The 57,671-nt window shown below is 37.2% G+C and carries 59 protein-coding genes, 6 tRNA genes and 1 riboswitch (2 of these 66 only partly in view); of the genes, 56 read left to right on the top strand and 9 right to left on the bottom strand.

What is annotated here, in order from left to right:
- From AC6FXG_RS02980 to AC6FXG_RS02870, 23 genes are all read left to right on the top strand, one after another.
- Positions 1-24: transfer RNA gene (locus AC6FXG_RS02980), tRNA-Asp, on the top strand; it begins 53 nt to the left of the window's first position.
- 5 nt (positions 25-29) lie between these two features.
- Positions 30-115, top strand: a tRNA-Tyr gene (locus tag AC6FXG_RS02975).
- Between the two features lie 6 nt (positions 116-121).
- A tRNA-Gly gene (locus tag AC6FXG_RS02970) sits at positions 122-196 on the top strand.
- A gap of 28 nt (positions 197-224) precedes the next feature.
- Positions 225-298: transfer RNA gene (locus AC6FXG_RS02965), tRNA-Gly, on the top strand.
- A 3-nt stretch (positions 299-301) separates the two neighbouring features.
- Positions 302-378 (top strand) — tRNA-Arg (locus AC6FXG_RS02960).
- Positions 379-381: 3 nt separating this feature from the next.
- Positions 382-458, top strand: a tRNA-Arg gene (locus tag AC6FXG_RS02955).
- Positions 459-552: 94 nt separating this feature from the next.
- Positions 553-822: a 30S ribosomal protein S20 gene (gene rpsT, locus AC6FXG_RS02950; RefSeq protein WP_075573410.1), complete on the top strand. Its 270-nt coding sequence runs from the start codon at positions 553-555 to the stop codon at positions 820-822.
- A 286-nt stretch (positions 823-1,108) separates the two neighbouring features.
- The gene (locus tag AC6FXG_RS02945; RefSeq protein WP_500571498.1) at positions 1,109-1,591 is read left to right on the top strand and encodes an NUDIX hydrolase; all 483 of its coding nucleotides are present in this window, start codon (positions 1,109-1,111) and stop codon (positions 1,589-1,591) included.
- Between the two features lie 291 nt (positions 1,592-1,882).
- Complete coding sequence (gene rplM, locus AC6FXG_RS02940) at positions 1,883-2,326, top strand: 50S ribosomal protein L13 (protein ID WP_500571497.1); 444 nt, start codon at positions 1,883-1,885, stop codon at positions 2,324-2,326.
- Entirely contained in the window at positions 2,326-2,706 is a 381-nt protein-coding gene (gene rpsI, locus AC6FXG_RS02935; protein WP_075573413.1) for a 30S ribosomal protein S9, read from the top strand. The genes rplM and rpsI overlap by 1 nt, the downstream gene beginning before the upstream one ends.
- A 610-nt stretch (positions 2,707-3,316) precedes the next feature.
- Positions 3,317-4,429 carry a glycine cleavage system aminomethyltransferase GcvT gene (gene gcvT, locus AC6FXG_RS02930; RefSeq protein WP_500571496.1) on the top strand — a complete coding sequence of 371 codons (1,113 nt, stop codon included), beginning with the start codon at positions 3,317-3,319 and terminating at the stop codon, positions 4,427-4,429.
- A 26-nt stretch (positions 4,430-4,455) separates the two neighbouring features.
- On the top strand, positions 4,456-4,839 hold the full coding sequence (gene gcvH / locus AC6FXG_RS02925) for a glycine cleavage system protein GcvH (RefSeq protein WP_075573415.1): 384 nt from the start codon (positions 4,456-4,458) through the stop codon (positions 4,837-4,839).
- A 3-nt stretch (positions 4,840-4,842) separates the two neighbouring features.
- Positions 4,843-6,180, top strand: a complete 1,338-nt coding sequence (gene gcvPA, locus AC6FXG_RS02920; protein ID WP_500571495.1) for an aminomethyl-transferring glycine dehydrogenase subunit GcvPA — start codon at positions 4,843-4,845, stop codon at positions 6,178-6,180.
- A complete protein-coding gene (gene gcvPB, locus AC6FXG_RS02915) occupies positions 6,180-7,640 on the top strand; it encodes an aminomethyl-transferring glycine dehydrogenase subunit GcvPB (RefSeq protein ID WP_500571494.1) in 1,461 nt (486 codons plus the stop codon). The genes gcvPA and gcvPB overlap by 1 nt, the downstream gene beginning before the upstream one ends.
- Positions 7,641-7,685: 45 nt before the next feature.
- Positions 7,686-8,585 (top strand): YitT family protein, encoded by a 900-nt coding sequence (locus AC6FXG_RS02910; RefSeq protein ID WP_500571493.1) that lies wholly within the window; start codon positions 7,686-7,688, stop codon positions 8,583-8,585.
- 97 nt (positions 8,586-8,682) lie between these two features.
- Positions 8,683-9,618 carry a stalk domain-containing protein gene (locus tag AC6FXG_RS02905; RefSeq protein ID WP_500571492.1) on the top strand — a complete coding sequence of 312 codons (936 nt, stop codon included), beginning with the start codon at positions 8,683-8,685 and terminating at the stop codon, positions 9,616-9,618.
- 178 nt (positions 9,619-9,796) lie between these two features.
- Positions 9,797-10,276, top strand: a complete 480-nt coding sequence (purE, locus tag AC6FXG_RS02900; RefSeq protein ID WP_075573420.1) for a 5-(carboxyamino)imidazole ribonucleotide mutase — start codon at positions 9,797-9,799, stop codon at positions 10,274-10,276.
- Positions 10,277-11,617: an amidophosphoribosyltransferase gene (gene purF / locus AC6FXG_RS02895; RefSeq protein ID WP_075573421.1), complete on the top strand. Its 1,341-nt coding sequence runs from the start codon at positions 10,277-10,279 to the stop codon at positions 11,615-11,617.
- A 10-nt stretch (positions 11,618-11,627) separates the two neighbouring features.
- Positions 11,628-12,659, top strand: coding sequence for a phosphoribosylformylglycinamidine cyclo-ligase (purM, locus tag AC6FXG_RS02890; RefSeq protein ID WP_500571491.1), 1,032 nt, complete (start codon positions 11,628-11,630; stop codon positions 12,657-12,659).
- Positions 12,638-13,198 carry a phosphoribosylglycinamide formyltransferase gene (purN, locus tag AC6FXG_RS02885; RefSeq protein WP_500571490.1) on the top strand — a complete coding sequence of 187 codons (561 nt, stop codon included), beginning with the start codon at positions 12,638-12,640 and terminating at the stop codon, positions 13,196-13,198. The genes purM and purN overlap by 22 nt, the downstream gene beginning before the upstream one ends.
- Positions 13,195-14,724 carry a bifunctional phosphoribosylaminoimidazolecarboxamide formyltransferase/IMP cyclohydrolase gene (gene purH, locus AC6FXG_RS02880; protein ID WP_500571489.1) on the top strand — a complete coding sequence of 510 codons (1,530 nt, stop codon included), beginning with the start codon at positions 13,195-13,197 and terminating at the stop codon, positions 14,722-14,724. The genes purN and purH overlap by 4 nt, the downstream gene beginning before the upstream one ends.
- 19 nt (positions 14,725-14,743) lie before the next feature.
- Positions 14,744-16,042, top strand: coding sequence for an NCS2 family permease (locus AC6FXG_RS02875; protein ID WP_500571488.1), 1,299 nt, complete (start codon positions 14,744-14,746; stop codon positions 16,040-16,042).
- A gap of 155 nt (positions 16,043-16,197) precedes the next feature.
- Complete coding sequence (locus AC6FXG_RS02870; RefSeq protein WP_500571487.1) at positions 16,198-16,644, top strand: hypothetical protein; 447 nt, start codon at positions 16,198-16,200, stop codon at positions 16,642-16,644.
- Here AC6FXG_RS02870 and AC6FXG_RS02865 read toward each other — a convergent pair.
- The 3 genes from AC6FXG_RS02865 to AC6FXG_RS02855 form a co-directional block, all read right to left on the bottom strand.
- Complete coding sequence (locus AC6FXG_RS02865) at positions 16,641-17,957, bottom strand: bifunctional folylpolyglutamate synthase/dihydrofolate synthase (protein ID WP_500571486.1); 1,317 nt, start codon at positions 17,955-17,957, stop codon at positions 16,641-16,643. The genes AC6FXG_RS02870 and AC6FXG_RS02865 overlap by 4 nt on opposite strands.
- A complete protein-coding gene (locus AC6FXG_RS02860) occupies positions 17,957-18,829 on the bottom strand; it encodes a YitT family protein (RefSeq protein ID WP_500571485.1) in 873 nt (290 codons plus the stop codon). Before AC6FXG_RS02860 ends, AC6FXG_RS02865 begins: the two co-directional genes overlap by 1 nt.
- A 140-nt stretch (positions 18,830-18,969) precedes the next feature.
- Positions 18,970-19,842 carry a YitT family protein gene (locus AC6FXG_RS02855; protein WP_500571484.1) on the bottom strand — a complete coding sequence of 291 codons (873 nt, stop codon included), beginning with the start codon at positions 19,840-19,842 and terminating at the stop codon, positions 18,970-18,972.
- Positions 19,843-20,155: 313 nt separating this feature from the next.
- On the opposite strand from AC6FXG_RS02855, the gene AC6FXG_RS02850 reads away from it, so the two are divergent.
- Genes AC6FXG_RS02850 through AC6FXG_RS02835 form a run of 4 tightly spaced genes read left to right on the top strand, consistent with a single transcriptional unit; the run spans position 20,156 to position 23,772 of the window.
- Positions 20,156-21,070 (top strand): metal ABC transporter solute-binding protein, Zn/Mn family, encoded by a 915-nt coding sequence (locus AC6FXG_RS02850; RefSeq protein ID WP_500571483.1) that lies wholly within the window; start codon positions 20,156-20,158, stop codon positions 21,068-21,070.
- A gap of 7 nt (positions 21,071-21,077) precedes the next feature.
- Entirely contained in the window at positions 21,078-21,800 is a 723-nt protein-coding gene (locus tag AC6FXG_RS02845) for a metal ABC transporter ATP-binding protein (protein ID WP_500571482.1), read from the top strand.
- Between the two features lie 33 nt (positions 21,801-21,833).
- Positions 21,834-22,682: a metal ABC transporter permease gene (locus AC6FXG_RS02840; protein WP_500571509.1), complete on the top strand. Its 849-nt coding sequence runs from the start codon at positions 21,834-21,836 to the stop codon at positions 22,680-22,682.
- Positions 22,675-23,772, top strand: a complete 1,098-nt coding sequence (locus AC6FXG_RS02835) for a metal ABC transporter permease (protein WP_500571481.1) — start codon at positions 22,675-22,677, stop codon at positions 23,770-23,772. The genes AC6FXG_RS02840 and AC6FXG_RS02835 overlap by 8 nt, the downstream gene beginning before the upstream one ends.
- Before the next feature lie 234 nt (positions 23,773-24,006).
- Here AC6FXG_RS02835 and metK read toward each other — a convergent pair whose 3' ends face one another.
- A complete protein-coding gene (metK, locus tag AC6FXG_RS02830) occupies positions 24,007-25,176 on the bottom strand; it encodes a methionine adenosyltransferase (RefSeq protein ID WP_500571480.1) in 1,170 nt (389 codons plus the stop codon).
- Between the two features lie 68 nt (positions 25,177-25,244).
- Positions 25,245-25,339: riboswitch (SAM riboswitch) on the bottom strand.
- Between the two features lie 153 nt (positions 25,340-25,492).
- Here metK and guaB point away from each other — a divergent pair.
- The 14 genes from guaB (at position 25,493) to AC6FXG_RS02760 (ending at position 39,104) form a co-directional block, all read left to right on the top strand.
- Complete coding sequence (gene guaB, locus AC6FXG_RS02825) at positions 25,493-26,947, top strand: IMP dehydrogenase (RefSeq protein WP_500571479.1); 1,455 nt, start codon at positions 25,493-25,495, stop codon at positions 26,945-26,947.
- 121 nt (positions 26,948-27,068) lie between these two features.
- Positions 27,069-27,203: a 50S ribosomal protein L34 gene (gene rpmH, locus AC6FXG_RS02820; protein WP_075573435.1), complete on the top strand. Its 135-nt coding sequence runs from the start codon at positions 27,069-27,071 to the stop codon at positions 27,201-27,203.
- Positions 27,203-27,529 (top strand): ribonuclease P protein component, encoded by a 327-nt coding sequence (rnpA, locus tag AC6FXG_RS02815; protein WP_500571478.1) that lies wholly within the window; start codon positions 27,203-27,205, stop codon positions 27,527-27,529. Before rpmH ends, rnpA begins: the two co-directional genes overlap by 1 nt.
- Positions 27,526-27,741 (top strand): membrane protein insertion efficiency factor YidD, encoded by a 216-nt coding sequence (gene yidD, locus AC6FXG_RS02810; protein WP_500571477.1) that lies wholly within the window; start codon positions 27,526-27,528, stop codon positions 27,739-27,741. The genes rnpA and yidD overlap by 4 nt, the downstream gene beginning before the upstream one ends.
- Before the next feature lie 25 nt (positions 27,742-27,766).
- Positions 27,767-28,468, top strand: coding sequence for a YidC/Oxa1 family membrane protein insertase (locus AC6FXG_RS02805; protein ID WP_500571476.1), 702 nt, complete (start codon positions 27,767-27,769; stop codon positions 28,466-28,468).
- A 1-nt stretch (position 28,469) separates the two neighbouring features.
- Positions 28,470-29,426: an RNA-binding cell elongation regulator Jag/EloR gene (jag, locus tag AC6FXG_RS02800; RefSeq protein ID WP_500571475.1), complete on the top strand. Its 957-nt coding sequence runs from the start codon at positions 28,470-28,472 to the stop codon at positions 29,424-29,426.
- Positions 29,427-29,442: 16 nt separating this feature from the next.
- Positions 29,443-30,771 (top strand): tRNA uridine-5-carboxymethylaminomethyl(34) synthesis GTPase MnmE, encoded by a 1,329-nt coding sequence (gene mnmE, locus AC6FXG_RS02795; RefSeq protein ID WP_500571474.1) that lies wholly within the window; start codon positions 29,443-29,445, stop codon positions 30,769-30,771.
- 4 nt (positions 30,772-30,775) lie between these two features.
- Complete coding sequence (mnmG, locus tag AC6FXG_RS02790) at positions 30,776-32,656, top strand: tRNA uridine-5-carboxymethylaminomethyl(34) synthesis enzyme MnmG (RefSeq protein ID WP_500571473.1); 1,881 nt, start codon at positions 30,776-30,778, stop codon at positions 32,654-32,656.
- Positions 32,637-33,299, top strand: a complete 663-nt coding sequence (gene rsmG / locus AC6FXG_RS02785) for a 16S rRNA (guanine(527)-N(7))-methyltransferase RsmG (protein WP_500571472.1) — start codon at positions 32,637-32,639, stop codon at positions 33,297-33,299. Before mnmG ends, rsmG begins: the two co-directional genes overlap by 20 nt.
- Positions 33,300-33,725: 426 nt before the next feature.
- The gene (locus AC6FXG_RS02780) at positions 33,726-35,267 is read left to right on the top strand and encodes an ABC transporter substrate-binding protein (protein ID WP_500571471.1); all 1,542 of its coding nucleotides are present in this window, start codon (positions 33,726-33,728) and stop codon (positions 35,265-35,267) included.
- 62 nt (positions 35,268-35,329) lie between these two features.
- Positions 35,330-36,259, top strand: coding sequence for an ABC transporter permease (locus tag AC6FXG_RS02775; protein ID WP_075573443.1), 930 nt, complete (start codon positions 35,330-35,332; stop codon positions 36,257-36,259).
- 9 nt (positions 36,260-36,268) lie between these two features.
- On the top strand, positions 36,269-37,147 hold the full coding sequence (locus AC6FXG_RS02770; protein ID WP_075573444.1) for an ABC transporter permease: 879 nt from the start codon (positions 36,269-36,271) through the stop codon (positions 37,145-37,147).
- Positions 37,148-37,156: 9 nt separating this feature from the next.
- Complete coding sequence (locus tag AC6FXG_RS02765) at positions 37,157-38,152, top strand: ABC transporter ATP-binding protein (RefSeq protein ID WP_500571470.1); 996 nt, start codon at positions 37,157-37,159, stop codon at positions 38,150-38,152.
- 1 nt (position 38,153) lies between these two features.
- Positions 38,154-39,104, top strand: coding sequence for an ABC transporter ATP-binding protein (locus AC6FXG_RS02760; RefSeq protein ID WP_075573446.1), 951 nt, complete (start codon positions 38,154-38,156; stop codon positions 39,102-39,104).
- Positions 39,105-39,180: 76 nt separating this feature from the next.
- On the opposite strand, the gene AC6FXG_RS02755 is transcribed toward AC6FXG_RS02760, so the two are convergent.
- The 4 genes from AC6FXG_RS02755 to AC6FXG_RS02740 are packed head-to-tail and all read right to left on the bottom strand — an operon-like array spanning position 39,181 to position 42,493.
- The gene (locus AC6FXG_RS02755) at positions 39,181-39,912 is read right to left on the bottom strand and encodes a phosphate ABC transporter ATP-binding protein (RefSeq protein WP_500571469.1); all 732 of its coding nucleotides are present in this window, start codon (positions 39,910-39,912) and stop codon (positions 39,181-39,183) included.
- Positions 39,899-40,729, bottom strand: coding sequence for a PstA family ABC transporter permease (locus AC6FXG_RS02750; RefSeq protein WP_500571468.1), 831 nt, complete (start codon positions 40,727-40,729; stop codon positions 39,899-39,901). The genes AC6FXG_RS02755 and AC6FXG_RS02750 overlap by 14 nt, the downstream gene beginning before the upstream one ends.
- Entirely contained in the window at positions 40,726-41,586 is an 861-nt protein-coding gene (pstC, locus tag AC6FXG_RS02745) for a phosphate ABC transporter permease subunit PstC (RefSeq protein WP_500571467.1), read from the bottom strand. The genes AC6FXG_RS02750 and pstC overlap by 4 nt, the downstream gene beginning before the upstream one ends.
- A 19-nt stretch (positions 41,587-41,605) precedes the next feature.
- Positions 41,606-42,493: a phosphate ABC transporter substrate-binding protein gene (locus AC6FXG_RS02740; RefSeq protein ID WP_500571466.1), complete on the bottom strand. Its 888-nt coding sequence runs from the start codon at positions 42,491-42,493 to the stop codon at positions 41,606-41,608.
- A gap of 208 nt (positions 42,494-42,701) precedes the next feature.
- Here AC6FXG_RS02740 and AC6FXG_RS02735 point away from each other — a divergent pair, with 208 nt between their 5' ends.
- The 3 genes from AC6FXG_RS02735 (at position 42,702) to AC6FXG_RS02725 (ending at position 44,758) form a co-directional block, all read left to right on the top strand.
- Entirely contained in the window at positions 42,702-43,064 is a 363-nt protein-coding gene (locus AC6FXG_RS02735; protein WP_500571465.1) for a DUF2089 domain-containing protein, read from the top strand.
- A 13-nt stretch (positions 43,065-43,077) separates the two neighbouring features.
- Positions 43,078-44,181, top strand: a complete 1,104-nt coding sequence (locus AC6FXG_RS02730; RefSeq protein WP_500571464.1) for a DUF4097 family beta strand repeat-containing protein — start codon at positions 43,078-43,080, stop codon at positions 44,179-44,181.
- A gap of 133 nt (positions 44,182-44,314) precedes the next feature.
- Positions 44,315-44,758 carry a hypothetical protein gene (locus AC6FXG_RS02725; RefSeq protein ID WP_500571463.1) on the top strand — a complete coding sequence of 148 codons (444 nt, stop codon included), beginning with the start codon at positions 44,315-44,317 and terminating at the stop codon, positions 44,756-44,758.
- A gap of 196 nt (positions 44,759-44,954) precedes the next feature.
- On the opposite strand, the gene AC6FXG_RS02720 is transcribed toward AC6FXG_RS02725, so the two are convergent.
- Positions 44,955-45,416, bottom strand: coding sequence for a methylated-DNA--[protein]-cysteine S-methyltransferase (locus AC6FXG_RS02720; protein WP_500571462.1), 462 nt, complete (start codon positions 45,414-45,416; stop codon positions 44,955-44,957).
- Positions 45,417-45,635: 219 nt separating this feature from the next.
- Here AC6FXG_RS02720 and AC6FXG_RS02715 point away from each other — a divergent pair, with 219 nt between their 5' ends.
- The 12 genes from AC6FXG_RS02715 to AC6FXG_RS02660 form a co-directional block, all read left to right on the top strand.
- Positions 45,636-47,027, top strand: a complete 1,392-nt coding sequence (locus tag AC6FXG_RS02715; protein WP_500571461.1) for a tyrosine phenol-lyase — start codon at positions 45,636-45,638, stop codon at positions 47,025-47,027.
- A gap of 196 nt (positions 47,028-47,223) precedes the next feature.
- Positions 47,224-48,150, top strand: a complete 927-nt coding sequence (gene pyrB / locus AC6FXG_RS02710) for an aspartate carbamoyltransferase (RefSeq protein WP_075573456.1) — start codon at positions 47,224-47,226, stop codon at positions 48,148-48,150.
- Positions 48,144-48,581 carry an aspartate carbamoyltransferase regulatory subunit gene (locus AC6FXG_RS02705; RefSeq protein WP_500571460.1) on the top strand — a complete coding sequence of 146 codons (438 nt, stop codon included), beginning with the start codon at positions 48,144-48,146 and terminating at the stop codon, positions 48,579-48,581. Before pyrB ends, AC6FXG_RS02705 begins: the two co-directional genes overlap by 7 nt.
- Entirely contained in the window at positions 48,568-49,413 is an 846-nt protein-coding gene (gene pyrF / locus AC6FXG_RS02700) for an orotidine-5'-phosphate decarboxylase (RefSeq protein WP_500571459.1), read from the top strand. Before AC6FXG_RS02705 ends, pyrF begins: the two co-directional genes overlap by 14 nt.
- Complete coding sequence (locus tag AC6FXG_RS02695; protein ID WP_500571458.1) at positions 49,403-50,116, top strand: dihydroorotate dehydrogenase electron transfer subunit; 714 nt, start codon at positions 49,403-49,405, stop codon at positions 50,114-50,116. The genes pyrF and AC6FXG_RS02695 overlap by 11 nt, the downstream gene beginning before the upstream one ends.
- Entirely contained in the window at positions 50,110-51,006 is an 897-nt protein-coding gene (locus AC6FXG_RS02690; protein WP_500571457.1) for a dihydroorotate dehydrogenase, read from the top strand. Before AC6FXG_RS02695 ends, AC6FXG_RS02690 begins: the two co-directional genes overlap by 7 nt.
- Positions 51,006-51,575: an orotate phosphoribosyltransferase gene (pyrE, locus tag AC6FXG_RS02685; protein WP_500571456.1), complete on the top strand. Its 570-nt coding sequence runs from the start codon at positions 51,006-51,008 to the stop codon at positions 51,573-51,575. The genes AC6FXG_RS02690 and pyrE overlap by 1 nt, the downstream gene beginning before the upstream one ends.
- The gene (locus AC6FXG_RS02680) at positions 51,572-52,690 is read left to right on the top strand and encodes an NAD(P)H-hydrate dehydratase (protein WP_500571455.1); all 1,119 of its coding nucleotides are present in this window, start codon (positions 51,572-51,574) and stop codon (positions 52,688-52,690) included. The genes pyrE and AC6FXG_RS02680 overlap by 4 nt, the downstream gene beginning before the upstream one ends.
- A complete protein-coding gene (locus AC6FXG_RS02675) occupies positions 52,683-53,330 on the top strand; it encodes a hypothetical protein (RefSeq protein ID WP_500571454.1) in 648 nt (215 codons plus the stop codon). Before AC6FXG_RS02680 ends, AC6FXG_RS02675 begins: the two co-directional genes overlap by 8 nt.
- A gap of 2 nt (positions 53,331-53,332) precedes the next feature.
- Positions 53,333-55,156 carry an asparagine synthase (glutamine-hydrolyzing) gene (gene asnB / locus AC6FXG_RS02670; protein WP_500571453.1) on the top strand — a complete coding sequence of 608 codons (1,824 nt, stop codon included), beginning with the start codon at positions 53,333-53,335 and terminating at the stop codon, positions 55,154-55,156.
- Entirely contained in the window at positions 55,153-56,916 is a 1,764-nt protein-coding gene (locus AC6FXG_RS02665) for a M3 family metallopeptidase (RefSeq protein WP_500571452.1), read from the top strand. Before asnB ends, AC6FXG_RS02665 begins: the two co-directional genes overlap by 4 nt.
- A 119-nt stretch (positions 56,917-57,035) precedes the next feature.
- A protein-coding gene (locus tag AC6FXG_RS02660; protein ID WP_500571451.1) for a formate--tetrahydrofolate ligase crosses the window boundary here: on the top strand, positions 57,036-57,671 show its 5' end (the start). The gene runs 1,035 nt beyond the window's last position; 636 of the gene's 1,671 nt are visible here — the first part of the coding sequence; its start codon is at positions 57,036-57,038; its stop codon lies beyond the right edge, outside the window.

Raw genomic sequence — 57,671 nt, 5'->3', positions numbered from 1 at the left:
GTTCGAGTCCGTTCCGGGTCGCCATTTATGGAGGAGTACCCAAGTTGGCCAAAGGGGACGGACTGTAAATCCGTTAGCTTAGCTTTCAGTGGTTCAAATCCACTCTCCTCCACCAGTTTATGCGGAAGTGGCTCAGTGGTAGAGCATCGCCTTGCCAAGGCGAGGGTCGCGAGTTCGAATCTCGTCTTCCGCTCCAATTTTTTATAATTATAAATTCAAACTTTGCGGGTGTAGCTCAGTGGTAGAGCCCCAGCCTTCCAAGCTGGTTGCGAGGGTTCGATCCCCTTCACCCGCTCCATTTGCGGCTATAGCTCAGTAGGATAGAGCAACGGACTTCTAATCCGTGTGCCGGGGGTTCGAATCCTCCTAGCCGCGCCATATGCGGCACTAGCTCAGCTGGATAGAGTGTTTGACTACGAATCAAAAGGTCAGGGGTTCGATTCCTCTGTGCCGCGCCAGTAAAACCACCCAGTGAGGTGGTTTTATTCTGAGCTTTTGCTTGACTTTTTACATTATATTTTGTATAATATATCTATTATTTGGAGGTGAAAAATGGCTAATATTAAAGCAGCTGAAAAGAAAATTCGCGTTATTGAAAAGAAAACTTTGGTAAACAAGAGAAGAAAGAGTGAAATTAAAACTTACATTAAGAAGTTTGATCAACTTATTGATGCAGAAAATTATGCTGAAGCAGAACAAGTTTTAAAACTTATCGATAAGAAGCTCAAGAAAGCTGAACAAAGAAACCTCCTTCACAAGAACAATGTTTCAAGGAAGATGTCACAGCTACACAGAAAGCTTAATGTTGCAGCTTCAAAATAAGAACTTATAGGACTTTATATAAGTCCTTTTTTATTATATTTTATATATGCTTGGTTAGCTAATTGATGAACGATTTAGTATTCATTATAACAATTAAAAGCTTAAAAAACCTTCTAACTTATTTTTAGAGTCTTAGAAGAACGGATTTGGATTACTGATAATGCGTGCGATATTGTTAATTGTTATGTAAAAATAAAGATCTATAAATTCTAACTTTATTTAGCAAAGATTAGTATTGATTTTAGTGGTATGATTTTAAGAATTTCATAATTAAAGGGAGTGGCTTATGTATTTAAAGCAATCTTATACAGTTTGTTATATTAAAAGATCTGATGGAAAAACATTATTTCTTGAAAGAAACAAGAAGAAAAACGATTTTAACCATGCAAAGTTTATCGGTATTGGAGGAAAAATTGAAGAGGATGAGAGTCCACATGAGTGCGTTATACGAGAAGTCTATGAAGAGACGGGTCTCAAGCTGGAGTCAGTTAATTTTTGTGGTCTTGTTAAATATTATTTAAATGAAGATTATTTTGAAAATATGTATGTTTATTATTCAGACGATTATTCTGGTGAGTTAAAAGAGTGTGACGAGGGAAGTCTACATTGGCTAAGTTTTGGAGAGTTTATAGGGAAGCCTCATTGGGAGAGCGATGTTTTGTTTATACAAAAGGCTATTTATGGAGAAAAGTTTCCCGATATGGAGTTTTTTTATGACAGCAAGGGTATTAAATCCTTTAATCGACTCGATGAGGATAATATATTATGATTCTAAGATAATCAATTTAGGATCAATGTATTTCGTTTATAAAATATAAAATTTTTGATTTGTAATAAGATTTATGAAGATGGTTTAAACTTGATAAGTGAATTTGTTTTATGAAAATTTTAATTTTTCATTTTATATAATAAAAATATTATTGTAAAAGCAGATTTGTTTGTTTTAAATGCTTGACAAATGAATGTTAAACATGTATAATACATGAGTATTGTTTTTTAAGGAGGACCCGGAAACCTCGTTATTAAACGTCACTATATTGCTCGAAAAGGAGAAGAAATTATGAAATCATATATGGCTAAACCACATGAAGTAGAGCGCAAGTGGCTATTAATTGACGCCGATGGCATGGTTCTAGGTCGTCTAGCTACTGAGGTTGCAAAACTTCTTCGTGGAAAACACAAGGTAACTTACACTCCACATGTTGATACAGGAGACTATGTAATTGTTACAAACGTAGATAAGATGATTCTTACAGGAAAGAAACTAGATCAAAAGAAGTATTACTATCACACAGAATACCCAGGAGGACTTCGTTCAGTTGATTACAAAACAATGATGAACGAAACACCTGAAAAGGCTTTAATGTTAGCTGTTAAGGGTATGCTACCAAAGAATGCCCTAGGTAGAAAGATGATCAAAAAACTCCGTGTTTACTCAGGAGAAGACCATGGTCATGAGGCACAAATGCCAGAAAAGTACGAATTTGAAGGAGGTCGCAGATAATGTATCAAGCAAATGGTAGAAGAAAAACTTCAACAGCTCGTGCTATTCTAAGAGAAGGCAACGGAAATTTTGTTGTAAACGGTCTTGATGTTAACGAATATTTCGAATATGAAACACTCAGAAGACTTGCAAAAAGCCCACTTGATTTAACAAACACTCTTGATAAATACGACATTACAATTATTGTTAATGGCGGTGGAAAGAGCGGACAAGCTGGTGCTGTAAGACACGCAGTTAGCCGTGCTTTGTTAGTTGCTGAACCAGACCTTCGTCCAGTTTTAAAACAAGCTGGTTTCTTGACAAGAGATTCAAGAATGAAGGAAAGAAAGAAATACGGTTTCAAAAAGGCAAGAAAATCAACACAATTCTCAAAGAGATAGTATTTATTGCTTATATAGAAATTATAAACCCTGCAGCTTTAATGCTTGCAGGGTTTTTTGTTGGCTTAATATTCATTAAAATAAAGGGAAATAAACGATGGTAACTAACAGGTAGCTAACACGTAGCTAACACGAACTTGTTGAATGATTTGTCGAGACCTGTATTTATGTAAATTGTATATTTCAAAATTACTTAGCTTGTAAATTAAACTTACAAGCATTTTTTGCTTTTTAATTTGCTTATATACAGAAAGGAAAATTATCTTTAACTGTAAGTAACTAAGTGGATTATAATGTAATTGTGTTAGGCAAACTTTATCTTTTAATTCGTTTGCTCGAAACAATTATTAAATGTAGCTCATATTTAAAATTTATTTTACAAGATAATTTGATTTAGTCAAATTGATTTTTATGTAAGTTTTCTTTGAAAGCTTTGTTTTTTACAAATCTTTACTTACTTTAATTATGTTATAAGAGTTTTTAATAGGATATTTCTATTTTTTAATAATTGAATTTTGCCTGGATGTGTTGAATATTATACTTTATTAGGGTATAATAAACATAAGGACTGTTATGAGGATGTCCCAATAATATAAAGGAGGTATGTATTATGACAATGAAGACTCCGCTTTATGAAAAGCATGTTGAGCTTGGCGGCAATGTTGTTGATTACGCTGGCTGGATGTTGCCTGTTGAATACACAGGCCTAAAGGACGAACATAACGCTGTTCGTGAAAGAGCCGGAATGTTTGACGTTTCTCACATGGGTGAGATTTGGGTTGAAGGTAAAGAAGCTGAAAAATTTGTTAACTACCTAATGACCAATAACATTATTAATCAAGAAGACAATCAAATTCAATACACATTTATGTGCTATGAAGATGGTGGTGTTGTAGATGATCTTTTAGTCTATAAATACAACAATGAAAAGTATTATCTAGTAGTTAACGCTGCTAATGTAGACAAAGATTTTGATTGGATTAAAGAACAATCCAAGGATTTTGATGTAAAGGTTAGAAATGTCAGCAATGAAACTGGCGAAGTAGCTGTTCAAGGCCCTAAGGCTCAAGAAGTTGTCCAAAAACTTACAGATCTTGACTTAGATACCATAAAGTTCTTCTATTTCAAGGATGATGTTGAAATTGCTGGAGTTAAATGTATGATTTCCAGAACTGGCTACACCGGAGAAGATGGTTTTGAAATCTACACAACTAACGAAGGTATAGTTAAAGTTTGGGATGCAGTTTTGGAAGCTGGCAAGGATGTTGACTTAAAACCATGCGGACTTGGCTGCAGAGATACTTTAAGATTTGAAGCTTCACTCCCATTATATGGACATGAAATTTCAAAGGAATTAAATCCTGTAGAATCAGGCTTTAAATACTTTGTTGATAGAAAATCTGACAACGATTACATTGGCAGAGATGCTCTATTAAAGATTGCTGAAGATCCAAAGAAAGTTTTGGTTGGATTTGAACTAGTAGGCAGAGGTATTCCTAGAGAAGGATACAAGATTGAAAAAGATGGAAAAGAAATTGGCCATGTTACAACAGGCTATCTATCACCAACTCTTGGAACCAGAATTGGAAACGCTTTAATTGATGTCGAATACAAGGGTATTGGCAACACATTTGATGTTATGGTTAGGAACAAACCTGTAGAAGCTAAGATTATTTCAAAGAAATTCTTAGAAGCTAGAGGTGACCATCATAAAAATAAATAAATTTATTAAATTATAGGAGGATTAAAATGGAAGTAAAAAAAGATTTAATGTACACAAAAGACCACGAATGGGTCAAAATTGAAGGCGAAGAAGCATATGTAGGTCTATGTGACTATGCTCAAAATCAACTAGGCGAAATCGTTTACGTAGAATTACCTGATGTTGACGATGAATTTGATGTAGAAGATGCTGTTGCAGCTATCGAATCAACAAAGGCAGCAAGTGACTTATTTGCACCTATGGCTGGTGTAGTTACAGAAGTTAACGAAGAACTCGAAGATGCTCCTGAACTATTAAATGAAAAACCATACGACGCATGGGTTGTAAAAATGAAATTAGAAGATGCATCAGCTACTGATGGTCTAATGAACGCTGAAGAATACGAAAAATATCTAGCAGAGGAGGCATAAGTAATGCACCCATACCTTTCCCATACGGAAAGTGATATTAAAAAGATGCTCGATACAATAGGCGTAAAGTCTATTGACGATCTTTTTAATGATATTCCTGAAGATATGAGGGTAAAGGGAGATCTAAATTTCGATAAGTCAAAATCAGAAATCGAAGTTAGAAATATAGTTGGTGGAATGGCCGCTAAAAACCTTACACCAGCTTTTATCCCTTCATTCTTAGGTGCAGGAATTTACGATCACTATATTCCAAGTATTATACCAGCTATTACTTCTAGATCGGAGTTCTACACTTCATACACTCCATATCAACCAGAAGTAAGCCAAGGTACCCTACAATATATTTATGAATTCCAAACAATGATTTGCGATTTAACTGGCATGGATGTTGCAAACGCTTCTGTTTATGACCACTCAAACGCAGTTGTTGAAGCAGCTATTATGTGCGCTGCAGTTTCAAAGAAAAAGAAAGTTATCGTTTCTGAAACTTTGAATCCAAGTGCTAGGATGGTTTTAGACACCTATGCACACGCACAAGGTTTGGAAGTTATAACAATTCCACACAAAAATGGGGTTACAGATGCTGAAGAATTAGAAAAAAATATGAGCGATGATGTAGCTTGTGTTATGGTTCAAAATCCAAATTTCTTTGGTATTATCGAAGATGCTAAGAAGCTTGGCGAAATTGCCCATAAAGGCAAGAAGACATCCTTTGTAGTAAGTGTTGATCCTATTTCACTTGGTATCATGAAGAAACCTTCAGAATACGGTGCAGATGTTGTTATAGGTGAAGGTCAAGCCATGGGCATTAACATGAGCTTTGGTGGTCCATCTCTTGGTTTCTTTGCAGTAAAAGAAAAATTCATGAGAAAGATGCCAGGCCGTATTGTTGGTCAAACAGTTGATCACAATGGTAAACGCTGCTACGTACTAACACTTACAGCTCGTGAGCAACACATTAGACGTGACAAGGCAACTTCAAATATTTGCTCTAACCAAGGTGTAAATACTTTGGCAGCCAGCATTTATATGTGCGTAATGGGCAAACAAGGCCTAAGACGCGTTGCTGAACTTTGCACACAAAAGGCTCACTACCTACAAAAAGAATTAGAAAAGAAGGGCTTGAAGCTAAAATATGATCAACCTTTCTTCAAAGAATTTGTAGTTACAGGCATTAACGAAGAAGAACAATACAATGCTCTCCATGAAAAGAATATTATTGGTGGCTTAGCCCTAGATAGATTCTTTAAAGACATGGATAAGGAAATTATGTTTGCAGTTACTGAAAAGCGTACAAAAGAAGAAATGGACGCTTTGGCTAAATACTTGGAGGTAAAATAATGTTTAGAAAATATGATAGTTTAATTTTCGAAGTTTCAACTCCAGGCAGAACTGCATACCAATTACCAGCTTGTGATGTTGAAGAAAAAGATTTGAAGGACTTTATTCCAGCTGATTATCTATCTGATAAATGCCCAAAGCTTCCAGAAGTTAACGAAGTTGATATCGTTCGTCATTACACAAATCTTTCTAACAAAAACTACGGAGTAGATACAGGTTTCTATCCACTAGGAAGCTGTACTATGAAGTACAATCCAAAGATAAATGAAGAAATGGCTGCACTACCAGGATTTGCTGGTTTGCACCCTTACCAAGATTCAAGACAAGTCCAAGGCGCTCTTGAACTTATGTATAATTTCCAAAAGATTTTGGCTGAAATCAGTGGTATGGATGAAGTTACTCTCCAACCAGCTGCTGGTGCTCAAGGTGAGCTCACCGGTATTATGTTGATCAGAAAGTACCACGAATCAAGAGGCGACTTCAAGAGAAACAAGGTTATCGTACCTGACTCAGCTCACGGTACAAACCCAGCTACTTCTTCAGTAGCAGGTTATACTCCAGTTGAAGTTCCATCTGATGAAAATGGTCTGGTTGACCTAGATGCTCTAAGAGCTGCTGTAGGTGAAGACACAGCTGCACTTATGCTTACAAATCCAAATACTTTAGGACTATTTGATAAGCATATCAAGGAAATCACTTCAATTATCCACGAAGCTGGCGGACTTTGCTACTATGACGGTGCAAACGCCAACGCTATTATGGGTAAGGCACGTCCTGGTAAAATGGGCTTTGACGTTATCCACTTTAACGTTCACAAGACCCTATCCACACCTCACGGTGGCGGCGGACCAGGTGCAGGCCCAGTTGGATGCAAGGATTTCTTAAAAGAATTCCTACCTGTTCCAGTTGTCGAAAAAGATGGAGATAAATACTTCTTAAACTACGACAAGGAAAACTCAATTGGTAAGATGAAAGATTTCTACGGTCACTTTGGAATCTTAGTCAGAGGTTACACATACTGCTTGACAATGGGTTCTGATGGACTTAAGAGAGCAAGTGAATTAGCAGTATTAAACGCTAACTACCTGGCAAGTCTATTAAAAGGCGAATACAATCTACCAATTGATACAACTTATAAACACGAATTTGTTCTAGCAGGACTCAAGGATCATGAAATGTCAGGCGTTACAACACTTGATGTTGCTAAGGGATTAATCGATAGAGGCTTCCACCCACCAACAGTTTACTTCCCATTGATTGTTGATGAGGCTCTTATGATTGAACCTACAGAAACTGAATCTCTAGAAACACTGGATGCATTTGCAGGAGCAATGTTAGACATTGCAAAGGTTGCAAAGGAAAATCCACAAGAGCTCAAAGAAGCTCCACACAATACAGATATTTGCAGACCTGATGAAACACAGGCTGCTAGAAACCCAATCGTTAAACACGCTTGGTAAAATTATAGGCGGCTTTTTAAGTCGCCTTACATAATGGAGGAAAGTATGAAGGAATTGGATTTAAATAAGGAAAAGGTTAAACGCCTTAGAAATATAAAGCCGCAGACCACTGTTAAGCAGGCTATATTAATTGTAATAGGAGTAATTATGATTGCTATTGCAATTCATTTCTTTTTACTTCCTAACGACTTATCACTTGGAGGCGCAACAGGTATTGCCCTTATCTTGAGTAAGTTAACTGGTATATCGGCTCCACCACTTTTAATTGTGGCTAACATATTTTTATTTATAATGGGATTCATATTTATTGGCAATAAATTTGGAGTGCTCACAGTTATTGCTTCCCTTGGCTTATCAGCTCTGGTATGGCTTTTGGACGTTTTAATTCCGCTTCAAGGGCCTATAGTCGATAATATGTTCTTGTCATTAATAGTTGCCTGTATTTTATACGGGGCGGGGGTTGGTATTGTTTTAAACCAAAACGCCTCCACAGGTGGCAGTGACATCATTGCCAAAATTTTAAATAAATTTTTAGGCTTAGACTTAGGAAAGGGATGCTTACTAACAGACTTTATCATAACTATGATTGTTGGCTTTAACTACGGATTAGAAATTGCTTTATTCTGCCTGGTTGGTGTTATTTTAACAGGTCTTATTGTTGACTATACAATCGATGGCCTAAATGTTGGTAAGCTTTGTTATATAACTACTTCTCAACCGGAAAAGATCTGTGAATTTTTAATCTCAATTGGAAGAAGTGCCACTGTCTACAAGGCAAAAGGTGCCTACTCAAACACAGATAGGGAAATTATACAGACTGTAATCAATAACCGTGACCTGATAAGGCTCAGAACTTTTATTCACCAAATAGACGATAAGGTCTTTATGGTTGTTACAAATGCCCACCAGGTTTTTGGTTGGCACTGGAAAAATATTTGGGATTAGACTTTTAATTTTACTGTTTTTATGTTACAATTACCTTAGAAAGGGGTTCGGATTCACAATGAAAAAATTATTTAAATACTCTTTAATAATTGTTCTTATGTGTTTTTTAGTTTTGCCAGTTCAGGCAAAAGAAAAAGACCTTGTTAGAATGAAGGGTATTATAAATCATGACTTTAAAGAAAAGCCCTACATTGTGGATTCCGTTAGCAATGATACGCTCTTTATGCTTCCTTTAAGAGAGACTATGGAAGCTTTGGGTTACAATGTAACCTGGTATAGAGACGGTAGGATAACCGTTAAAAAAGGCTTGATTAGAGCATCTCTCATAGTAAACAAGGATGAATACAGGGACAGGTATGACGAACTGAAAAAGATTTACACAACTCCAGTTTACAATGACGGGGTTTGTTATGTGCCTAATACTTTTTTCACTCAGGTCTTGGAATATGATACTTTTATTATAGGCGATACTGTTTATCTTAGAAAAAAGATTGATGGTATAATTTCCAGGTCCAGTGAATCGATTATAAAATATGAAAATTCTGGCACAAGTGATGTTACAATTGCTTACCCAGCCTTTACTTCTAAAAAGTACGAATTCGTAAATAGAGAAATAGAAAAATATATAGAACGCATAAAAGAAGAATACAGGTTTGACCAAGTTAATCTTTTGTATGACATTGCAATTTCTAATTCAAAAGTTGTAAGCGTAATCTTTAAAGGCGATCTGATTAGTGGGGAGGATTCAAAATACTTTTTTGATTCTCTGAACTTTGATATAAAGAACCAAAAGAAGATTGATTTTAAAGATATTATAGTGGACACAAATTCATCCAATAAGTTCCTAAAGGAGAAGATGAATTTGGATGATGACTACGACTTTAGAATTGAAGATTTTAAGATGTATATAGTAAAAGATGCTCTGGTAATATATAAAAACTCAGAGCAAAATAAAACGATAAATAAATATTTTAAATTATATGAGTTAGAGCATTTTTCTTCAAAATATGGAGAATTTTTGTTCGAGCGTTAGGATAAGTGCATCTAGGGAACCGTGATTTATCAAAGGACCAAGCGATGCAAGAAGTGCCTAGTTGGCACTTCCACACCGTAGGGATAAAAACCCAGACGGGTAGGTTTTCCCTACCCGTCTGGGTTTTGTGTTTTTAATGGACATTTTGTCAATTTTTTATGTAATATAGGAGGTCATTATGAAAGTAGCAATTATTATGGGAAGCATTAGCGACAGAGATGTAATGGAAAGGGCAAAGAAGATTTTAGATAAGTTTGGAATTGAAACACATTGTGAAGTTATTTCTGCCCACAGGACTCCAGAAAGAGCCATTGAATTTGCATCAACAGCTAGAGAAAATGGCATTGATGCAATTATTGCCATTGCAGGAAAGGCTGCTCACCTAGCAGGTGTTGTAGCTGCAATTACAACTGTGCCAGTAATCGGTGTTCCAGGCAAAACATCTGTAATGGGTGGGCTTGATTCACTCTTCTCAGTTGTACAAATGCCAAAGGGAATTCCAGTTGCGACAGTTGCAATTGACGGGGGAGAAAATGCAGGTCTACTTGCAGTTTCAATGCTATCCTTGAAATACCCTGAACTCGTTAATAAACTTCAAGCCTATAGACAAGAGCTAAAGGACCAAGTAGTAGAAATGAATGAGGAGCTAGGCAAATAAATGAGCGGTGTAGCTGGTGTTTATTCAAAAAATAGTAGCGCAAAAGAGTATATTTATTATATGCTCTACGCCCTCCAACACAGGGGCCAAGAATCTGCAGGGATTGCTTGCTATAACAATGGTCTTATAGATTATCATAAGTCACAGGGTTTGGTTAATGACGTTTTTCCTAAGGATATTATGGAAAGATTGGCTGGCAATATCGCCATTGGACATGTAAGAATGGCTGCCAAGGATGAGGGGCTTGACTACCCTTATTTGCAACCAATAGTTGCTGGATACAGGCAAGGGGCCTTGGGTATTGTCCACGATGGGCATATTTCAAACGCTCCTCAATTAAAAGAAGACTTGCAAAACCAAGGTTATATGTTTCAATCTTTCTTAGATACAGAAGTTATAGCGACCTTGCTAGCAAAAAATACCAAGGAAAATATTGAACAATCCATATTAGACACTGTTAAGATGTTAAAGGGATCCTATTCTATTATAGTTATGGCCAATGAAAGTCTTTATGCAATTAGAGATTTTTACGGAATAAAGCCACTTTCAATTGGCAAGCTCAATGATAAATATCTGGTCGCAAGTGAAACTTGTGCCTTTGATTCAATAGGTGCAGAATTTGTCAGAGACGTTGATCCAGGTGAAATTATTAGAATTAACGAAAATGGCATAGAAGTAGTTCAAAAAGGCGATCCATCTAGAAGGAAGCTTGGAGTTTTTGAGATGGTCTATATAGCAAGACCTGACTCATATATTGATGGCAAATCAATTTACTCGGTCAGGAGAAATGCAGGAAAGATTTTGGCCCAAGAATCTCCAGTAGACGCAGACCTAGTTGTTGGGGCTCCTGATAGTGGAATTAGCTTTGCTATTGGTTATGCGGAAGAGTCCGGCATTAAATATACAGAGGGCATTATAAAAAACAGATATGTAGGCAGGACCTTTATTCAGCCAACTCAAGAAATGCGTGAGCTAGCTGTTAGAATTAAATTAAATCCACTTAGGGAGTATATCGAAGGCAAGAGGATAGTTTTGGTTGATGACTCTATCGTAAGGGGCACAACTATGAAGAGGACTGTTAAAATGCTAAGAGATGTAGGCGTCAAGGAAATTCATTTGAGGATTGGAAGCCCAATGGTTAAGTATTCATCCAATTTGGTTATGAACACACCTACCAAGGCTGAGCTAATTGCAGCTAACCATACAAAAGATGAAATTAGAGATATAATTGGTGCCGATAGTTTGGAATTTATATCTACAGATGGGCTGTACAAAGCTCTTGGAGGCAGAGAATTTACCGAGGCTTGTTTTACAGGAGTATTCCCAGAAGGGACAATATAAGGAGGATTGTATGACATTATCTTACAAAGATGCAGGCGTTGACAAGGAGCAGGGCTATCGTCAAGTTCAAATGATTAAGGAGCACATCCAAAGGACAAACCGTGATGGAGTCATGGGTGGCATTGGTGGTTTTAGCGGATTATTTAAATTAAATAATTACAAAAATCCAGTGCTCGTAAGTGGTACAGATGGTGTTGGAACCAAGTTAAAATTTGCTTTCCTATGCGATAAGCACGACACAATAGGTATTGACGCTGTTGCTATGTGCGTTAACGATATTTTATGCCAAGGTGCCGAACCTTTATTCTTTTTGGATTACATTGCAACAGGTAAACTAATTCCAGAAAAGATGACTGAAATCGTAAAGGGCGTTGCCGATGGTTGCGTTCAAGCTGGAGCTGCTTTAATAGGCGGTGAAACAGCAGAGATGCCAGGTTTTTATAGCGAAGACGAATATGATATTGCAGGTTTTGCAGTTGGCTGCGTAGAAGAAGATGAAATTATCACAAATGACGCAGTTAGCGAAGGGGATGTTTTAATCGGGCTTCAATCATCAGGTATTCACTCCAACGGCTATTCCTTAGTTAGAAAGATTGTATTTGATGTTTCAAAGGCAGATTTGGATAAGGTCTATGATGGACTTGATAAGCCTCTTAAGGAAGAGCTTTTGACTCCAACCAGAATTTATAAAGATGCAGTTTTTGCTTTAAAAGATAAGGTTAAAATCCACGGCATGTGCCATATTACAGGTGGCGGTTTCTATGAAAATATTCCTAGGATGATTCCTGATGGACTTTTAGCAGAAATTGATACAAAGGATATTAAAAAGCCTGCAATTTTTGATCTCTTACAAGAATGGGCCGACATTAATACAAAAGAAATGTATTCGACTTTTAACATGGGCATAGGCTTTATATTTGCTGTCGCCAAGGATGACAAGGATGCAGCTTTAGAAGCTCTAAAATCTGCTGGTGAAATGCCGGTTGTACTTGGAGAAATCGAAAAAGGTCAAGGAGACAAATGCATAATAAAAGGGTTATAATTTTAATTTCAGGCGGTGGATCCAATATGGAATCCATCGCCAGAAATGTAAAAAATATAGATATTGTGGGCGTATATGCCGACCGTAAATGCGGTGGAATTGATAGGGCAAAAAATCTAGGACTCCAAGCTGAGTTAATTGCAAGCGATTTTTTTAAAAACATTGCTGATATCATAAAAGAAAAACAAATTGATTTTATTATCCTGGCTGGTTTTTTAAAAATTCTTCCAAGCGATTTTGTTAAGTCGGCCCCTCCAATTTTAAATATACATCCGTCGCTCTTACCTAAATACGGGGGAAAGGGATGTCATGGCATAAATGTTCACAGGATGGTTTTAGAGGCTAATGACAAGTATTCTGGTGCAAGTGTACATATAGTAGACACCGGCATAGATACAGGGCCAATAATTATGAAGTCCTTTATATCTATTGAAGGATTAAAGACTGCTGAGGAAATTGCAGCAAGGGTTTTAACTACTGAGCATAAGCTTTACAGTATGGCTATTAATGAATTTATTAGAAATGGAGGAGACAAATGAAGCTAGCATTATTTTCATGCTATGATAAGAATGGGATTGAAGACTTTGCCAAAGAACTTATTAATTTAGGTTATGGAATTTTATCCACAGGCGGAACATTAAAATATCTTCACGACAAGGGCATTGAAGCTATGGACGTCAGTGAGTACACTGGTTTTCATGAATGTTTTGATGGAAGAGTAAAGACTCTTCATCCAAAGGTTCATGCAGGTATCTTGTATAGACGCGAAAATACAAAAGACGTTAATGAATTAAAAGAACTTGGCGCTCAACCAATTGATATAGTTGTAAACAGCCTATATCCATTTGTAAACACATATCTTTCAGATGCAAGCGATGATGAAATCGTAGAAAAAATTGACATCGGTGGACCAAGTATGATTAGGGCCGCTGCAAAGAATTTTAAATATACAAATATTATCGTCGACAACAGCGATTTTGAAAGAGTTATTGAAGAATTAAAAGAACGTGGCGACACAAAGCCAGAAACCAGGATGTATCTTGCAAAGAAGGCTTTTAACCTAACAGCTAATTATGACGCTTGGATTGCCAAATACTTTAACGAAAAAATGGATGACGAATTCCCAGATCTCTTAACTATTCCTTTCCACAAGGAACACGAGCTAAGATATGGCGAAAACCCACATCAAAAAGCTTTTAGATACAATATGTATAATGGCGAAGTGGGAGGCATTTGCCAAGGAAAAGTCCTTCACGGCAAAGAGTTAAGCTTCAATAATATCTATGATGCTAGTGCAGCTGTTGAAATGGTAAAACTCTTTTATGAAAAGCCAGCAATCGTTGCAGTTAAACATACAAATCCATGCGGAGTAGCTGAGGCTGATACCATTAAAGAAGCTTATTTAAAGGCCTACGCATGTGACACATCATCAATCTTTGGTGGAATTATTGCATCTAATCGCGAAATAGACAAGGAAACTGCCGAAGAAATGGTCAAGATTTTCCTTGAAGTAATTATTGCGCCAAGCTTTAGCGAGGAAGCTCTAGAAGTTTTAACAAGCAAGAAATACTTAAGGCTAATTGAAATTCCTGAAATAGTTGACGGTCCAAAAGATGGTATGGATATGAAGATTGTACCAGGAACCATGATTATCCAAGAAAGAGATATGGCTGAAGATTGCAAGCTAACAGTTATGAGTAAGGTTCAACCTACTGATAAGGAACTTGAAGATATTAAATTTGCCTTAAAGGCTGTTAAATTTGCAAAATCAAATGCTGTTGTCCTCGCTAAGGACGGGGCCACAGTTGGTATTGGTCTGGGCAATGTAAATAGGTTCTTTGCTGTTGAAGCTGCACTTAAACAAGCGGGAGACAAGGCAAATGGAGCAGTCCTTGCTTCAGATGGTTTCTTCCCATTTGACGATTGCATTAGACTCTTGGCTAAGCACGGGGTCAAGGCTATTGTTGAGCCAGGCGGAAGCATCAAAGATAAAGACACTATCAACGCTGCTGATGAATTAGAACTTGCACTTTTATTCTCAGGTAAGCGTCATTTTAAACATTAATATATAAAAAGGAGAAGGTATGGAAAAGTTTTTTAAATTAAAAGAACATGGCACAGATGTCAAGACCGAGATTATTGCAGGTCTTACAACATTTATGACAATGGCCTACATCCTAGCTGTTAACCCAATGCTCTTGGGAGCAGCTGGCATGGATGCAGGCGGAGTATTTACTGCAACAGCTCTATCAGCTGGTGTGGCCACAATTATTATGGCTCTCTATGCAAAATATCCATTTGCACTAGCACCAGGAATGGGACTAAACGCTTATTTTGCATTTACAGTTTGTTTGGGGCTAGGTTATGATTGGCAATTTGCACTTACAGCAGTACTTGTAGAAGGATTTATATTTATTATTCTTAGCTTATTAAAAGCAAGGGAAGCAATTTTTGATTTAATTCCACTATCATTAAAGAAAGCCGTTTCTGCAGGTATTGGTTTGTTTATTGCTCTTATCGGTTTGCACAATGCTGGAATTATTGTCGGCAATGAAGCAACACTAGTTGGACTTGGTAAATTAACTGAAAATCCAGCTATAGTTGCGATTTGTGGTTTGTTAATTATTTCAATCCTATATGCAAGAAATGTTAAGGGAGCTCTCTTAATCGGTATTATTGCTTCCACAATTATTGGCATCCCACTAGGAGTTACTGAACTTCCAGAAAGTTTTCAAATCTTTAGCTTGCCACCATCACTTAGCAATGTTGCCTTTAAGTTTGTTGGCTTTGATCAAATTATGACCAAAGAATTTTGGATCGTAGTTGCAACATTCTTGTTTGTAGATATTTTCGACACAGTCGGAACTTTAGCAGGCGTTGCTTCAAAGTCAGGCATGCTTGATAAAGACGGTAAACTTGAAAGAGTCTCTCAAGCGCTAACAGCGGACTCTATAGGTACAATTTTCGGCGCTTGCATGGGCACATCAACAGTTACAACTTTTGTTGAAAGCTCAGCTGGTGTTGCAGAAGGTGGTAGAACAGGTCTAACATCACTTACAACAGCTATTATGTTCTTGCTCGCTCTATTTATTGCTCCTCTATTTGCAATTATTCCTGGAGCTGCAACAGCGCCAGCCCTCATTATCGTTGGTGTATTTATGATGGGCCAAGTAGGAGAGATTGATTGGCATGATTTAACAGAAGCAGTACCTGCATTTCTAGCAATCGCCATGATGCCATTTGCATATTCAATTGCAGAAGGTATTGTATTTGGTATTATTTCCTACACAATCGTTAAAAGCTTTACAGGCAAGGCAAAGGACGTATCTATACTTATGTGGATACTTTCTATCCTATTTGTCTTAAGATATATTTTCTTATAAAGTTTTTAATAAAATATTTAAAACAAAATGGACCTAGGTGTGCAAGACCAGGTCCGTTTTTTATTTGAAAAATAAATTTGTTTTAAAATTTAAAGGCCAAGTGGCCGATTGATTAATAAAATAAAATAATGTATAATTTAAATATTGGAGGTAATATGAAAAAGAGAGATTATGCACCGCTGATAGCCTTGGCTGTGCTTACGGTAATTATGTTTTTAGTTGCAATTTTGGTAAAGAGCAAGAAGATTTTAATACTTACTGGAGTCGTTTATTTTGTTGCTTGCAATGTCATTATTGCATATAAGAGATGGATTAGACCAATCCATATAGTAATTAGCTTTGTGTCCTTACTTTTGGCCTGGTTTTTCACCTGGATTTTCCTCAAAGGTATAATAGGGTACGACCTGATGAAAATTTTGCTTATATTTAACTGTGGCTTGTATTGGCTAAATGCTCTTTTAACTGTGGTTGATTTTATTATAAGAAAAAAACGCAGACTCCCACAATATATAAGCATGGCCTGGTTTTTACTAACCACCATTATAATTTCATATATATTATACGTCTACGTTTTTAATTTTATATCTATGTTATCTTTTTAGATTAACTTTAAAACTTCACCGACCAAGTATAGCGAACCTGCGATGAGAATTAAATCATCAGGGTTTGCTATTTTTTTGGCGTAAGCTAGGGCATGATCAACATCTTCAAAGGCCTGGTCTGCGTCGGACTCTTTGGACAAGATATCAATGCTGGTGCTGTTGGAGTCACCGTTTGATGTGACGATGAGTAAGTCTGATTTGGACCTCATAAACTTGGTCATGTCTTGGTGGTTTTTCCGGTCCATAATTGCGATTATTGTAATCAGTCTCTTGTGGTCAACACCTTCTATAGACATAAATAGTTTTTCTATGGCGTCAACATTATGGGCTCCATCTAGTATTATCAGAGGATCTGTGCCTATTACTTGCATCCGACCCTTCCACTGGGAATTGGAAAGAGAATTTGCAATTTTTTCTAGATTTGTATCGACATCAATATTAAAATACTCCAGGATTTTTATAATAGCCGCATAGGCGAGGGGGAAGTTTTCGCCCCTGATCAGGCCAAATTGCTTGGGATTTATTCTTACACTTTTATTTTCAAAAGTTACTTTAAATTCTCCCTTAACAGGAATATTATCTGGCAAGATAAAATCTTTGTAATCATAAAGTTTAAAGTTATTTAGTTTGGAGGCTTCTTCGCTTATAACATCATGGGCCAGGCCCTTGTTTAAAGTTATAGAACATGTCTTATCCTTCATAATACCAGCCTTGTGCCAGGCAATCGATTCGATAGTATTACCCAGGGCAGATATGTGGTCGATGGACAGGGAAGTGATTACAGATAAAATGCTTTGACCAAGAACTTTTGTGGCGTCGCATCTACCGCCAACTCCGGCTTCTAAGACTACAAAATCCAGATTTTTATTGGCAAAATAAATATTTGCAACTAATGTTAGAACTCCAAAGTAAGTGAAGTCGCCATATTCGTTCTTAATTTCTGCTTCAAGTTCGGATATTAAGTCAATCAAGGCATAAAATATATTATCAGGAATTTCCCCGTCGCTTGTAAGAATTCTTTCATTGTAGGAAACTAGATGAGGGGAGGTGTAGAGGCCAGCCCGCATGCCAAAATCATTTAAGCAGTCAAAAATTGCCTTGGATACAGTACCCTTGCCATTGGTGCCAACTATATTTACAACTTTTATTGGCTGTAAATCCAAAAGACCAAGGGCAGCCCTCATCCTATTTAGCTCACGGTCGGGAGGGTTTCCAGCTCGTGACTCAAGATGATCAATAATTTTATTGATTTCCTCTTTTGAAAAAGATTTTTCGCTTGCAAAAATTTTATGAATTTTTTCCTTGTAAGTCATTATCCTATAAACCTCCTCCATTTTTCTCCTAGTACTTCATTTGTACTTGAGACTAAAACAAAGGCTTTAGGGTCGATTGAATGTACATAGGCCTTTAATTGCATGTACTCACGATTGTTTATTGCTGTCAAAATCATCTTGCGCTTCTCGTGGGTGTATGCACCTTCGCTTGGAATTAAGTTTGCACTCCTGTGTAGGTCATTTATAATAAAGTCAGAGACTTCATCGACTTTTGATGTATTTATAAAGCACATCTTGGATGAGTTTAGTCCATCAATTACAGTATTTATTAAAACCGAGTTGATAAGAACACCAATAAATGAATAGAGCATAAGCTCTGTGCCAAAGGCCAAACCAGCCATAATTACCACAATCATATCTGTTATAAAGCAGCCAATGCTTAAGTTTAGACCAAAGTATTTTTGTAGGATTTTGGCGATAATATCAGTGCCACCAGTAGAAGTATATTGGTTAAGGACCAGGCCAACGCCAGCGCCTTGGAGAATTGTGCCGACTAGTAAGATCAAAATTAAATTATCTGAAAGCGGCTTTGGATTTGGGAAAATAATTTCAAAGAGCCAGACCACAGCGGACAAGGTCATGCCTACGATAATAGTCTTGACCCCAAAACTCTTGCCGACAAATATTAAACCGACTGCAAATAAAATTATATTTAATACTGTATAAATTGGACCAACATTAAAGGGTAGGTAGTGGGCAAGGACGATTGCAAGACCGCCGGCACCACCTGTGGTAAGGTTGCTGGGAACCAAAAAGAAATGGACAGCCGTTGCAACCATTATAATGCCTAAGCTTATTAGCGATAGTTCCTTAAGACTAGTAGATTTTTTATTATTTAAATTTTTATTCATTAATATACCTCCTAAAAAACAAACTGAAAATATTATAACACAAAAAAGAACAAATACATAAATTACTGCTATAAATTTAGCAGAAAAAAGAAAATGCCAGGTAAAAAAACTTACCTGGCAAAATTATTTTATCTTTTATCTTATCCGATAAACTTTCTCCATTTTTCACCTAGAACTTCGTTGGCACTTGAAACGACAACAAAGGCCTTGGGATCAATTGAGTGAACAAATTCCTTTAGCCTCATAAACTCGCGGTTGTTAATGGCTGTTAGAATTAATTGAAATTCCTGTTGAGAATAAGCACCGCGACTGTTTAAAAGGTTGGCAGACCTGTCCAAGTCTTTGATAATAAATTCACAGACTTCTGGTACCTTGGAGGTGTTAATATAGCAAAGCTTGGATGAGTTTAATCCATCAATTACAATGTCGATTAGGGCTGAGTTTATTAAAACACCGACAACTGAGTAGAGCATGAGCTCAAAACCAAAGGCAATTCCAGCTAGGACAACTACGACAAAGTCAGCTATAAAGCAACCAATACTTAGGTTTAGGCCAAAGAATTTTTGAAAAATCTTGGCGATAATATCTGTGCCGCCTGTTGATGTGTATTGGTTTAAAACGATTCCGACTCCAGCACCCTGGATAATAGTTCCTAAAAACACAATTAAAAATAAGTTGTCCGAGAGTGGAGCAGGGTTTGGATAAAGAATTTCCAAAAGCCAAACAACTCCTGACAATGAAAGGGTAACGATAACAGTTTTCAGACCGAAGTCTTTGCCAATAAATACCAGCCCAACTAAAAACAAAATAATATTTAAAGCTGTATATATTGGACCAACATCAAAGGGCAGGTAGTGGGCAAGAACAATTGCAAGTCCACCAGCTCCACCAGTAGTTAAATTACTTGGAACTAGGAAAAAATGAATAGCCACAGCCACCATTAAAACCCCAATAGTAATAAGTACAATCTCCTTGGTGGTCGTGGTTCTTTTTGATTTTACAGTTACATCCATATGTCAAACCTCCTTAAAAAATAAACTGATACAATTATAGCACAAAAACAAAAATAAACATAAATTAGCAATAGAGGTTTATCATATAAAAGCAAGGAACTGCAAGCATTAATCAAAATAGAAATAATAGCCTCGGCAAACTTGCAAAAATAAAAGTGGGGGATTGTTAAATTTGTAAAAGGCCTAAAAAGATGTAGAATTAATATGGGTGGATAAAGTACAAAACAATTTTTTAGCTTGACATAAATTTATTTATATGATAAGATAAGTTTATCTTAATTGATAAAAATTATTAATTAGACAAGGAGATTTTATGAAAAAAACTTTAATTTTTATTTTATTAATAGCGTTAATTCTTACAGGGTGCGGCCCAAAGACAGAAAACTTTGCCAGTGACAAAAAGGTAGTTACTGTTACGACTTCATTTCTTTATGATATGGTAAAGGTCATTGCAGGTGATAGTGTAGAGAGGGTTTTGATTATTCCTGCTGGAGAAGACCCACACTTATATTTGATGAAGCCAGAGGATTCTAAAAAGCTTGAGAGAGCTGACCTTGTTTTGTATCACGGTTTATACTTTGAAGGTAAGATGAATGAAGCCCTTGAGTCAGTTGGAGTTCCAGTATCAAAAGATTTTACAGACCAAGAGATAGGAACTATCGATGGAGATGAGACAAAGCTAGACCCGCATTTTTGGTTTGATATTTCCCTTTATAAGAAAGCGACTCTTACAGCTTGTGAGGAATTAAAAAAACTTCTTCCAGAAAGAGCTGAGGACTTTCAAAAGAATTGTGATGAATATCTAGTAGAGCTTGATAAGCTAGATGATTATAATAGAGAAAGACTTGATGAAATACCGGTTGAATCAAGATATATCGTAACTCCACATGATGCATTTAATTATATGTCAAGGCATTATAATATTCCTGTCATAGCTCCACAAGGTGTTTCAACCGAAACAGAAGTTGGGGTTAAGGACATGGATGAAACTGCAAACTTTATCTATGAACACAAAATCAAGGCAATTTTTGCAGAGAGCACAACGGACCCTAAGAGGATGGAGGCCTTAAGAGCTTCTGTTTTGAAAAAGGGTTTTGATGTCTTTGTAGTTCAAGGCGAAGGCAATGAATTGTTTTCTGACAGCTTGGCAACGGAGGGTAAAAAAGGCGACAACTATATTGACATGTACAAACACAATATTGATTTGATCGTAAACAACTTAAAGTAGGTGACTAATGAAGGATGAAATAATTATAGACGTTGAAGATTTAACTTTAGCTTACAACGAAAACCCAGTTGTATGGGATGCGGATGTTGAGATTATGAATAACACAAGGACGGCTATTATTGGACCAAATGGAGCTGGTAAGTCGACATTTCTAAAGGGAATTTTGGGACTTATAGAGCCCTTGGCCGGTGAAGTTAAGATTATGGGTAAAAGCCCAAAGGATGCGAGAAAGCATATTGCATATATACCTCAAACAGCTAGTGTCAATTGGGATTTTCCAACCAATGTTTTAGACGTGGTCCTTATGGGCCGCTATAAAAGTTTGGGCTGGATCAAAAGACCTGGTAAAAAAGATATGGAAATCGCAAAGGAAGCCCTAAATAAAATGGGCATGTACGAATACAAAAACAGGCAGATATCGGAATTATCTGGAGGCCAAAGGCAGAGAGTGTTTTTGGCTCGTGCAATTTGTAGCGACGCTCAAATCTATTTTATGGATGAGCCCCTTGCAGGTGTAGATATGACAACAGAAAAGATTATTATGGATACCATTAAAGACTTCCAGAAAAATGGCAAGACTATAGTAGCAGTCCATCACGATTTAAATACAATTAAAGAATATTTTGACCACCTTGTTATTATAAATAGAAGGGTCATTGCTTATGGATCAATGGACCAAGCATTTACAGAAGAAAATTTGCAAATAGCATACAAGAAGGGGCGTGATTAAGTGAAAGACTTATTTACCAACCACCTCTTTGTTATGGTTGCCATTGGTACAACTCTACTTGGCATAGCCTCGGCGATGATTGGTACAATAACAGTCCTAAACAAAAAAAGTTTGATAGGAGATGCTATTGGCCATTCAAGTTTTCCTGGCATCGTTCTTGCCTTTATGGTTTTTTCCACAAGGTCGCCTTATGTACTTTTGCTGGGAGCAGTCTTTAGTGGATTATTAGCTTATATGATTATTCAAAGGATTGCAAAGGTTGAGACCCACAAGACGGATACGAGTCTTGCTGTTGTTCTCTCAGGATTTTTTGGCCTTGGTATGGCACTCAATAGTTATATCCAAGGTAATCAATCTTATCAGGGAGCATCTCAAAGCGGGCTTGCAAATTATATTTTTGGCCAAGCAGCCTTTATAACCAAGCAAGATCTCTGGTTGATCTTTGGTGTGAGCCTTGTATCAATGCTCGTTATGACCATGTTTTACAAGGAAATAAAAATCTATGTGTTTGATGCCCAGTTCATGGAAGTCTCTGGTTTTAACAATAAAATTATAGATACTCTTATAACTATTACCATGGTTGCTATTATTGCCGCTGGCTTAAAGGTCGTGGGATCAATTTTGATTTCATCCATGCTAATAGCACCAGTAGTTGCTGCTATGCAGTGGAGCAAAAGATACAATGCGGTGGTTTTGATTGCCGCTTTGGTAGGTGGCCTATCGAGTTTTATTGGAACGGTATTTTCAAGTCTCTATGCCGGAGTTTCAACTGGACCTGCCATTGTTCTTGCCATGAGTTTTATTGCAATTATTTCAATAATTTTTGGCAGGTGGGGAGTTGTAAAGACTGCTATTAGAAGGAAGGCGATTAAAAATGTTTGAGATTTATTTAACAATGCTAATAACTGCAATCGCTCTTTCGATTATTGGAACATTTTTAGTCCTTAGAAATCTCTCTATGACGGCAGACGGCATTAGCCACTCAGTACTTTTGGGTATAGTTGTTGGATTTTTGATTTCTAGAGACTTTAACAGTCCGATTTTAATCATTGGAGCTGTGCTTGCAGGTTTGCTTACAGTTGTATTGGTTGAGCTCTTATTAAAGTCTGGCAGAATCAACGAAGACTCGGCCCTTGGAATTGTATTCCCATTATTATTTTCCCTTGGGGTTATAATAATGAGCAGCTTTTTAAAGAACACTCATCTATGTGTTGATGGAGTCCTTATGGGGGAAATTCTAATGAGCAAGTTCAACAGAACTGTGTTTTTAGGAATTGATATGCCCCTTGCCTTAAAGATGGCGCTAATTGTATTGACAGTAAATTTTCTCTTTATAATGGTATTTTTCAAAGAGCTAAAGGTTACTGCCTTTGATACTGGATTTGCAATCATATCTGGTTTTTCAGCAGCCTTTATCCACTATATGACCATGACCTTGGTCAGTCTGAACTCAGTTATCGCCTTTAACTCTGTGGGAAGCATCTTGGTAATTTCATTTATGGTAGCGCCTGCCGCTTCGGCAATTCTACTAACCAAAGATCTCAGAGATTCAATACTGCTTACAATTTTAATAGCTTTTATTAACGTAAGTTTAGGAGTTTATCTAGGCTACAATTTAAATATTAATATAGCTGGTACCACGGCTCTTATAGGCATGCTAACCTATATTATCTGCCATATAATAAAGCCTGGAGGTCTTATGACCAAGCTTTTAAACCGCAAAAAGCAGTTGGATTATTTGAACGAAGTACTCGTGCTTATTCACATACAAAACCACATGGGTCATGATAACCAAAATATTGAACTTGGTGTAAACACAATTCAAGATCATTTAAAGATGAATTTAAATACCATGAATGAGACCATAGATAGGTTGATGGATAAAAATATAATTCAAGCTGATGAATTTTATTCGCTTACAGATAAGGGGATAGAATATTTTAGAGAAATTGAAAAGAGAAATGGAATTTAAATAAACTCCGGATGGCCGGAGTTTTTTATTTGCCTTAGATTAGCTTTAGAAAATTTATTTTTAAATAAATGAAAAGACCGGGGCTAAATTCTTAAGTATTTTTGGAAAATAAAAAAACTGCGAAATAAATCGCAGTTTATAAGATTCCTTCTTTCTTCATTAGCAAGTACAAGAGCAGAGACATTAGAAGCAAAGCACTTCCAACTATAAAAGCTCTTTTTAAAAACGGATCTTTTAACATTTTAATGCATCCACCTTATCTAATTTTTCCCAAGGAAGATCTAGTTCTGGTCTGCCAAAGTGGCCATAGTTGGTAACTTGGGCATAAATTGGTCTTCTTAGGTCAAAGTTTTCAATAATTGCAGCTGGTCTTAAGTCAAAGTTTTTGGCAACTCTTTCTCTAATAGTTTCGATATCAATTTTTTCTGTGCCGAAGCAATCAATATCAATTGAAGTTGGTTTTGCAACGCCGATAGCATAGGAAAGGGCAACCTCACATTTATCAGCCAGTCCTGCTCCCACAATATTTTTTGCAACATAGCGGGCAGCATAAGCAGCAGATCTATCAACCTTTGTTGGGTCTTTACCACTAAAAGCTCCGCCACCGTGTTTTGCATATCCGCCGTAGGTATCCACAATAATCTTGCGACCTGTAAGACCTGTATCGGATTTTGGACCACCGATTACAAATCTACCAGTTGGGTTGATATAATAAATGGTTTCATCGTCTACATATTCTGGTGGAATAATTTTATCTATAACTTCACGCTTTACATCTTTTCTGAGGTCTTCGATATCAACTGATGCCAAGTGTTGGGTAGAGATAACTACATTTGTAATTCTCACAGGCTTGTTGTCATGGTACTCAACTGTAACTTGTGATTTGCCGTCTGGTAAAATATAAGGAAGGATGCCTTCTTTTCTAACAGCGGTTAAACGCTTGGTCAAATCGTGAGCTAGCTTGATGGCAAGTGGCATCAACTCTTCAGTTTCATTTGATGCATATCCATACATCATACCTTGATCGCCAGCGCCAATTTCGTCGTACTTGTCAGTTGAACTGCCTTTCTTTTCGTATGAGTCAGAAACACCCATGGCAATATCAGGGCTTTGCTCTTCGATAGAAGTTAAGATGCCGCAGTTTTCAGCATCGAAACCGTATTTGCCTCTTGTGTAGCCAATTGATTCTATAGTTTTTCTAACTATAGCAGGTATATCGATATAGCAATTGGTTGTAATTTGTCCGCTAACAATAATGTAGCCGGTAGATGCGACTGTTTCGCAAGCGACGCGTGCATTTTTATCTTTTTCAAGTATCGCATCTAAGATTGAGTCGGAAATTTTGTCACAGACTTTGTCTGGATGACCTTCTGTAACACTTTCACTTGTATGAAATCTGATCATTTTTTCTCCTTTCAAATTTAAAATAAAAAAACTCCTTCATCAGGAGCCACAAAAACATCTTAAAGATAAGATCATCTTTCAGATTAATCTGTAGGACTTGGCACCTTAAAACTAGGTTGCCGGGCTTCACAGGGCCTATTCCCTCCGCCTCTCTTGATGAACAATATCATTTTACCACATGTGGTATAAGTTGTCAAGCAATTTTTATAAAAAATTTTTTTGAAAAAATACGATTTTTGCGTGATTTTTTTTAAAATTTGTTATATAATGAATACTAGAAAGAATTTTGCAAAATGAATTTACTTAAGGAGGAATTATGGAATTTTACAAAGAGGCACTTACATTTGACGATATCCTATTGGTTCCAGCTGAGAGCCATGTATTACCACGCGAGGTTAATACAGAAACTATTCTGACAAATAAGATTAAATTAAATATCCCAATTATGTCTGCAGGGATGGACACAGTTACTGAAAGTCAAATGGCAATTGCTATGTCAAGAGAAGGCGGCATCGGTATTATTCACAAAAATATGACCATTGAAGAGCAAGCCCATGAAGTTGAAAGGGTAAAGAGAAGTGAACACGGAGTTATTACAGATCCATTTTATCTTTCAAAAAACCATATTTTAGCTGATGCAGAAAAGTTGATGAGCACATACAAGATCAGTGGAGTTCCAATTGTAGAAGAAGATGGAAGACTCATCGGCATTATTACAAACCGCGATATGAGATTTGAAAATGATATGTCAAAATCCATCGAAAGCACAATGACCAGCGAAAACTTAATCACTGCTCGCGAAGGCGTAACAATGGATGAAGCCAAAGAAATTTTGATGTCTCACAAAATCGAAAAACTTCCAATCGTGGATGACAATTATAGGCTAAAGGGGTTAATTACAATTAAAGATATAGAAAAATCAATTGAGTTTCCAAACTCATCAAAGGATAGCCAAGGCCGTCTACTTGCAGGTGCAGCCCTTGGTGTAACTGGCGACATGATGGAAAGATCGGCTGCTCTCGTGGAAGCAAAAGTTGACGTTGTTGTTCTAGATACAGCTCACGGTCACAGTGCTGGAGTTATGAAGGCTGTAGAAAAATTAAAGGTCGCTTATCCTGACTTACAAGTTATTGCAGGAAATGTTGCAACTTATGAAGCTACAAAGGCACTCTTTGCTGCAGGCGCTGACTGCGTAAAGGTTGGTATTGGACCTGGCAGTATTTGTACAACCAGAGTTGTTACCGGTATTGGCGTTCCACAAATTACAGCTATCATGGATGCAAGAAAAGCTGCCCAAGAAGAAGGTAAACCAATTATTGCTGACGGCGGTATCAAATATTCAGGCGATATTACAAAAGCAATTGCAGCTGGCGGTAATGTTGTTATGCTTGGCGGACTTCTAGCAGGTACTGTTGAAAGCCCTGGCGAAGAAGTTATCTATGAAGGCAGACGCTATAAAGAATATCGCGGCATGGGTTCATTAGGAGCTATGTCAGCAGGATCCAAGGATAGATACTTCCAAGAAGGCACTAAGAAATATGTACCTGAAGGTGTTGAAGGTAGAGTTCACTTCAAAGGTAAAGTTGGCGAAGTTATTTATCAATTAATGGGTGGATTAAAATCAGGCATGGGCTACCTGGGCTGCAAGGACATTGCAGAGTTAATGGTTAAACCAAGATATGTGAAGATTACTTCATCATCACTCGTTGAAAACCATCCGCACGATATCAACATTACAAAGGAAAGTCCAAATTATTCACCACAAAGATAATTTAAGTTTAAATTGCAGGGTTTTTGCTTTGCAATTTTTGTTTTTATAGAGCAAATTTCCTTTACAAAAAAATATCTTTATGATAAAATAGATAGGTAAATTAGATAAAGGAGGTGTGGTTATGAAAAGAACTTACCAACCAAAAAGAAAAGCTAGAAAGAAAGTTCACGGTTTTAGAGAAAGAATGAGCACAACTGCCGGACGCAAAGTTTTAAAAAGAAGAAGAGCAAAAGGCAGAAAGGTTCTAAGCGCTTAATGCTAGCAAAAGAAAACCGTCTGAAGAAAAAAGAGGATTTCAGCTCACTTTATAAGAAATCAAATTTTAAGGCCAATCGCGTTTTTAAAATCCGCTATAGGCGGGGAGTTAAACGCGTGGGAATTGTTGTATCCAACAAGCATGGCAAGGCTAATATTAGAAATAAATTAAAAAGAAGAATTCGTGCCATCATGAGAGAGCAAATTTCAAATATGGAAAATTACGATATTATAATTACTCCTAAGATTGGCGCCAGTGATCTGTCGTATAGTGAGCTTTCTAGAAATCTCTTGCATGTTCTAAGGCTCGGTGGAATTATTAAATGAAATATATTGCCATAGGATTTATTAAATTCTATCAAAAAGTAATATCCAAATATATTTTAAGGGGCGCTCATTGTAGATTTACCCCTACTTGTAGCGAATATGCCCTCCAGGCTTTCAAGAAATATAATTTTTTTAAGGCCTCATACCTTAGTTTTAGACGAATTTTAAGATGCAATCCTTATTGCGATGGGGGTTATGACCCTTTACCATAAATATAATATTGAAAGGAAAGACTAAATGGAATTTTTAGCGAACGCTCTGGGCTGGCTTATGAGATATGTCTATGATTTTGTAGAATCGATAGGCCCAGAAAACGAAAACTTTAGCTACCTTGCAATTACAATTATTCTTACAACCATAATTGTTAAATTGCTTTTGCTACCTTTACAACTTAGGAGTTCCAAGCAAATGAAAAAGACTCAAGAGCTTCAACCCCAAGTAAAGGAAATTCAAATTAAATATAAACACGATCCACAGGCTGCAAATATGAAAATCCAGCAGCTGTATAGAGAAAATGGAGCTAGTATGACAGGCGGATGCTTGCCACTTTTAATCCAATTTCCAATTATACTTGCATTTTTCAGGGTAATGAGAGATCCAAGTCTTTATGTTTTCCACGAATCAGGAATGTATGATAATATGCTAAAGACATTTTTCTGGATTAAAGATTTGACTCAAGCTGATCCGTATTGGTACGGCTTACCGCTTATTACTGCTGTTATGACCTACTTACAAACTTTAACTACACCAAAGGTAGGAGCTCAATCACAAGAGCAACAAAGCATGGCAACTATGAATTATGTAATGCCTATTATGATTTTCTGGTTTGCCCTTAAATACCCTGGTGGTCTAGCCCTATATTGGACTGTAAGCACAATGTTTACAGCTGTTCAATCTTTAATTTCTAATAGAGATTTGTTGTTTAAAAAAGGAGAATAAGATGGATAGAGTTACACTTGAAATGAAAACTGTTGAAGAAGCTATTGAATCCGCATTAAAAATGCTTGAAGCTACAAGAGATGAAGTAGATGTTATTATAGAAGAAGAGCCTTCCAAGGGTTTTCTTGGCCTAGGTGCCAAAGAAGCCAAGGTTACTGTTGTCCGCAAGGGCACAGGTCAAACGGCTCAAGTACTAAATGAAATTGAAGATAATAAATCAGACTTTGAAAAAAAGGTTGATGAAGTTACAGCTGATGCTAAAAACGCTTATGATGATATAAAAGAAGACGTTTCTGAGATGGCTGAGAAAGCATCAGATAAGGTATCTGAACTCGCTAATGATGCAAGCGATAAATTTAATGATGTAAAAGAAGATGTAAAAGATAAATTCGAAGACATGAAGGAAAGCACAGAGAATTTTGTTGACGAAAAGATAGCTAGACCTATGAAGTCATTCTTACTCGAAGGTGTTGACCACTATAAAACTGAAGAAGACATGGCTGAGGCTGCTAGAAAATATCTTGAAAAAACAATTAATCTAATGGGTTTTAAAGGCCATGTAGAAATTATAGACGAAAGAGAAAAAGATGAAAACCTTGTCCTTGATATCATGCTTGATGACTACGAACAAAATTCTAGAATCATCGGCAAAAAAGGTGCAACTATTGATGCCCTTGGATATATGGTAGGTCAATTTGTCAGAGGTCGCTATGATGAAAGACTCATGCTTGAAGTTGATTGCGGAGACTATATCTACGATCAAAAAGAAAAGCTCAAGGCCTTTGCAAGAGATGCTGGTGAGCGCGCTATCAGAGATGGCGAATACAGATTAAGACCTATGAACGCTTATGATAGAAGAATTGTCCACAAGGCATTAAATGATATGGAAGGGGTCTCTACTCATTCTGAAGGTGAAGAACCGAGACGCTCCATTGTTATTACAAGAGACCCGCAATAAAGCGGGTTTTTTAGTTATGAGAACTATTGCAGCTATCGCCACTCCACCTGGTCGTGGAGGCATTGGCATCGTGAGAATGTCAGGACCTATGAGCCTTGACATATTAAAGAAAATATTTAAAACAAAAAAAGATATTAAGCCAAGATTTATGCACTATGGCCACATTGCCTATGATGATAAAATAATAGACGAGGTTATGGCTTGCTATTTTAAAGGGCCTTATTCATACACGACTGAGGATATGGTTGAAATATATTGCCATGGTGGTTATGTTTCGACTCTTTATATCTATGGAATCCTTTTAAAAGAGGGAGCTGTCCAAGCTGACGCTGGAGAGTTTACTAAACTTGCCTTTTTAAATGGCAGGATTGACCTCTTGGAAGCAGAAGCTGTGTCAGGAATCATCGATGCCCAAAACAAGGAAGAGCAAGTTTTATATACTAATGTCCTTGGAGGCAGCCTGTCAGAAAAAATAGATTATTTGGCGAATGAACTTTTGTCTTTGATTGCTGAGTGCGAGGCCAAGATTGATTATCCTGAACTTGGCAATGTCGATGACATGAAGGCAAGAGTTGATGAAATTTATTTGGCTATTGAAAATCTTTTGGACGACCAAAACAGGTCAAGCTTTATTAGAGAAGGCATCAAGACTGCTATTATCGGCAGGCCAAATGTAGGCAAGAGCTCCTTGTTAAATGCAATTACAAATAAGGACAGGGCTATTGTTACTGAAATACCTGGGACGACCCGTGATACTATTGAAGAATTTATAAATTACGAGGGACTTTATCTGCACTTGATAGATACTGCAGGCATTAGGCACACAAGCGAGGTTGTTGAATCGATTGGCATTGAACTCAGCAAAAAATCTGCAAGGGAAGCGGATATTGTAATCGTGGTTATCGATGGGTCAGATAAAATTTCCGATGAAGACAGGGAAATTTTAAATTCTGTAGAAGATAAAAATAAAATTATTTTTATAAACAAGGCTGACAAGGGCACAAGTGCTGACCTTGAAGAGATAAAAAAATATAGTGATAATCTGGTTATTGGTTCTATTAAAGAGGACCAAGGAATTCGCGAGATCATGTCACTAATTAAAAAAATATTTACAATTGATGTAGATGCGTCATTTACATCTATATTTAACCTTCGCCACAGGCAGGCCCTGGAGGCAGCAAAGGATGAGTTAATCCAAGCCAAAAACGATATGGACTTTATGCCTTTTGAAATAGTCGAAGTAAGTCTTAGAATGGCTTTGGATGACCTCTATTCGATTTTAGGAAAAAATTATGATGAAGATTTGATTGACAGAGTCTTTCAAGACTTCTGCGTAGGGAAGTGATATTATGGATTATGATTTAATAGTAGTAGGGGCTGGTCACGCTGGATGCGAGGCCGCTATTGCTGCTGCAAATATGGGAATAAAAACTTTAATAATTACCATGAACTTGGACGGAATTGCAGCTCTTTCCTGTAATCCAAATATTGGTGGAACAGGCAAGGGCCACTTGGTTAGAGAAGTTGACGCCCTTGGTGGCTACATGGGACTTAATATTGATAAGTCCTTCATCCAATCAAGGATGCTAAACACATCCAAGGGACCAGCTGTTCACTCGCTTAGAGTCCAAGCCGATAAACTTGAATACCACAAGCACATGAAGCAAAAGCTGGAGGACACAGAAAATTTAATTCTTCGTCAAATGGAGGCTGTCGATATTATTGTAGAAAATAATGAGGTCAAGGGTATCGTTCTCCGCGACGGTAGAGAAATTCGTGCAAAGGCCGTTATCTTAGCAACAGGAACTTACCTAAAGGGCAGGGTTTTTATTGGGAAAAATATTTATGAGTCTGGACCAGACGGCAGGTTTCCATCAATTCTCCTTGGAGACAATTTAAGAAAGCACGGCATTGTCCTTAGGAGATTAAAGACGGGGACACCGGCAAGGGTTGATAGGAAAACTATAAATTTTGAAAATATGGAAGTTCAACCTGGCGATGAAGAGATAACGCCATTTTCATTTTTAAATACAAGGGAAGATATTGATCGTCCACAGGTAAATTGTTATTTAACCAGAACGACCAAAAAGATGCATGATTATATCAGAGACCACATGGAAGAGTCGGCTCTTTATTCTGGGGCCATAGAAGGGACGGGGCCACGCTATTGTCCAAGTATAGAAGACAAGATTAAGCGTTTCCCTGATAGGGACGACCACCAAGTATTTTTGGAACCTGAAGCTGAATCGACTGATGAAATTTATGTCCAAGGCGTTTCAACTTCCATGCCTGAGTACATCCAAGAAAATATGTACAAGATGATTGAAGGCATGGACAATGTTCGCATTATGCGTCCGGGATATGCTATTGAATACGATGCAATTTTTGCAACTTCACTTAAGTCTACGCTTGAAAGTAAGGACATAAGCAATCTTTTCTTTGCGGGCCAAATAAATGGTTCTTCTGGTTATGAAGAGGCGGCAGCCCAAGGCCTTGTCGCCGGAATAAATGCGGCAAGAAAAATCAAGGGCCAAGATGAATTTACTATTAAACGTGACGAAGGCTATATTGGAGTTTTAATCGACGACCTTGTAACCAAGATCACCTATGAGCCATACAGGATGATGACGGCGCGTGCTGAATATCGCCTAACCCTTCGCCAAGACAATGCCGATTTAAGGCTCACGCAAAAGGGCTATGATATTGGCCTGGCAAGTGATGAGCGTCTAAAGAAAATGCTTGAAAGAAAAAAAGTTTTGAAAGACGCGATTAAATTGTTGGAAGATAAAAAAATCACCCCAACTGAAGAGACAAATGAGATTTTGTCAAAGTATACAACGCCGATTAAGACGGCTATTTCATTAAAGGAGCTAATCAGGAGGCCAGAAATTCGAATTGACCAAGCCCTTGAAATGTTTCCTATAAATATTAATTTAGACAAGGAAACAAAACTCCTCATTGAAACAGAAATTAAATATGAGGGCTATATAAAGAAAAACAACGATAGAATTGCCCGCATGCACAAATTTGAAGATCGTAAATTGCCAGAGGATATTAATTATCATGAGATAAAGGGCCTTAAACATGAGGCGGCTGACAAGCTTACACAAATTAGGCCGGAGACCTTGTCTCAAGCAAGTAGGATTAGCGGGGTCAGCCCATCTGATATGAATGTACTCATGATTCATCTTGAACTGGAAAGGCGGAAACATGAAAACAGAAATAGTTAATAAGGAAAAAGTTGATAGATATTTAAAGTTAATCCAAGAAAAAAATAAGGTGATGAATCTAACGGCAGTTGATGACTACGATGATATGTGGGATAAGCACGTAATAGATTCTGTAACCATAATGCCCTTGCTGGAAAAATACGAGATTAAAAGCTTGATTGACATTGGCACTGGCGCAGGCATACCAGGCGTGATTATAAAACTTCAAGACGAAGATCTAAAAATTACCCTTATGGATAGTTTAAAAAAGCGAATTAATTTTTTAGACGAAGTTGTAGAAGACCTTGGATTAAAAAATGTAAAGACCATTCATGCCAGGGCAGAAGACTTGGCCAAAACTACTGAACGCGAGGCCTACGACGGTGCCATATCAAGGGCGGTTGCCAGATTAAACACACTTGTAGAATACTGCTTGCCCTTTGTTAAAGTCGGTGGATATTTCTTCGCCATGAAGGGGCCGGCTATTGATGAAGAGATTGAAGAGGCAAAAAAGGCCGTAAAAATTCTTGGCGGAGAGATTCTTGAGAATGTAAAATTTGATTACGACTATGGGGAAAGAAATATTTTGGTTATTAAAAAGATAAAGCCAACACCCAAAAAATATCCCCGTGGACAAAATAAGGCAAAAACTAAACCTTTATAAAATTTACCTGGAGGAAACTCCAGGTTTTTATTTTATAATTATATCTTACATATATTTAAAAGAAGCCATTTTAAGTTGCTGGTCAATTCTTATAAAAATGTTGAATACTTTTAATGCAAAAAATTAATAGAAATTTTAAAACAAAATCATGTTTAATTGTTTACAAAATTATTAAATGTGGTATAATATACCCAAGTACAAAAAGATTGTTGGAAGGAAATATTATGGCTACATATTTTGAAAAAAATTATAATGGAACTTATAATAGTAGTAATTATTCGTCTGAGAGTATGTACTATTATATTTTTATGCAATCATTAAGTAAACTACAAGGATAGGGATTTCTTGTAGTTTTTTTGTATAAATTTTCTGGTATTTCCGTGGTTATCACGTAAATATAAATTGTCACAAAACAAGGAGGATAATATGAAAAGATTTTTGACAATCATCATTTCTATAGCTATGGTTATGACACTATTAACCGGCTGTGGAGGAGACAGTGCAACAAAGGGCGGAAAAGACGCTACACTTGTAGTAGTTAACGACTCAGACGCTGTAACAATGGATCCTATGGGATCAAACGACAATGCTTCATCAAAGGCATTAGTACAAGTATACGAAGGTTTATTTGAACTTACCGGAGACGGCTCAATCAAACCTTTACTATGCGAAAGCTATGATCAACCTTCAGATACAGAATATGTATTCCATCTTAAAAAAGGAGTTAAATTCCACAATGGAGAAGAAATGAAAGCTGAAGACGTTGTATTCTCAATCAAGAGAGCATGTGAAGCTCCAAACGTTCTTCACTTGTTCAACACAATCGACAAAGATTCCATTGAAGCTGTTGATGATTATACAGTAAAAATGCAATTAAAGCACCCATTTAAGGGCGTTTTGATGGCCTTTATGCACCCAGGCGGATCAATTCTTTGCAAAAAAGCTGTTGAAGAAGCTGGCAAAGACTATGGTCAAACAGGCGACAAAGTTATAGGTACAGGTCCATTTAAACTTGACGAATGGCAAAAGGCTACAGTTTTAAAATTCTCACGTTTTGAAGATTATCACGGAGAAAAAGCTGGCGTTGCTAAACTTGAAATGAAAATCGTTCCTGAACCAACTAACAGATTTGTTGAATTGCAAACTGGCGGAGCACAAATCGCTTACGAAATTCAACCTCTAGACGTTGAACAAGTTGAAAAAGATGACAAACTTAAAATGTTTAAATCAGACGACTATGGTACAACATATCTAGGATTTAACACATCAAAAGCTCCATTTGACAATCCAAAGGTAAGAGAAGCTATTGCTTACGGTATTGACATGGAAGAAATTATTCCAAAGGTATGGCTAGGTCTAGGACGCACAGCATCCAACTCAATGCCACCAACACTAAAATACTCAATCGGTGATTCAACACAACCTAAGAAACGTGACGTTGAAAAAGCTAAGGCTTTATTAAAAGAAGCTGGATATGAAAACGGATTTGCTACAACTCTATCAACAAACGAAAGAAAACAAAGAGTTGACATGGCAACTATTATTAAAGAACAACTTGCTGAAATCGGCATCGATGTAACAATTCAAGTTATGGAATGGTCAGCATTCAATGACTTATTAAAGAATAGTCAACAAGATATGTTTGAAATCGCTTGGATTTCAGATACACCAGACCCAGACACATTCTTATTCCCATGCTTCCACTCATCTGCAAAGGGTGAAGGCGGAAACTACTGCTTCCTAGACGACCCAGAACTAGACAAACTTCTAGAAGACGCTAGAGAAGAACAAGACGATGCAAAACGTGGCGAACTATACAAGAAAGCTCAACAAAGAATTCTTGATACACAAGTTTGGATTCCTCAATACTGGTCAGAATTAACAGTTGCTACATCAGCAAAGGTTAAAGGTTTTGAAATGAATCCATTTGGTTTCTACAAGCTAAACAAAGTAACAATAGAAGAATAGTTATTAAATTGAATAAGGCCACTTCAATTTAGTGGCCTTTTCTTTAATATTAGGAGGTACAAATGGTAAAATATATTTTAAAAAGATTATTGTATCTTATCCCCGTTATTCTACTTGTAAGTTTATTTGTTTTCTGGTTATTGTATGTAACGCCTGGTGATCCGGCGAGAAACGTTTTAGGTCCATCTGCAACAGAACAACAAGTTAAGGATTTAAGGGCAGAATTGGGTTTGGATGATCCGTTTTTTGTACAATACGGAAGATATCTAAAAAATATGGTACTTAAGGGAGATTTAGGAAGAAGTTATATTACTAGGGTGCCAGTAGTAAAAGAAATTCAAAGTCGTGCTGGCGCAACTATTAGACTTGCATTTTTAGCTATTACATTTGCAGTAATTCTAGGTATTCCTATCGGGATTATCTCTGCTGTTAAACAATATAGTATTTTTGATAACATAACAATGATTTTTGCCCTCATAGGGATTTCCATGCCGGTATTCTGGCTGGGACTTTTGCTTATAATGTTGTTTTCTGTACGGCTTGGTTGGTTACCAGCATCTGGTTTTGATTCACCACGCCAATGGATTCTTCCGGCAGTTGCTCTTGGTGCACAATCGGTTAGTGTTATTACCAGACAAACCAGAAGCTCCATGCTTGAAGTTATTAGACAAGACTATATAAGAACTGCAAAAGCAAAAGGCCAAGAAGACAAGGTTATTAGAAAAAAACACGCTCTTGCCAATGCTCTTATACCTATCACTACAGTTATTGGTACACAATTTGGTCAGTTGATGGGCGGAGCTCTTATGACAGAAGTTATATTTTCTATCCCAGGAATTGGTCGTTTAATGGTTGACTCTATTAATAAACGTGATATGCCAATGGTTATGGGCTGCGTACTTTTCGTAGCTATTACATTTGCATTTGTTAACTTGATCGTTGATATTCTCTATACTTTCATCGATCCACGTGTTAAGAGTCAATATGTGTAGGTGATAATTATGGCTAAAGAAAATAAAGTTAGAAAAGAAAAATCTAGACGCCAAACTGGTCTAAGTGAAGTTATGAAGAGGATGTCAAGAAATAAACTTTCCATGGTTGGTCTTGTAATCCTAATAATATTGGTTTTAAGTGCTATATTTGCAGATGTAATTGCACCATTTAAGTATAATGAAATCGTGGCTGATCCTTTTGTTACACCAAACAGCGAATTTATATTTGGAACAGACCACCTTGGTCGTGATATTTTCTCACGTGTAGTTTATGGTTCAAGAATTTCATTAAAGGTTGGTTTTATTTCTGTTTCTATTGCACTTATTTTTGGGGTAACTATGGGTGCTATAACAGGTTATTATGGCGGTAAGGTCGATACACTCGTTATGAGATTTATCGATATCCTACAGGCTATTCCTGATATTTTGCTGGCAATTGCAATTATGGCTGCACTGGGCACAGGTCTTGGCAACCTTATGATTGCTGTTGGTATTGCATCAGTTCCTGCTTATGCGAGAATTGTTAGGTCATCAGTTTTAACAATTAAGGACAATGAATTTGTAGAAGCTGCAAAGGCTAATGGATCTACAGATTTTAGAATTATTTTTAAACACATAATCCCTAACTGTATGGCTCCTATTATAGTTCAAGCTACACTTGGTGTTGCTTATGCAATTATCAATGCAGCAGGTCTATCATTTATTGGTTTGGGGCTAGAACCTCCAACACCTGAATGGGGCGCAATGTTATCTGATGGTAGAACATATATTATGCACTACCCACACATTACGGTATTTCCAGGACTTGCAATTGTAATTACAATTTTTGCTTTAAATGTTATGGGCGATGGTTTAAGAGATGCTCTTGATCCTAAGCTTAAGAGATAGGAGGGAATTATGCAAAAAGGAGATTTATTAAATATAAGAAATCTATGCGTTGAATTTCATACCGACTCAGGAATAGTTAAAGCAGTAAATAATATGAATTTATCGCTAAATAGATCAGAAACTTTGGGTCTTGTTGGAGAAACTGGGGCTGGCAAAACTACAACAGCCTTATCAATATTAAACTTGATTCCAGATCCACCCGGAGTAATTACAGATGGTGTTGTTGAATTTGAAGGGGAAGATGTACTAAAGAAAAAGGGCAAAGAAATGAGACAGATTCGTGGTAAAAAGATTTCCATGATTTTCCAAGACCCTATGACTTCTCTAAACCCTGTTATGACAATTGGTGATCAAATCAAGGAAGTTATTGAACTCCACACCGATCTAAATAAAAAAGACCAAGACAAAAGAGTACTTGAAATGCTAGAACTTGTAGGTATTAGACCAGAACGTGTAAACGACTATCCACACCAATTGTCAGGTGGTATGAAGCAAAGAATAGTTATAGCTATGGCTCTTGCTTGTAATCCTGAAATCATAATAGCTGACGAACCTACAACAGCTCTTGACGTTACTATACAAGCCCAAGTATTGGAACTTATGAAGGACCTCAAGAGAAAATTTAACACTTCGATTATTATGATTACTCACGACTTGGGAGTTATAGCTGAAATAGCAGATAGGGTTGATGTTGTATACGCTGGTGAAGTTGTAGAAAGCGGTTCAACAAAAGATATTTATACAAATAAATTGCATCCATATACAATTGGTTTGTTCGAATCAATTCCAAGTTTAACGGATGATGTTGAAAGACTCGCAGTTATTCCAGGTGCCACACCTGACCCAACTGACTTGCCAAAAGGATGCAAATTCCACCCAAGATGCACACATTGCATGGAAAGATGTAAGCTAGAAGATCCGAAGATGTATGAAGTTGAAGAAGATCACTTTGTAAAGTGTTTCTTGTTTGAAAATTCGGACAAGGCCGAAAATAAGGAGGTATAAGATGGATCATTTTATTGAAGTAAAAAATTTAAAAAAATACTTTCCTACTAAAAAAGGCCTATTACATGCTGTTGAAGATTTATCCTTATATATTGACAAGGGTGAAACTCTAGGTCTTGTTGGTGAATCTGGCTGCGGTAAATCTACTGCAGGTCGTGCTATAATTAGACTACACGAACCAACCTCAGGTGAAATTTACCTAAATGGCGAAAATATAATGAACAGGCACAGCAAAAAAGATTTGCGCCTCCTAAGACGGGAAATGCAAATTGTTTTCCAAGATCCATACTCATCACTAAACCCTAGATTAAATACCTTTGATCTTATAGCTGATGCTTTATATGTAAACAAGATTTACAAGGATAAAAAGGAAATTGAAGAAGTAGTTATGGAAATGATGGAAACAGTTGGTCTTGAAAAGAGGCTTATTAACTCATATCCTCACGAACTTGACGGTGGTAGAAGGCAAAGAATTGGTATAGCAAGGGCCCTGGTTATGAAGCCAGAATTTATCGTCCTCGACGAACCTGTATCTGCTCTTGACGTTTCTATTCAAGCTCAAGTTTTGAACTTACTCCAAGATATCCAACAGGATAAAGAGCTTACCTATCTATTTATATCTCATGACCTTTCAGTCGTAAGACACTTGTCAGACAGGGTTGCAGTTATGTACTTGGGCCGTATGGTTGAACTTGCAGACTACAAGGCAATCTTTGAAAATGCATTGCATCCATATACCAAGGCGCTCTTATCAGCTATACCTGTTCCAGAATATGACTATCAGGCAAAGAGGATTATACTTGAAGGCGATGTACCTTCTCCAATTGATCCACCAGATAGATGTGTATTCTATGGAAGATGTAGGAATAGAAAAGAAGGCATTTGCGATGGCCCACACCCACAAATAAGAGAAGTATCTCCAGGACACTTCGTAGCTTGCCACTTGGTATAATTAATTATAAGTTAAACAATAAAACTGCTTTGAAATTTAAAATCAAAGCAGTTTTTGTTTTGCATAAATATATAATTTATCCAAAGAGGCCGGCTACATAATCTTCTGTGCGCTTGTCTTTGGGATTTTCAAATATTTGATTGGTCGGTCCCCACTCGATTAATTCTCCGTTTAACATAAAGAGTGTATTGTCTGAAATCCTCTTTGCTTGTTGGAGGTTGTGGGTTACTATTATAATTGTTATTTCGTCTTTTAGGTCGACCAAGAGTCTTTCGATTTTTTCTGTGTTTCGTATGTCCAAGCTGGAGCAGGGCTCATCTAGCAAGAGAACTTTGGGTTTGATTGCAATGCTTCTAGCTATAGACAACCTTTGCTGTTGGCCGCCTGAAAGCTCGAAGGCAGATTTGTCCAAATCATTAGCAACTTCATCATATAGGCCAACTTTTTTTATTGCCTCAATTGCCTCGTCTTTGTAATTCATATTGTGGTATTTGAGGGCGAGTTCCACATTGCCCTTAATTGATAGGGGAAAGGGAGTTGGCTTTTGAAAGACCATGCCGATTTGTTTTCTTAAGTCGTTTATATCGTAATCATTAATATTTTTATCCGTATATAAAATTTCTCCCGTATAGGATCCGCCGCGCTCTTCGATAATTTTATTTAAGGCAACTAAAAATGTAGTTTTACCACAACCCGAGGGTCCAATTATTGATGTTATTTTATTTTCTGCAAAATCTATATTTATATTTTTAACGACATGGTTGTCGCCATAGAAAATGTTCAAATCTTTTGTGCTAATAATTGTCATCTTTACCTCCTATTAAAAGAGAGAATGTGTTTATGATAAGTAGGATTATCATAAGGACGAGGGCTGTCCCGTAGCCCATGGAGGTTGAAATGCCTTCGTTAATTAAAATATATAAGTGGTAAGGCAGAGCCATAAAGGGTTTAAATAGCCCGCTTGGTATGCCAGTGTGGATGACAGCTCCTGTGAGCATTATTGGAGCTGTGGCACCAATAGCCAAGCTCCCACCGAGTGTAACGGTTTGGATAATTTTATTTCTTAAGCCCTTTAAAACTATATGCCTGATTACAAAGCCCTTATCAATGCCAAGCGACAGAGCAGTTTCTAATTTATCATAATCATAGTTTATAAATAATTTTTCAAGTCTTATTTCAATAAAGGGGAAGATCATTACCGCCAAAGTTGCAGAAGCAGATAGGACTGACCTGCCAAGTCTAAGTTTATAGACAAGTAAGGTATATCCAAAGAGTCCTAGGACAATTGAAGGAATTCCAGATATGCATTGGATTATAATTCTTAAAATATTTTTAGTTCTGCCTTCTTTTAGGTAAAAGACAATATAAATTGCCGTCATCAAAGCTAGAATTGATGAAATAAAGGAAGACAAGAAAAATGTAAGTAGAGATCCAATAATAGCTGGCCAAATGCCGCCTTCCTTTCCTGGAGGCAGGCCAGATGGGCTTCCAAAGAGAAAATCCCAAGATAGGACATGGGCACCTTCTTTAATTAATTTTGAGAAGAGGGCGATAAGTATAGATGCAAATATTAATAAATTTATAAAGAGCAGGGCCTTAAAAATACTATCTTTAAACTTTCTCATCTTTGGTCCCCCTTAGTAACTATAAAGGAAAATAAAATATTTGTAAGTATTGTTATAAGCATTAGGACTAGGCCAGCAGCGTAGAGGCTGTGGTAGTGCATGCTGTTTAGTTCGACCATACCCATCTCTAGGGCAATGAGCGAAGGAATAGTTTGCCCCTTGCTCAATAGTGTCGGCATAATTGGCGCATTGCCAATTACCATCATAACGGCCATAGTTTCACCAAAGGCTCTGCCAAGTCCTAAAACCACACCTGCGATAATATTTTTAAGGGCATCTTTTATAATTATTTTTCTTAAGAAAAAGTCCTTACTGAGGCCAAGTGACTTGTATATTTCATTGTATTTTTGATAAGACTCTTCCATCTTGTCAAAGGTTACTGAAGTTATATAGGGGATAATCATCAGGGCCAAAAGGATGCCGCCAGCTAATACTGATTCACCAGTAGCTAAATTAAATTTTTCTTCAAACATTTTAACGATGACAGTTAGTCCTAAAAATCCGTAAATAACTGACGGAACTCCAGCCAGGATATTTAATAAATTATTTATGTATTTCTTGTACTTGCCAGGGACATAGCCGACTATTAGCAAGCTAAGCCCTAGGGAAATTGGCGTGGCAAATAATATTGCAAGAAAAGATGTGTAGACGCTGGCTAAGATGATTGGCAAGAGGCCAAACTCTAACTCAATTCCACGCCTCCAGGTCTTTCCCGAAATAAATTCAATTATGGAATGATTTTTAAAAAATGGTAAACTTTCTATAATTATAAAAATCAAAACTAAAAACAATAAAGAAATAGAAAAAAAGGTAAAGACAGAGAGAATACCTTTAAAAAATTTATCGTTCTTCTTCATATCTTTACCTCCTTTAAAACTATTTTACAGGAACAAATCCTAGGTCGTGAAGGATAGCTTCGCCCTTATCTGATTTTAAATAATCCATAAAAGCCTTGGCTTCACCCTTTAATTCACCTTCGTGAACAATGATTAGTGGTCTTGAAATAATATATGAACCATCTAAGATTGTTTCTTCAGTTGCTGCAACTCCATTAACCTTGATAGGGAATAGTTTACCTTCGTTTTGGTTTGATACACCAAATGATGCGTAGCCGATAGCGTTCTTGTTTTCAATAACTTTTTGAACTAGGGCACCCATTGATGGAGCTTGGATAACGTCTTCGCGAACTGGTGTTTCACCCATAATAACTTTTTGGAAAACTTGGTGGGCTCCGCCGCCTAAGTCTCTAGCAACCACAACGATTTCTTCATCAGGTAGGCTTGGGTCAAAGTCTGACCATTTTTTGTATTCGCCTGAGAAGAATTTTTTGATTTCTTCGCTTGAAAGATCATCAACCAAATTGCAAATTGGGTTTTCTGGGTTAACAGAAATTGTGAGAGCGTCGATACCGATTTTATTTACAACCAAATTTTCAATTTCTTTTTCGCTGTCTTTTAAGTCACGAGCAAGCATACCAAAGTCTGCAGTTTTCTCTTGGATAGCTTTAATACCAGCACCTGAACCGCCAGTTGAAACATTTACTACAACAGGTTTGTCTGCAAGGCTGTCGTCGTATTCTTTCCATGTCTTGTAATTTGCTTTGAATTCTTCTGTCACTGCTGATACAACAGGTCCTAATGTTGAAGAACCAGCAAATGATAATTCTCCACTTGCGTCAGATGTTTTTTCGCCTGAATCAGCAGGCTTAGTGCATCCTACGAATAAAAGTAGAGCTGCAATAATAATTGCTAGTGTTTTTTTCATTAATATTTCCTCCTTTAAAATAAAAATGTTCATTTGATATTATAGCATTATTAAATATTTTTATCAAACCTATAAGATAAAAATGATAGAGCAAAATTTTAAAACGAAATTTTAAATATATTAATTTATAAATTAATTTTATTAATTTTATAAATAAATTTATTGACAAATATTAAAAGAGATGTTAAAATATACTTGAGGTGATCATATGGCAAATAAAAAATTATCATCCTGTCCGGTTTGCGGAGGATCTTTAATTATCAAAGAGCTTTCCTGCGAGAATTGCGGGACAACTATTAAAGGCGACTTTGAAGAAGACAAGTTTTCAAAGCTCAGCCAAGAGGAAAAAGATTTTATAGAAATTTTTGTTATGAAAAGGGGCTCGATCAAGGAGATTGAAAAAGAATTGGGCATATCTTATCCAACGGTTAGGAATAAGCTCGACGGTGTAATTAAGTCTTTGGGCCACGATGTAGGCAAAGAAGAGTCTAGGATAGATATCTTAAACAGGCTTAATGAAGGGGAGATTAGCCCGGAAGAAGCCACTGAACTTTTAAAAGAATATAAATAAAAAGGAGGGTCTTATGAGTAGAGAAAGAGAAATGATTCTAGAGATGCTAAAGGATGGCAAGATTACAAATGATGAAGCCTTAAAACTATTGGACGCCATTGGTGAAAACAAAAACCAAGAAAAGAAAAATACATCATCCAATAAGGTTTTTGATGATAGCTTTGTAGACAAGGTCACAGATTCCATTTCAAAGATTGGCACCAAGACCGAAGAGGCCATAAAGAAATTAAATCTGGATAATTTATGGGAAGGCATCAGCGTAAATATAGGGTCTTGCTTTGAAGATTTAAATGCCAGGACCAGGCAAGAGTATAGCCATGATCTAAATGAAGACGGCCAAGTAAAAGGCATTGATGTTGAAAATATACGCGGTAGATTGGACGTCATTACAGATTTGTCAGACCAAATAAAAGTTGAAATCGACATTAAATACGACGAAAGGGACAACAAGAACAATAAAAATGATTACTATGACATTTACCTTGAAGGAGACACTTTAAAGGTTAAACCAAAGTTTAAAAAATACAAGGCTGACTCCTATATTTCTGATATAAGATTGACTTTGCCAAAGAGGAATTTTGAAGAAATCAAATTAGAAAATGTTTCAGGTTGCATAGAGGCAGAAGGTTTAAATGCAAATGATGCAAACATCGAAGCAGTATCTGGCAAGGTCATGGTTAAAAATTCCAAGATGGATAAGGCCAATGTGGAAGCAGTGTCTGGCAAGGTTGAAATAGAAAATATTTCCGGCACAAATTTAAATGCAAGCACAGTTTCCGGCAAGGTCGTGGCAGATGAAATAGATTATAAAAACGCCTACCTAGAAACCGTTTCAGGTAAAGTCGAGATTGATGGCATTAAAAGTTCAGCTGAAAAGATTGACATTGAAGTTGTTTCTGGTAGCATAAATTTGGGATTAGATGGAGTTAATAAGCCAGTAAAACTCATAGGCAGGAGGAAGAAGAGATCAAATTCTAGGGAATTCTTCGGCTATAGGTTTACTAGATTTGAAGAGATAGGTAATAAAATCATAGCCTATACAGATGATTATGTAGATGATGAAAATAGTCTAATTATAAATCTAGAATCTTCCTTTGGATCTGTAAATATCGATTAATAAAAACAGATTATAATTATGAGTAGAATTAAAGCTTGAGAAAAATTAATTTGACATTGAATATTTTATATGATATGGTTAAGTTGACAGGAAGAATAATAGAAATCTCGACATTTTACAAGGGAGTGATACTATGAAAAAAAGAATTTCTTTCCTAGCCTTACTAATGGCAATCTTGTTTGCGGTTCCAACAATGGTTCTTGCGAAAGATGCAGAAGTAATTAGCATGGAAAATGAAATTGCTAAAATTTACAACTCAAAGGCAGTTATGACAGCACATGGTGTTGACATTAGTGTTGATTTGTTTTCAAAAGCTGACTTCAACAGAATTGGTGACTTGCTTCATATGTTAGCTGCAAGAGAAGACATGAAAAATAATCTTGCTCCTATGGGAAAGGAACCTGCAGGCAAATGTTATACCAAGACAACAACTGTATCCATGGATAAATATCAAAGCCACTCACAAAGTGTATACTATGACAATGGTGGATTTAGAGGAACACTCTATTTTGATAAATATGATATTGAAGGGTACAACAAAATTGTGTACTATAAAGGAGAAGTTTGTAGATACTAAAATTTAACTTATAGTTAGATTATTGATTTTTATTAATTCCTGTTCAGCTGGGTCCAATTTGGACCAGCTCGGATTATTACATTTATTATATATTAAAAGGCCTGGGCTAGTACCCAGGCTTTTGCGTTCAATAAATTATTATTTTAAATTTTCATTTAAACCTCCAGGTCTTATTATAATAGAAATTATGAAAAAATCATAGGTTAAATTTGTGGGCATTTGCTTTTTCCATATTGAGCAAAAAGTATTTTAAGTCCGCTCCATAGGCATAGGCTCCGGGATTATTTGTGCCCACAACTCTGTGGCAGGGAACAACAAAGGGCAGGGGGTTATTTTTCATGGCAGAGCCAACAGCCCGGGCTGCCTTGGGATTGTTAATTCTAAGAGCCAGGTCCTTGTAAGTGACTGTCTGACCATAGGGGACTTTTAATAATTCCACATAAACTTTTTCCCTAAAGGGAGTCGCATTTATTTTAATAGGCAGATCATCCAAGAGACCCTGGCCAGTAAAATAATCTGCAAATTTATTTTTAATTTCGCTTTGCATTTTATTTAAATTTTTATTTTCGTTTTCATCTGTCATTTCAATTTTAATAATCTGCGAGCCCTCACAGGTAATTTTTAAATTGCCAATGGCAGTTTTTATTACAAATCTCATTTATTAACCCCTCCTCATATAAGTATAGCAATTTTTAATTTGCTCTTCAACTTATAATTGATATCACTGATGGTTGATAAAGTACTAACTATTTTTGCAAAAAGTTATATTTTACTAAAAAATCCATTGACATACCCAATGCTTTTTAATATAATAAAGTTATAATAAGAGCAATGGAAAAAAGATTATTTTTCACTGCGAAAAACAAAAGGAGGATATATGAGCTATTTAGATTTAAGCAAATACCCAGCGGAGCCATTTAAAATTAAATCCGTTGAACCAGTTAAGATGATTTCAAAGGAAGAAAGAATCAAAGCAATTAAGGAAGCAGGCTACAACACCTTTAACCTAAAGAGTGAAGATGTATATATCGACTTACTCACTGACTCAGGAACAAACGCCATGAGTGACAAGCAATGGGCAGGATTAATGATTGGTGACGAAGCTTATGCAGGAAGCAGAAACTGGCTCTACTTAGAAGAAACAGTTAAGGAAATCTTTGGTTTCAAGCACGTTGTGCCAACTCACCAAGGTCGTGGTGCAGAAAACTTACTCAGCCACATAGCCATTAAACCTGGCCAATATGTAGCTGGCAATATGTACTTTACTACAACCAGATTCCACCAAGAAGCTAATGGCGGAATTTTCGTAGACATTATCAAAGACGTTGCCCATGACGCTGCAGCCAATGTTCCGTTTAAGGGCGACATTGACCTAGAAAAATTAGAAACTCTTATCAAAGAAAAGGGCGCAGAAAACATTGCTTATGTTTGCTTAGCTGTTACAGTTAACCTAGCTGGTGGACAACCAGTTTCCATGAAAAATATGAGAGAAGTTCATGAAATGTGCTCAAAGCATGGTATCAAAGTTTTCTTTGACGCTACTAGATGTGTTGAAAACGCTTACTACATCAAAGAACAAGAAGAAGGCTACGCAGACAAGACAATCAAAGAAATCGTTCATGAAATGTTCTCCTATTCAGACGGAGCTACAATGAGTGGTAAAAAAGACGGTATCGTAAATATCGGTGGCTTCTTAGCTATTAACGATGATGAACTCTTTGGCAAGGCCAAGGAAATCGTAGTTGTTTATGAAGGTATGCCTTCATACGGTGGTATGGCTGGACGTGATATGCAAGCTTTTGCAATTGGTCTACGCGAATCTCTGCAATTTGAATACATTGAACACAGAATTAAACAAGTTAGATACTTGGGCGACAGATTAAAAGAAGCTGGCGTTCCAATCGTTGAACCAGTTGGTGGCCACGCAGTATTCCTAGATGCCAGACGCTTCTGCCCACATCTAGAACAAGAACAATTCCCAGCTCAATCACTTGCTGCCAGCATTTATGTTGAAGGCGGAGTTAGATCAATGGAAAGAGGAATCGTTTCAGCTGGTCGTGATAACAAGACTGGTGAAAACCACAAGCCAAAACTAGAAACAGTTAGACTTACAATTCCAAGACGTGTTTACACATACGCTCACATGGACGTGGTTGCTGACACTGTTATTCACCTATACAAACACAAAGAAGATATTAAGCCACTTAAATTTGTATATGAACCAGCACAACTTAGGTTCTTCACTGCAAAATTTGATATCGACGAATAGAATTTACAAGAGGGATTTTAAATCCCTCTTTTTTTGCAAAAAATAAATCAAGAGCAAAGAAAAATATTAAAATTTTTTTGAAAAATGCTTGACAGGTATTTGGTCTTGATGTATAATTATTTAGATAAAAATCCACCGAGGGTGGTAGAGGCCATCCTTGTGGATGGCTTTTTTTAAAATCAGAATGGAGGATGCAATGCTTAAAGGAAGAAATTATATCGATCCGACAGATTTTTCTGTTGAGGAATTAGACGAGGTAATGAGTCTAGCACAAAAAATTAAAGATAAACCTGAATTATTTACCGATGTTTGCAAAGGTAAATTATTAGCTACCCTATTTTATGAGCCCAGCACGAGAACACGTTTTTCATTTGAAGCAGCCATGTTAAGACTTGGCGGTCAAGTTATTGGTTTCTCGGAGCCGGGCTCTAGTTCTGTTCAGAAGGGTGAAAGCTTACGCGACACAATCAGAACAGTTGGATGTTATTCTGATATTATCGCTATGAGACATCCAAAGGAAGGTGCTCCAAACTACGCACGCGAATATACTTATGTGCCACTAATAAACGCTGGAGACGGTGGCCACCAACATCCAACACAAACACTGACAGACCTTTTCACCATCCAAGAAAGCAAGGGCAAATTATCCGACATGGTTATCGGCCTTTGCGGAGACTTAAAATTTGGTAGGACAGTTCACTCACTTATCAAGGCCATGAGCATTAGAGACAATATAAAATTCGTCTTGATTTCTCCTGAAGAACTCCGCGTTCCAGATTATATTAAAAACATTTTAGATAATAAAAATATTGAGTACAAAGAAGTGGAAAGACTTGAAAGTGTAATGGGAGAATTGGATGTTCTCTACATGACAAGAGTTCAAAAGGAAAGATTCTTCAACGAAGCTGACTACATCAGACTCAAAGATTCATACATTTTGGATGAAGAAAAATTAAAATCTGCCAAAGCAGACCTTGCAATCCTCCATCCACTACCACGTGTAACTGAAATTGCAAACGAAGTCGATGATGACCCACGTGCATGGTACTTTAGGCAAGTTAAAAACGGAATGTTCGTAAGAATGGCACTTATTATGGAATTGTTGGGGGTAGAAGCATGTTAAGTATAAATTCAATTAAAAAAGGTATAGTTATTGACCACATCCACGCAGGACTCGGCGTAAAGATTTTCGATTATCTGGGACTTAGGGATGCTGATTACACAGTTGCCCTTATTATGAATGCTCAATCAGGAAAAATCGGCAAAAAAGATATTATCAAAATTGAAAACGTTATTGACCTTGACTTATCAGCTCTTGGTTTTATCGATCCTGAAATTACTGTAAATATAATTGAAGACGAAAAAATTGTAGATAAGATCAATTTAAGTCTTCCTGAAAAGGTTGTGGGAGTTATTCAATGCAAAAACCCAAGATGCATCACCAGTATTGAACGCGGTATTGAACACGAATTCCATTTGGTTGACAGGGAAAAGGGCATTTACAAATGCACTTACTGTGACCATCAAGTGGTAAAAGACGATGTCAATAAATAAATTATTTAAAAGAGTTGAGGAGAGGGGGCCCATCTGTGTGGGCCTTGATCCAAATCTTGACCACCTACCAGACTTTGTAAAAGACCTAAGCGTTGAGGAAAAAATTTTTTCTTATAATAAGGCAATTATTGACGCAACTCATGATTTGGTTGCAGTTTATAAGCCACAAGCCGCCTACTATGAAGGGGCAGGTCTGGAAGGACTAACAGCTTACAAGAGGACACTTGAATACTTAAGAAAAAAAGACGCTCTAATTATAAATGACGTTAAACGCTCTGATATTTCTTCAACTGCCAGCCAATATGCCAAGGCTTATTTTGAAGGTGATTACGAAGGCGACTTTGTAACATTAAATCCTTACATGGGCCTGGACAGTATTGAGCCATACATGGAATATGTGGAAAAGAAAAACAAGGGTTTATTTGTAATTATTAAAACTTCAAACCCAGGTAGCGCTGACTTTGAAGAGCTCATGGTTGGAGATGAGCCTCTCTATATGAATATTGGTAAAAAGATTTGCCAGATGGCTGGGAATTCTGTAAATGAATCTGGATATAGAAATATCGGTTTTGTAATTGGAGCTACCAACAAAAATGCAAATGAAGGTAAGATTATCAGAGAAACTTTTAAAGATGTATTCTTTTTAATACCTGGCTACGGGGCCCAAGGCGGCGGAGCTCATGATGCTATGGAACTTTTAAATGATGGCAATGGCGGAGTTGTAAATTCATCACGCGGCATTATCAGGGCCTTTGAAAAGAGTGAGAAATCTTTCGAAGAAGCAACCAGAGAAGCTGTTGAAAAAATGAGGAGAGATTTTAATGTCATATAAATTTGTAGAAATTTTAAATAAAGAAATCTTGACCGAAGAAGTTTTTACTTTGACTTTTGAAGGTAACTTTGAGGGCAAGCCCGGCCAATTTTATATGCTCAAGGTAAATGAATTTCAAGATCCACTTTTGGGCAGGCCGATTTCAATTTCAGATATATATGGAAAGAAAATTGTTTTCTTAATACAGATTATGGGAAGAGGCACCAAATATTTGTCCAACTTAAGAGTTGGTGACAAGGTTGGTCTTTTGGGACCCCTGGGCAATGGTTTTAATCTCACTGAAGGCAAAACTGCACTCTTAGCTGGCACAGCTGGCATTGCTCCCATGCTATATCTGGCAAAAAATTTAAAGATCAAGCCAGACTTATATGTGGGCTACAGGTCAGGAGAATATTATACTGACAAGTTCAAAGACTATGTAGAAAATATTTATATAGCCACTGAAGATGGCAGCGTTGGCCACAAGGGTTATGCTCTTGATATATTGGATGCAGAAAAGTATGATAAAATATACGCATGTGGGCCAATGCCAATGATAAATGCCCTTGTAAAAAAATATCCGAATGCAAATATAGAAGTGAGCCTAGAGGCCCGTATGGGTTGTGGTGTTGGCGCATGCTTGTCATGCAACTGCAAGACCAAGGACGGCCACATCAGGATTTGCAAGGAAGGACCAGTAATAAACGGGAGGGACTTATGTTAGAGACAAAATTTTTAGGTAAAGAATTAAAAAATCCCCTGCTCGTTGCAAGCGGCACCTTTGGATTTGGCACTGAATTTACTCCCTACATGGACTTGTCGAGACTAGGAGGACTTATTTCTAAAGGTTTAACCATTCGTGAAAAGGAAGGTAATAGCGGAATTAGAATTCACGAAACTCCATCGGGAATTATGAATTCAATTGGCCTACAAAATCCTGGCATTCCACACTTTATCGAACATGAATTGCCAGAAATGCACAAGCTAAATGATTATATAATTGCAAACTTGGGCGGCAATTCTCTGGAAGATTATATTGAGGGGGCAAAACTTTTAGATCAAACAGATGTTGATGCCATTGAATTAAATATTTCTTGCCCAAATGTAAAAGAGGGAGGCATGGCCTTTGGCATCCAATGCCAAGACGCATCAGTCGTCGTCAGAGAAATCAGATCAATTGTTAAAAAGCCTTTGATAGTAAAATTGTCGCCAAATGCTTTTGATTTAAAATCCATGGCCAAGACCGTCGAAGCTGAAGGTGCAGACGCCATTAGTTTGGTAAATACCTTTAATGCCTTGGCAGTTGATGTTGAAAGAAGAAAACCGGTTTTTGATAATGTGACAGCTGGCCTATCGGGTCCTGCCATTCGACCAATTGCCGTGAGGATGGTTCACGATGTTGTAAAATCAGTTAAGATTCCTGTAATAGGCATTGGTGGCATTATGACCGCTAGAGACGCCTTGGAATTTATTATGGTAGGTGCGACATTATTTGAAATTGGCACAGCCAATCTGGTAAATCCATCTGCTGCAATCGATATCATTGAAGGCATGGAAGAATATATGACAAGACACGGAATAAAGAGCTTAGATGAAATTAGGGGGATTATATAATGAATGTAAAAGAACTTATGATTAAAAGACACGCCTTGCTTGAAGGACACTTTTGCCTATCAAGTGGTAAGCACTCTGACCAATATTTTCAATGTGCCAAGGCAACTGAATATCCTGAAGACGCAGAATTTATTGCAGGTGAAATTGCAAAAAAATTAAGTGACGCTGGTGTAGAAGTTGATGTAGTTGTTGGACCTGCCATGGGCGGAATTATAATTGGTTATGAACTTGCCAGAGCTTTAAAAGTTAGAAGCGTTTTTACGGAAAGAGTTGAAGGTAAGATGACCTTTAGACGCGGCTTTAGAATTGAAGAAGGCGAAAGAGTTTTGATTTGCGAAGACGTAATCACAACAGGCAAGAGCTCAATGGAAACTGCAAAAGTCATCGAAGAAATGGGTGGCAAAGTTGTAGGCATTGGTGCCATTGTAGATAGGACAGTTGACAAGGTTGAGCTTCCAATCTACGCTGCCATTCACGAAGAAGCAAAACTTTTTGAAGCAGACGCTTGCCCCCTATGTGAAAAAAATATTCCAATTGAAAAACCAGGAAGCAGATTTTTAAAGAAATGATTGGAATTGATCTTGTAAAAATTTCACGCATTGATGAAATTATAAATAATAAAGGCTTAGACTTTGCACAAAAGATGGTTGGGTCAGACGCAGATAAGGCTGAGACTCTGGCCGGCCATTATGCTGCCAAAGAAGCCTTTGCCAAGGCTATGGGCACAGGGATTTCCACAGATATTTTAAAGAATTCAAAAGTTATTTATGGAAAAAATGGCCAACCTTTTTTGTCTTATAATGATAAAAGATATTTTATAAGCATTTCCCACGACGGGGATTATGCTGTGGCAAATGTTGACGCATCGAGTTTTATTGCTGACCAAAAATATTTGGATTTATTAAATAAGCGGCCAGAGGATTCCAACAAGGGGACTTTTGGCAGGCTGGGTTTAATCGCTGGCTACAATAACATGCCGGGGTCTGCTTTGCTTGCGACCGATGCCGCCTTTAGGTCCGGAGTCGGCTATGTCTATTTATATTCATCAGATCAAATGCTTCCAATTTTACAGAACAAATCAACCGAGGCTATTATTAATAGCTTTGGTTGCTTTTTTTTAAGGGAAAACTTTGATGCTATAGCCTTTGGACCAGGCCTGGGTTTTGAAATGCCAGATGTTGATAGGCTATTTGCTATTATAGAAAAAAACAATCTTCCAACTGTTATCGACGCTGACGGTTTTTATTATTTAAAAAAATATGGACTTGATACAGACCTTGTCATCACCCCTCATCCCAAGGAAGCCGCGTATCTTTTGAATTGTGATATTGATTATGTCTTGAAGAATAGAGAAGAAGCTGCACTTGAGCTTGCCAAAAAATACAAGGCCGTTTGCGTGTTAAAAGGTAATGGGACCTTGATTGCAGATGAGAAAAATAATATAATAGTAAATACAAGCGGATCAAACGCCCTTGCAACTGCAGGCTCCGGAGATGTGCTCACGGGCATTATCGGAGGATTCTTGGCCCAGGGGATGGGCGTATGGAATTCAGCAGTGGCTGGCGCTTACTTCCATGGACTTGCTGCAGATATTTTTTCTGCCAAATATTCCAAACGGTCTATGAAGTCAGGCGATTTATCCGCTATGTTAAAATATGCTTTTAGGGGAGAAGACAATGCTTAAGTACAGAAAATATATACTAGCAGCTACCATGACTTTGGCAGCTTATATGTTGGTTTGCGTTATTTTTAAAAAACCAGTAGATTCACTTTTGGCAGGTGGCCTTGCAGCCATGGTTGTCCTTGTACTATCCTGGTTGGATTTAAGAACCATCAGAAAAGAATTTGATTTGATGCGCCAAGCAGTTGCAGAATATGTAGCAGACAAGGATGTTGACAAATTCATTATTACAAATAAAAACTTAATCGAAAACTCAAATGACGAGAGTGTAAAGTCCATGGTTAAATTAAATCTTGCCGGCGCCTATGCTGATAAAAAAGATTTTAAACTTGCAAAAGAGACTTTAGATGATATTGAATTAAAAGATTTTGGCAAAAAAAATTATGAAAATGCCGCTCTCAATAAAATCATTATTTATTATATGATTGATGAATTTGAAGCTGGGGACAGACTTTTTGACCAGGCCCTACAAAGCGATAAGGTCAAGATAGATAATCCTTTATTTAAAATTACTGAAGTTATTAGGAAACACAGGGGAACAGAGGAAGGCCTTAGGATGCTTAGCGATTTGAATATGCAAGAGGGTATTGAACCCTATAGAAATATAATTACCACTGCAAAGATGATAGTGAAGAAGGGATAGTTATGTGCGGATTTGTTGGAATTATTAATAATAAAAATTTAGATAATATAGAGGCTATGACCAAGGCTATAGGTCATCGGGGGCCAGATGCTGTAAATTATGATCACGCTATAAATTATGCATTGGGCTTTTGTCGTTTGTCAATAATTGACTTAAATGCACGCAGCAACCAACCCATGATCGATGAAAGCCGAGGCATAAGCCTTGTTTTTAATGGGGAAATATATAATTATAAAATTTTAAGAGACCTGTTAAAAAACAAGGGCCACGAATTTTCAACCGAATCTGACACAGAGGTAGTCTTGAGGTCCTATGAAGAGTGGGGAGAGGACTTTGTAAACCACCTGCGCGGCATGTTTGCCATTGCAATAATAGACGGAAACAAGCTGGTACTTGCTCGTGACCATTTTGGTATGAAGCCCTTATATTATGGATACGCCGATGATGGGGCCCTAGTCTTTGGATCAGAGGTCAAAGGCCTGGTCGCTTATAAAAATATGGCTAGAGAAATAAATGGCAATGAGCTATTTTCTTACCTAGAGCTCCAACACATGGCTGGCGACAATACCATGATAAAAAACATCAAGAGACTACCACATGGGTCCATTGGAATTGTAAATAATATAAATGAGAGCAAAGAAATAAAGATTAAAAAATATTTTTCTTTTAAGTTAACTGACGAGATCAATGACCTGGACGAAGCCGTTGCCTTAATTCAAGAGGTTGTTAGAGAATCTGTGGACCTCCACAAAAACGCCGACGTGCCTCTGGGCACATTTTTATCAGGGGGCATTGACTCCTCATATATAACGGCCCTTACCATGCCTGAATACACTTTTAGTGTGGGCTTTAAGTCAGCTGACAATAAATTCGACGAGAGCGTCCACGCTAGAGAACTTTCAGAAATTCTCGGCATTAAAAATCGAACAGAGATAATTGATCCATCTGAAGTTTTACAAAACTTAGACGATATTATTTATTACTTGGACGAGCCTCAGGCAAATTTATCCAGCATTCCACTTTACTTTTTATCCAAGCTTGCTCGTGAAGAAGTCACTGTTGTCCTATCAGGCGAGGGAGCAGACGAGCTCTTTGGCGGTTACGATGGATACAGGACTGCAGATAGTCTAAGTAAATATATGAAGCTGCCAAGGGCCCTCCGCAAGTTTAACGGCGGCCTGGCAAATATTATTCCTAACCAAAGAATCAAACACAAATTAAAAAAAGGTGCTATGGATGAAAATGAAATATTTATTGGTGAAGCCAATATTGCCGACGGAGACCAGGTAAGAGAAATAATTACTAAGGCTTATAAAAACGGTTACCCTGCCAGCCAAGAGACAAAAAAATATTTTAATGGGTCCAGCAAGATTAAATCTAAACAGCTGGTTGACCTAAATGTCTTTATGCAAAAGGATATTATTTTAAAAGGCGACAGGATGAGCATGGCCAACAGCTTGGAGGTTCGCATGCCGTTTTTGGACCTAGGAGTATACGATGTTGCCAGCAAGCTCACAGATGATTTAAAATTGCAAGCAGGCCTGACCAAGTATGCCCTAAGGATGGCGGCTAAGGAAAATTTACCAGAAGAATGGTACAATAGGCCAAAGAAGGGTTTCCCAGTTCCATTTAGGTACTGGCTACAAGAAGACGGTTTTTATAATAAATTTAAAGAAGTATTTACCAGCCCAGAGACCGCAGAGTTTTTCAAAAGAGACCAGCTAATGAAACTCCTCGATGACCACAAGGAGGGCAGGGCTCGCAATCACAGAAGGCTCTACTCGGTTTATGTATTTATGGTTTGGTGCGAAAGGATGGGATTATGAAGAGACAAGATGTAAAAAAAGAACTAACTTGGGATTTGACCGACTTGGCCAAAGACTATGCAGAATTTGAAAGTAAAAACAAATCAGCTATCGAACTTTCAAAAAAACTTAAGGGCCTAAAGGGCACAATCAAAACTACTGACGACATCAACAAGGTCACAGGAATTTTAAATGAGATGTATGAGCTCTTGGACCATACAAATCACTATGCAGACTTGACTTATTCTGTTGACAGCTCTGACGAAGAAGCCTTTAAGCTAGTTACGGAAATGAACAAAGTCAACAAAGAAGTTAGAGAAAATACAATTTTCTTGGAATATGAGCTCATGAATTTAGATGAAAATATTTTATCAGAAGCCATGGGCCAATCTCCAGATGCCTTTGTATATATAAGGGGAATCATCAAGAAAAAATCTAGAAAACTTCCTTTTGAAGTTGAAAATGCCCTTTCAAAATTTTCAGACACCTGGGCGGCTCCCTACGAAATTTCTGAAATAACCAAGAACAACGACATTAGATTTCCTGACTTTGAAGTAAACGGTAAAAGCTATCCTATGACCTTTGGTTTTTTTGAAGAAAGATACGAGGCCAATTCAGATACAGATTTAAGAAGAAAGGCTCACAGTGCCTTTTATGAAGAGATGAGAAAATACCAAGCAACCTTGGCGGCTGTTTACAATTCCCAATTAAAAATGGAAAAGGCCTTTAGCGAAGTCAAGGGCTTTGATTCTGTTTTTGATTATCTCTTGGACATGCAAGATATTTCCAGAGAAAGTTACGAACACCATGTTGATACCATTAAAAACGAATTGCCAAAGGTCATGAGAAAGTATGCCAAGAAAATCAAAGAAAAATATAAGTTGGATAAAATGACCTATGCAGATTTAAAAGCGCCACTCATGCCAGAATTTGAAAAGCATATTACTATTGAAGCTAGCAAGGACTATTTGAGTGAGGGCTTAAAAATCCTTGGCGACGATTATGTAGCTGATACTTTAAAATATATCGACAATAGATGGATTGACTTTGCAGAAAACGAAGGCAAGACCACAGGGGCCTTCTGTGCATCCGTCCACAACGTTCACTCATACGTTTTGATCAGCTGGACAGGCAAGATGGAAGACGTCTTTGTCTTGGCCCACGAACTTGGCCACGCAGGCCATGGCAGGTACACTATGAGAAATAATGCCTACCTAAACACTGAGTCATCAATGTATGTGTCCGAATGTCCTTCAACCATGAATGAAATGATTATGAGTAATTATCTGATCAAAAATGCAAATGACGACGAGACCAAGAACTGGGTCTACACACAGATGATTGAAAGAACTTATTATCACAACTTCGTAACGCACGGAATCGAAGCAGTTTTCCAAAGAGAAGTCTTGAGACTAATCGATAAGGGTGAATCTGTTAACGATAAAATTTTAAACAGAATTTTTAGAAATGTCCTTGAAGAATTTTGGGGCGACGAAGTTGAAATAATCGATGGCGCTGAACTCACATGGACCAGACAGCCACATTATTATATGGGCCTTTATCCATTCACTTATCAAGCTGGACTTTCAATTGCCACCAATGTTTTCAAAGAGCTCATGGCTGGCAATGAAAATATTTTAAAACCATATAAGGAAGTCTTGGCAAGTGGCGGACACTATTTGCCAAAAGAATGGGCCGGCAAACTTGGCGTAGATATTGAAGGTGACTTTATAAAAGCCACTATAGATTTTATTGGAGAAATTGTTGACAAGATAAATTAACACTTGACTTAATTAAAGAGATGTGTTATCTTATAGTTAGAGTTATTTATCTGTTTAAAGTATATTAATTACGGGTAGAAAACTAATGTATGAATTTTAGTTATATAGGAGGTAGAACTTTGAAAACAGACGTACAAATTGCTCAAGAAGCAAAAATGAAAAACATTACAGAAATTGCTAGTGGATTGGGAATTGATCAAGCAGATTTAATTCAATATGGCCACTACAAGGCAAAAATTGAACCACATGTATATGAAAACTTGAAAGATAAAAAAGATGGTAAGCTAATCCTAGTTACAGCTATCAACCCAACACCAGCTGGTGAAGGTAAGACAACTGTAAACATAGGTTTGTCAATGGGATTAAACAAAATTGGCAAAAAAGCAATCTCAGCTCTTAGAGAACCATCACTTGGACCAAGCTTTGGTGTTAAGGGCGGCGCAGCTGGCGGCGGATACGCACAAGTTGTTCCAATGGAAGACATCAACCTCCACTTCACAGGAGACTTCCACGCAATAACATCAGCCAACAACCTAATCTCAGCACTTTTGGATAACCACATCCACCAAGGCAACGAACAACAAATCGACGTTAGAAGAATCACATGGAAGAGAGTTGTTGACATGAACGACAGAGCTCTTAGAAATATTGTTGTTGGTCTAGGCGGAGTATCAAACGGCTACCCAAGACAAGACGGATTTGACATCACAGTTGCCAGTGAAGTTATGGCTATCCTATGCTTATCAAACAGCCTT

This window comes from Ezakiella massiliensis (assembly GCF_059862345.1).
Note: the sequence above shows the minus strand (reverse complement) of the source record. Positions and strands in the feature narration are given on the sequence as shown.

Bases quoted from the DNA above. Each gene is read 5' to 3' on its own strand.
- rpsT (WP_075573410.1), top strand. From the start codon at position 553: ATGGCTAATATTAAAGCAGCTGAAAAGAAAATTCGCGTTATTGAAAAG.
- AC6FXG_RS02945 (WP_500571498.1), top strand. From the start codon at position 1,109: ATGTATTTAAAGCAATCTTATACAGTTTGTTATATTAAAAGATCTGAT.
- rplM (WP_500571497.1), top strand. From the start codon at position 1,883: ATGAAATCATATATGGCTAAACCACATGAAGTAGAGCGCAAGTGGCTA.
- rpsI (WP_075573413.1), top strand. From the start codon at position 2,326: ATGTATCAAGCAAATGGTAGAAGAAAAACTTCAACAGCTCGTGCTATT.
- gcvT (WP_500571496.1), top strand. From the start codon at position 3,317: ATGACAATGAAGACTCCGCTTTATGAAAAGCATGTTGAGCTTGGCGGC.
- gcvH (WP_075573415.1), top strand. From the start codon at position 4,456: ATGGAAGTAAAAAAAGATTTAATGTACACAAAAGACCACGAATGGGTC.
- gcvPA (WP_500571495.1), top strand. From the start codon at position 4,843: ATGCACCCATACCTTTCCCATACGGAAAGTGATATTAAAAAGATGCTC.
- gcvPB (WP_500571494.1), top strand. From the start codon at position 6,180: ATGTTTAGAAAATATGATAGTTTAATTTTCGAAGTTTCAACTCCAGGC.
- AC6FXG_RS02910 (WP_500571493.1), top strand. From the start codon at position 7,686: ATGAAGGAATTGGATTTAAATAAGGAAAAGGTTAAACGCCTTAGAAAT.
- AC6FXG_RS02905 (WP_500571492.1), top strand. From the start codon at position 8,683: ATGTGTTTTTTAGTTTTGCCAGTTCAGGCAAAAGAAAAAGACCTTGTT.
- purE (WP_075573420.1), top strand. From the start codon at position 9,797: ATGAAAGTAGCAATTATTATGGGAAGCATTAGCGACAGAGATGTAATG.
- purF (WP_075573421.1), top strand. From the start codon at position 10,277: ATGAGCGGTGTAGCTGGTGTTTATTCAAAAAATAGTAGCGCAAAAGAG.
- purM (WP_500571491.1), top strand. From the start codon at position 11,628: ATGACATTATCTTACAAAGATGCAGGCGTTGACAAGGAGCAGGGCTAT.
- purN (WP_500571490.1), top strand. From the start codon at position 12,638: ATGCATAATAAAAGGGTTATAATTTTAATTTCAGGCGGTGGATCCAAT.
- purH (WP_500571489.1), top strand. From the start codon at position 13,195: ATGAAGCTAGCATTATTTTCATGCTATGATAAGAATGGGATTGAAGAC.
- AC6FXG_RS02875 (WP_500571488.1), top strand. From the start codon at position 14,744: ATGGAAAAGTTTTTTAAATTAAAAGAACATGGCACAGATGTCAAGACC.
- AC6FXG_RS02870 (WP_500571487.1), top strand. From the start codon at position 16,198: ATGAAAAAGAGAGATTATGCACCGCTGATAGCCTTGGCTGTGCTTACG.
- AC6FXG_RS02865 (WP_500571486.1), bottom strand. From the start codon at position 17,957: ATGACTTACAAGGAAAAAATTCATAAAATTTTTGCAAGCGAAAAATCT.
- AC6FXG_RS02860 (WP_500571485.1), bottom strand. From the start codon at position 18,829: ATGAATAAAAATTTAAATAATAAAAAATCTACTAGTCTTAAGGAACTA.
- AC6FXG_RS02855 (WP_500571484.1), bottom strand. From the start codon at position 19,842: ATGGATGTAACTGTAAAATCAAAAAGAACCACGACCACCAAGGAGATT.
- AC6FXG_RS02850 (WP_500571483.1), top strand. From the start codon at position 20,156: ATGAAAAAAACTTTAATTTTTATTTTATTAATAGCGTTAATTCTTACA.
- AC6FXG_RS02845 (WP_500571482.1), top strand. From the start codon at position 21,078: ATGAAGGATGAAATAATTATAGACGTTGAAGATTTAACTTTAGCTTAC.
- AC6FXG_RS02840 (WP_500571509.1), top strand. From the start codon at position 21,834: ATGGTTGCCATTGGTACAACTCTACTTGGCATAGCCTCGGCGATGATT.
- AC6FXG_RS02835 (WP_500571481.1), top strand. From the start codon at position 22,675: ATGTTTGAGATTTATTTAACAATGCTAATAACTGCAATCGCTCTTTCG.
- metK (WP_500571480.1), bottom strand. From the start codon at position 25,176: ATGATCAGATTTCATACAAGTGAAAGTGTTACAGAAGGTCATCCAGAC.
- guaB (WP_500571479.1), top strand. From the start codon at position 25,493: ATGGAATTTTACAAAGAGGCACTTACATTTGACGATATCCTATTGGTT.
- rpmH (WP_075573435.1), top strand. From the start codon at position 27,069: ATGAAAAGAACTTACCAACCAAAAAGAAAAGCTAGAAAGAAAGTTCAC.
- rnpA (WP_500571478.1), top strand. From the start codon at position 27,203: ATGCTAGCAAAAGAAAACCGTCTGAAGAAAAAAGAGGATTTCAGCTCA.
- yidD (WP_500571477.1), top strand. From the start codon at position 27,526: ATGAAATATATTGCCATAGGATTTATTAAATTCTATCAAAAAGTAATA.
- AC6FXG_RS02805 (WP_500571476.1), top strand. From the start codon at position 27,767: ATGGAATTTTTAGCGAACGCTCTGGGCTGGCTTATGAGATATGTCTAT.
- jag (WP_500571475.1), top strand. From the start codon at position 28,470: ATGGATAGAGTTACACTTGAAATGAAAACTGTTGAAGAAGCTATTGAA.
- mnmE (WP_500571474.1), top strand. From the start codon at position 29,443: ATGAGAACTATTGCAGCTATCGCCACTCCACCTGGTCGTGGAGGCATT.
- mnmG (WP_500571473.1), top strand. From the start codon at position 30,776: ATGGATTATGATTTAATAGTAGTAGGGGCTGGTCACGCTGGATGCGAG.
- rsmG (WP_500571472.1), top strand. From the start codon at position 32,637: ATGAAAACAGAAATAGTTAATAAGGAAAAAGTTGATAGATATTTAAAG.
- AC6FXG_RS02780 (WP_500571471.1), top strand. From the start codon at position 33,726: ATGAAAAGATTTTTGACAATCATCATTTCTATAGCTATGGTTATGACA.
- AC6FXG_RS02775 (WP_075573443.1), top strand. From the start codon at position 35,330: ATGGTAAAATATATTTTAAAAAGATTATTGTATCTTATCCCCGTTATT.
- AC6FXG_RS02770 (WP_075573444.1), top strand. From the start codon at position 36,269: ATGGCTAAAGAAAATAAAGTTAGAAAAGAAAAATCTAGACGCCAAACT.
- AC6FXG_RS02765 (WP_500571470.1), top strand. From the start codon at position 37,157: ATGCAAAAAGGAGATTTATTAAATATAAGAAATCTATGCGTTGAATTT.
- AC6FXG_RS02760 (WP_075573446.1), top strand. From the start codon at position 38,154: ATGGATCATTTTATTGAAGTAAAAAATTTAAAAAAATACTTTCCTACT.
- AC6FXG_RS02755 (WP_500571469.1), bottom strand. From the start codon at position 39,912: ATGACAATTATTAGCACAAAAGATTTGAACATTTTCTATGGCGACAAC.
- AC6FXG_RS02750 (WP_500571468.1), bottom strand. From the start codon at position 40,729: ATGAGAAAGTTTAAAGATAGTATTTTTAAGGCCCTGCTCTTTATAAAT.
- pstC (WP_500571467.1), bottom strand. From the start codon at position 41,586: ATGAAGAAGAACGATAAATTTTTTAAAGGTATTCTCTCTGTCTTTACC.
- AC6FXG_RS02740 (WP_500571466.1), bottom strand. From the start codon at position 42,493: ATGAAAAAAACACTAGCAATTATTATTGCAGCTCTACTTTTATTCGTA.
- AC6FXG_RS02735 (WP_500571465.1), top strand. From the start codon at position 42,702: ATGGCAAATAAAAAATTATCATCCTGTCCGGTTTGCGGAGGATCTTTA.
- AC6FXG_RS02730 (WP_500571464.1), top strand. From the start codon at position 43,078: ATGAGTAGAGAAAGAGAAATGATTCTAGAGATGCTAAAGGATGGCAAG.
- AC6FXG_RS02725 (WP_500571463.1), top strand. From the start codon at position 44,315: ATGAAAAAAAGAATTTCTTTCCTAGCCTTACTAATGGCAATCTTGTTT.
- AC6FXG_RS02720 (WP_500571462.1), bottom strand. From the start codon at position 45,416: ATGAGATTTGTAATAAAAACTGCCATTGGCAATTTAAAAATTACCTGT.
- AC6FXG_RS02715 (WP_500571461.1), top strand. From the start codon at position 45,636: ATGAGCTATTTAGATTTAAGCAAATACCCAGCGGAGCCATTTAAAATT.
- pyrB (WP_075573456.1), top strand. From the start codon at position 47,224: ATGCTTAAAGGAAGAAATTATATCGATCCGACAGATTTTTCTGTTGAG.
- AC6FXG_RS02705 (WP_500571460.1), top strand. From the start codon at position 48,144: ATGTTAAGTATAAATTCAATTAAAAAAGGTATAGTTATTGACCACATC.
- pyrF (WP_500571459.1), top strand. From the start codon at position 48,568: ATGTCAATAAATAAATTATTTAAAAGAGTTGAGGAGAGGGGGCCCATC.
- AC6FXG_RS02695 (WP_500571458.1), top strand. From the start codon at position 49,403: ATGTCATATAAATTTGTAGAAATTTTAAATAAAGAAATCTTGACCGAA.
- AC6FXG_RS02690 (WP_500571457.1), top strand. From the start codon at position 50,110: ATGTTAGAGACAAAATTTTTAGGTAAAGAATTAAAAAATCCCCTGCTC.
- pyrE (WP_500571456.1), top strand. From the start codon at position 51,006: ATGAATGTAAAAGAACTTATGATTAAAAGACACGCCTTGCTTGAAGGA.
- AC6FXG_RS02680 (WP_500571455.1), top strand. From the start codon at position 51,572: ATGATTGGAATTGATCTTGTAAAAATTTCACGCATTGATGAAATTATA.
- AC6FXG_RS02675 (WP_500571454.1), top strand. From the start codon at position 52,683: ATGCTTAAGTACAGAAAATATATACTAGCAGCTACCATGACTTTGGCA.
- asnB (WP_500571453.1), top strand. From the start codon at position 53,333: ATGTGCGGATTTGTTGGAATTATTAATAATAAAAATTTAGATAATATA.
- AC6FXG_RS02665 (WP_500571452.1), top strand. From the start codon at position 55,153: ATGAAGAGACAAGATGTAAAAAAAGAACTAACTTGGGATTTGACCGAC.